The organism is Nostoc mirabile CHAB5784 (assembly GCF_020829645.1).
GTDB lineage: Bacteria > Cyanobacteriota > Cyanobacteriia > Cyanobacteriales > Nostocaceae > Nostoc > Nostoc mirabile.
Genome location: NZ_JAIVFS010000001.1, coordinates 115,344 through 173,014 on the forward strand (window position 1 = coordinate 115,344; position 57,671 = coordinate 173,014).

The 57,671-nt window shown below is 42.7% G+C and carries 58 protein-coding genes, 2 tRNA genes, 2 pseudogenes and 1 other annotated feature; of the genes and pseudogenes, 35 read left to right on the forward strand and 27 right to left on the reverse strand.

Going from position 1 to position 57,671, the window contains the following annotated elements; all coding sequences use genetic code 11:
- Window positions 1-51: 51 nt before the first annotated feature.
- Together LC653_RS00570 and LC653_RS00575 are read right to left on the reverse strand one after the other, a co-directional pair.
- Entirely contained in the window at window positions 52-870 is an 819-nt protein-coding gene (locus LC653_RS00570) for a helix-turn-helix domain-containing protein (RefSeq protein ID WP_229492114.1), read from the reverse strand.
- A gap of 29 nt (window positions 871-899) precedes the next feature.
- Entirely contained in the window at window positions 900-1,658 is a 759-nt protein-coding gene (locus LC653_RS00575; RefSeq protein ID WP_229492115.1) for a pseudouridine synthase, read from the reverse strand.
- A gap of 133 nt (window positions 1,659-1,791) precedes the next feature.
- Between LC653_RS00575 and LC653_RS00580 the strand changes: the two genes are divergently transcribed.
- Window positions 1,792-2,505 (forward strand): LmeA family phospholipid-binding protein, encoded by a 714-nt coding sequence (locus LC653_RS00580; RefSeq protein WP_229492116.1) that lies wholly within the window; start codon window positions 1,792-1,794, stop codon window positions 2,503-2,505.
- 403 nt (window positions 2,506-2,908) lie between these two features.
- Here the strand turns inward: LC653_RS00580 and LC653_RS00585 are convergent, their stop codons facing one another.
- Window positions 2,909-3,790 (reverse strand): phosphatidate cytidylyltransferase, encoded by an 882-nt coding sequence (locus tag LC653_RS00585; protein WP_229492117.1) that lies wholly within the window; start codon window positions 3,788-3,790, stop codon window positions 2,909-2,911.
- Window positions 3,791-3,805: 15 nt separating this feature from the next.
- Window positions 3,806-4,408, reverse strand: coding sequence for a precorrin-6Y C5,15-methyltransferase subunit CbiT (gene cbiT / locus LC653_RS00590; protein WP_229492118.1), 603 nt, complete (start codon window positions 4,406-4,408; stop codon window positions 3,806-3,808).
- Between the two features lie 94 nt (window positions 4,409-4,502).
- Here cbiT and LC653_RS00595 point away from each other — a divergent pair, with 94 nt between their 5' ends.
- The 4 genes from LC653_RS00595 to tatA are packed head-to-tail and all read left to right on the forward strand — an operon-like array spanning window position 4,503 to window position 6,629.
- The gene (locus LC653_RS00595) at window positions 4,503-5,921 is read left to right on the forward strand and encodes a serine/threonine protein kinase (RefSeq protein ID WP_229492119.1); all 1,419 of its coding nucleotides are present in this window, start codon (window positions 4,503-4,505) and stop codon (window positions 5,919-5,921) included.
- 6 nt (window positions 5,922-5,927) lie between these two features.
- A complete protein-coding gene (locus LC653_RS00600; protein ID WP_229492120.1) occupies window positions 5,928-6,143 on the forward strand; it encodes a hypothetical protein in 216 nt (71 codons plus the stop codon).
- A gap of 5 nt (window positions 6,144-6,148) precedes the next feature.
- Window positions 6,149-6,415 (forward strand): type II toxin-antitoxin system RelE family toxin, encoded by a 267-nt coding sequence (locus LC653_RS00605; RefSeq protein ID WP_229492121.1) that lies wholly within the window; start codon window positions 6,149-6,151, stop codon window positions 6,413-6,415.
- 43 nt (window positions 6,416-6,458) lie between these two features.
- On the forward strand, window positions 6,459-6,629 hold the full coding sequence (gene tatA / locus LC653_RS00610) for a twin-arginine translocase TatA/TatE family subunit (protein WP_308188998.1): 171 nt from the start codon (window positions 6,459-6,461) through the stop codon (window positions 6,627-6,629).
- Between the two features lie 83 nt (window positions 6,630-6,712).
- Here the strand turns inward: tatA and cphA are convergent, their stop codons facing one another.
- Together cphA and LC653_RS00620 are read right to left on the reverse strand one after the other, a co-directional pair.
- A complete protein-coding gene (gene cphA / locus LC653_RS00615) occupies window positions 6,713-9,418 on the reverse strand; it encodes a cyanophycin synthetase (protein WP_229492319.1) in 2,706 nt (901 codons plus the stop codon).
- A 443-nt stretch (window positions 9,419-9,861) separates the two neighbouring features.
- Window positions 9,862-10,725 carry a cyanophycinase gene (locus LC653_RS00620; protein WP_100898664.1) on the reverse strand — a complete coding sequence of 288 codons (864 nt, stop codon included), beginning with the start codon at window positions 10,723-10,725 and terminating at the stop codon, window positions 9,862-9,864.
- A 539-nt stretch (window positions 10,726-11,264) separates the two neighbouring features.
- Here LC653_RS00620 and trmD point away from each other — a divergent pair.
- From trmD to argH, 9 genes are all read left to right on the forward strand, one after another.
- The gene (gene trmD / locus LC653_RS00625) at window positions 11,265-11,954 is read left to right on the forward strand and encodes a tRNA (guanosine(37)-N1)-methyltransferase TrmD (protein ID WP_229492123.1); all 690 of its coding nucleotides are present in this window, start codon (window positions 11,265-11,267) and stop codon (window positions 11,952-11,954) included.
- Window positions 11,955-12,068: 114 nt separating this feature from the next.
- Window positions 12,069-12,554: a 2-C-methyl-D-erythritol 2,4-cyclodiphosphate synthase gene (gene ispF / locus LC653_RS00630; protein ID WP_229492124.1), complete on the forward strand. Its 486-nt coding sequence runs from the start codon at window positions 12,069-12,071 to the stop codon at window positions 12,552-12,554.
- A gap of 54 nt (window positions 12,555-12,608) precedes the next feature.
- Window positions 12,609-13,121, forward strand: a complete 513-nt coding sequence (locus LC653_RS00635; protein WP_229492125.1) for a hypothetical protein — start codon at window positions 12,609-12,611, stop codon at window positions 13,119-13,121.
- Window positions 13,122-13,130: 9 nt separating this feature from the next.
- Entirely contained in the window at window positions 13,131-13,730 is a 600-nt protein-coding gene (locus LC653_RS00640; RefSeq protein ID WP_308188983.1) for a PIN domain-containing protein, read from the forward strand.
- 24 nt (window positions 13,731-13,754) lie between these two features.
- Window positions 13,755-15,557, forward strand: coding sequence for an ABC transporter substrate-binding protein (locus tag LC653_RS00645; protein ID WP_229492127.1), 1,803 nt, complete (start codon window positions 13,755-13,757; stop codon window positions 15,555-15,557).
- A gap of 190 nt (window positions 15,558-15,747) precedes the next feature.
- The gene (locus LC653_RS00650; protein ID WP_229492128.1) at window positions 15,748-17,565 is read left to right on the forward strand and encodes an ABC transporter substrate-binding protein; all 1,818 of its coding nucleotides are present in this window, start codon (window positions 15,748-15,750) and stop codon (window positions 17,563-17,565) included.
- Window positions 17,566-17,638: 73 nt separating this feature from the next.
- A complete protein-coding gene (gene larB, locus LC653_RS00655) occupies window positions 17,639-18,427 on the forward strand; it encodes a nickel pincer cofactor biosynthesis protein LarB (protein WP_229492129.1) in 789 nt (262 codons plus the stop codon).
- A gap of 105 nt (window positions 18,428-18,532) precedes the next feature.
- Window positions 18,533-18,742, forward strand: coding sequence for a hypothetical protein (locus LC653_RS00660; protein WP_229492130.1), 210 nt, complete (start codon window positions 18,533-18,535; stop codon window positions 18,740-18,742).
- 146 nt (window positions 18,743-18,888) lie between these two features.
- Window positions 18,889-20,277, forward strand: a complete 1,389-nt coding sequence (gene argH / locus LC653_RS00665) for an argininosuccinate lyase (protein ID WP_229492131.1) — start codon at window positions 18,889-18,891, stop codon at window positions 20,275-20,277.
- 70 nt (window positions 20,278-20,347) lie between these two features.
- Here argH and LC653_RS00670 read toward each other — a convergent pair whose 3' ends face one another.
- On the reverse strand, window positions 20,348-20,512 hold the full coding sequence (locus LC653_RS00670; protein ID WP_167407613.1) for an Asl3888 family RNA-binding protein: 165 nt from the start codon (window positions 20,510-20,512) through the stop codon (window positions 20,348-20,350).
- A gap of 638 nt (window positions 20,513-21,150) precedes the next feature.
- Here LC653_RS00670 and LC653_RS00675 point away from each other — a divergent pair.
- Together LC653_RS00675 and LC653_RS00680 are read left to right on the forward strand one after the other, a co-directional pair.
- Entirely contained in the window at window positions 21,151-21,645 is a 495-nt protein-coding gene (locus LC653_RS00675; RefSeq protein ID WP_229492132.1) for an NUDIX hydrolase, read from the forward strand.
- A 212-nt stretch (window positions 21,646-21,857) separates the two neighbouring features.
- Window positions 21,858-22,670, forward strand: coding sequence for an alpha/beta fold hydrolase (locus LC653_RS00680; protein ID WP_229492133.1), 813 nt, complete (start codon window positions 21,858-21,860; stop codon window positions 22,668-22,670).
- Window positions 22,671-22,779: 109 nt separating this feature from the next.
- Here the strand turns inward: LC653_RS00680 and LC653_RS00685 are convergent, their stop codons facing one another.
- Complete coding sequence (locus LC653_RS00685) at window positions 22,780-23,052, reverse strand: hypothetical protein (RefSeq protein WP_229492134.1); 273 nt, start codon at window positions 23,050-23,052, stop codon at window positions 22,780-22,782.
- 8 nt (window positions 23,053-23,060) lie between these two features.
- Complete coding sequence (locus LC653_RS00690) at window positions 23,061-23,885, reverse strand: pantothenate kinase (RefSeq protein ID WP_229492135.1); 825 nt, start codon at window positions 23,883-23,885, stop codon at window positions 23,061-23,063.
- Between the two features lie 110 nt (window positions 23,886-23,995).
- Between LC653_RS00690 and LC653_RS00695 the strand changes: the two genes are divergently transcribed.
- From LC653_RS00695 to LC653_RS00720, 6 genes are all read left to right on the forward strand, one after another.
- Complete coding sequence (locus LC653_RS00695) at window positions 23,996-25,720, forward strand: diflavin flavoprotein (protein ID WP_229492136.1); 1,725 nt, start codon at window positions 23,996-23,998, stop codon at window positions 25,718-25,720.
- A gap of 159 nt (window positions 25,721-25,879) precedes the next feature.
- Window positions 25,880-27,592 (forward strand): diflavin flavoprotein, encoded by a 1,713-nt coding sequence (locus LC653_RS00700; RefSeq protein ID WP_229492137.1) that lies wholly within the window; start codon window positions 25,880-25,882, stop codon window positions 27,590-27,592.
- Window positions 27,593-27,765: 173 nt separating this feature from the next.
- Window positions 27,766-27,993: a hypothetical protein gene (locus LC653_RS00705; protein WP_229486389.1), complete on the forward strand. Its 228-nt coding sequence runs from the start codon at window positions 27,766-27,768 to the stop codon at window positions 27,991-27,993.
- Window positions 27,993-28,109, forward strand: coding sequence for a PIN domain-containing protein (locus LC653_RS00710; RefSeq protein WP_229492138.1), 117 nt, complete (start codon window positions 27,993-27,995; stop codon window positions 28,107-28,109). Before LC653_RS00705 ends, LC653_RS00710 begins: the two co-directional genes overlap by 1 nt.
- 161 nt (window positions 28,110-28,270) lie before the next feature.
- Window positions 28,271-28,498, forward strand: a complete 228-nt coding sequence (locus tag LC653_RS00715; RefSeq protein WP_229492139.1) for a hypothetical protein — start codon at window positions 28,271-28,273, stop codon at window positions 28,496-28,498.
- A 539-nt stretch (window positions 28,499-29,037) separates the two neighbouring features.
- Window positions 29,038-29,421, forward strand: a complete 384-nt coding sequence (locus LC653_RS00720) for a nuclear transport factor 2 family protein (RefSeq protein WP_229492140.1) — start codon at window positions 29,038-29,040, stop codon at window positions 29,419-29,421.
- A 119-nt stretch (window positions 29,422-29,540) separates the two neighbouring features.
- Here LC653_RS00720 and rbp read toward each other — a convergent pair whose 3' ends face one another.
- The 3 genes and pseudogenes from rbp to LC653_RS00735 all read right to left on the reverse strand — a co-directional run.
- Entirely contained in the window at window positions 29,541-29,855 is a 315-nt protein-coding gene (rbp, locus tag LC653_RS00725; RefSeq protein ID WP_229492141.1) for an RNA-binding regulator, read from the reverse strand.
- A gap of 273 nt (window positions 29,856-30,128) precedes the next feature.
- Window positions 30,129-30,446 (reverse strand): annotated as a pseudogene (locus LC653_RS00730) (phycobiliprotein lyase); the annotation flags it as partial.
- A gap of 168 nt (window positions 30,447-30,614) precedes the next feature.
- Window positions 30,615-30,926, reverse strand: a pseudogene (locus LC653_RS00735) (hypothetical protein); the annotation flags it as partial.
- A 578-nt stretch (window positions 30,927-31,504) separates the two neighbouring features.
- Between LC653_RS00735 and LC653_RS00740 the strand changes: the two are divergent.
- The 3 genes from LC653_RS00740 to LC653_RS00750 all read left to right on the forward strand — a co-directional run bounded on the left by LC653_RS00740 (window position 31,505) and on the right by LC653_RS00750 (window position 38,411).
- Entirely contained in the window at window positions 31,505-33,106 is a 1,602-nt protein-coding gene (locus LC653_RS00740; protein ID WP_229492142.1) for an efflux RND transporter periplasmic adaptor subunit, read from the forward strand.
- A gap of 82 nt (window positions 33,107-33,188) precedes the next feature.
- Window positions 33,189-36,464 carry an efflux RND transporter permease subunit gene (locus tag LC653_RS00745; RefSeq protein WP_229492143.1) on the forward strand — a complete coding sequence of 1,092 codons (3,276 nt, stop codon included), beginning with the start codon at window positions 33,189-33,191 and terminating at the stop codon, window positions 36,462-36,464.
- Window positions 36,465-37,748: 1,284 nt separating this feature from the next.
- Complete coding sequence (locus LC653_RS00750; protein WP_229492144.1) at window positions 37,749-38,411, forward strand: hypothetical protein; 663 nt, start codon at window positions 37,749-37,751, stop codon at window positions 38,409-38,411.
- Here LC653_RS00750 and LC653_RS00755 read toward each other — a convergent pair.
- Window positions 38,408-39,475 carry a glycosyltransferase family 4 protein gene (locus LC653_RS00755; RefSeq protein ID WP_229492145.1) on the reverse strand — a complete coding sequence of 356 codons (1,068 nt, stop codon included), beginning with the start codon at window positions 39,473-39,475 and terminating at the stop codon, window positions 38,408-38,410. The two genes, LC653_RS00750 and LC653_RS00755, sit on opposite strands and share 4 nt — an antisense overlap.
- A gap of 693 nt (window positions 39,476-40,168) precedes the next feature.
- Window positions 40,169-41,113, reverse strand: a complete 945-nt coding sequence (locus LC653_RS00760) for a glycosyltransferase family 2 protein (protein WP_229492146.1) — start codon at window positions 41,111-41,113, stop codon at window positions 40,169-40,171.
- Between the two features lie 155 nt (window positions 41,114-41,268).
- On the opposite strand from LC653_RS00760, the gene rplS reads away from it, so the two are divergent.
- The 8 genes from rplS (at window position 41,269) to rplL (ending at window position 45,604) form a co-directional block, all read left to right on the forward strand.
- Window positions 41,269-41,631 (forward strand): 50S ribosomal protein L19, encoded by a 363-nt coding sequence (gene rplS / locus LC653_RS00765; RefSeq protein WP_229463194.1) that lies wholly within the window; start codon window positions 41,269-41,271, stop codon window positions 41,629-41,631.
- A 146-nt stretch (window positions 41,632-41,777) separates the two neighbouring features.
- Window positions 41,778-41,850, forward strand: a tRNA-Trp gene (locus LC653_RS00770).
- 179 nt (window positions 41,851-42,029) lie between these two features.
- On the forward strand, window positions 42,030-42,251 hold the full coding sequence (secE, locus tag LC653_RS00775) for a preprotein translocase subunit SecE (RefSeq protein WP_229490340.1): 222 nt from the start codon (window positions 42,030-42,032) through the stop codon (window positions 42,249-42,251).
- The gene (gene nusG, locus LC653_RS00780) at window positions 42,251-42,892 is read left to right on the forward strand and encodes a transcription termination/antitermination protein NusG (RefSeq protein ID WP_229492147.1); all 642 of its coding nucleotides are present in this window, start codon (window positions 42,251-42,253) and stop codon (window positions 42,890-42,892) included. The genes secE and nusG overlap by 1 nt, the downstream gene beginning before the upstream one ends.
- A 6-nt stretch (window positions 42,893-42,898) precedes the next feature.
- A complete protein-coding gene (rplK, locus tag LC653_RS00785; protein ID WP_100898684.1) occupies window positions 42,899-43,324 on the forward strand; it encodes a 50S ribosomal protein L11 in 426 nt (141 codons plus the stop codon).
- Window positions 43,325-43,454: 130 nt separating this feature from the next.
- Window positions 43,455-44,168 (forward strand): 50S ribosomal protein L1, encoded by a 714-nt coding sequence (gene rplA / locus LC653_RS00790; RefSeq protein ID WP_229492148.1) that lies wholly within the window; start codon window positions 43,455-43,457, stop codon window positions 44,166-44,168.
- A gap of 68 nt (window positions 44,169-44,236) precedes the next feature.
- Window positions 44,237-44,405, forward strand: a sequence feature (ribosomal protein L10 leader region).
- Between the two features lie 63 nt (window positions 44,406-44,468).
- On the forward strand, window positions 44,469-45,083 hold the full coding sequence (gene rplJ, locus LC653_RS00795) for a 50S ribosomal protein L10 (RefSeq protein ID WP_229492149.1): 615 nt from the start codon (window positions 44,469-44,471) through the stop codon (window positions 45,081-45,083).
- Window positions 45,084-45,214: 131 nt separating this feature from the next.
- Window positions 45,215-45,604, forward strand: coding sequence for a 50S ribosomal protein L7/L12 (rplL, locus tag LC653_RS00800; protein WP_229492150.1), 390 nt, complete (start codon window positions 45,215-45,217; stop codon window positions 45,602-45,604).
- 144 nt (window positions 45,605-45,748) lie between these two features.
- Here the strand turns inward: rplL and hsdR are convergent, their stop codons facing one another.
- The 13 genes from hsdR to LC653_RS00865 form a co-directional block, all read right to left on the reverse strand.
- Window positions 45,749-48,091 carry an EcoAI/FtnUII family type I restriction enzme subunit R gene (hsdR, locus tag LC653_RS00805; protein WP_229492151.1) on the reverse strand — a complete coding sequence of 781 codons (2,343 nt, stop codon included), beginning with the start codon at window positions 48,089-48,091 and terminating at the stop codon, window positions 45,749-45,751.
- A 263-nt stretch (window positions 48,092-48,354) separates the two neighbouring features.
- The gene (locus tag LC653_RS00810; protein ID WP_229492152.1) at window positions 48,355-48,735 is read right to left on the reverse strand and encodes a type II toxin-antitoxin system RelE family toxin; all 381 of its coding nucleotides are present in this window, start codon (window positions 48,733-48,735) and stop codon (window positions 48,355-48,357) included.
- Window positions 48,725-49,003, reverse strand: coding sequence for a type II toxin-antitoxin system RelN family antitoxin (locus LC653_RS00815; protein WP_308188984.1), 279 nt, complete (start codon window positions 49,001-49,003; stop codon window positions 48,725-48,727). Before LC653_RS00815 ends, LC653_RS00810 begins: the two co-directional genes overlap by 11 nt.
- A gap of 37 nt (window positions 49,004-49,040) precedes the next feature.
- The gene (locus LC653_RS00820; protein ID WP_229492153.1) at window positions 49,041-50,270 is read right to left on the reverse strand and encodes a restriction endonuclease subunit S; all 1,230 of its coding nucleotides are present in this window, start codon (window positions 50,268-50,270) and stop codon (window positions 49,041-49,043) included.
- A 90-nt stretch (window positions 50,271-50,360) separates the two neighbouring features.
- Window positions 50,361-50,600 carry a type II toxin-antitoxin system HicA family toxin gene (locus LC653_RS00825; protein ID WP_229492154.1) on the reverse strand — a complete coding sequence of 80 codons (240 nt, stop codon included), beginning with the start codon at window positions 50,598-50,600 and terminating at the stop codon, window positions 50,361-50,363.
- Entirely contained in the window at window positions 50,600-50,818 is a 219-nt protein-coding gene (locus tag LC653_RS00830) for a type II toxin-antitoxin system HicB family antitoxin (RefSeq protein WP_229492155.1), read from the reverse strand. Before LC653_RS00830 ends, LC653_RS00825 begins: the two co-directional genes overlap by 1 nt.
- Before the next feature lie 111 nt (window positions 50,819-50,929).
- Window positions 50,930-51,184, reverse strand: coding sequence for a type II toxin-antitoxin system RelE family toxin (locus LC653_RS00835; protein ID WP_229492156.1), 255 nt, complete (start codon window positions 51,182-51,184; stop codon window positions 50,930-50,932).
- Window positions 51,181-51,390 (reverse strand): DUF2281 domain-containing protein, encoded by a 210-nt coding sequence (locus LC653_RS00840; RefSeq protein ID WP_229492157.1) that lies wholly within the window; start codon window positions 51,388-51,390, stop codon window positions 51,181-51,183. The genes LC653_RS00835 and LC653_RS00840 overlap by 4 nt, the downstream gene beginning before the upstream one ends.
- Before the next feature lie 22 nt (window positions 51,391-51,412).
- Window positions 51,413-51,634: an antitoxin family protein gene (locus LC653_RS00845; RefSeq protein WP_229492158.1), complete on the reverse strand. Its 222-nt coding sequence runs from the start codon at window positions 51,632-51,634 to the stop codon at window positions 51,413-51,415.
- Between the two features lie 61 nt (window positions 51,635-51,695).
- Window positions 51,696-53,216 (reverse strand): class I SAM-dependent DNA methyltransferase, encoded by a 1,521-nt coding sequence (locus LC653_RS00850; protein ID WP_229492159.1) that lies wholly within the window; start codon window positions 53,214-53,216, stop codon window positions 51,696-51,698.
- Between the two features lie 88 nt (window positions 53,217-53,304).
- Window positions 53,305-53,377, reverse strand: a tRNA-Ala gene (locus tag LC653_RS00855).
- Between the two features lie 65 nt (window positions 53,378-53,442).
- Entirely contained in the window at window positions 53,443-54,171 is a 729-nt protein-coding gene (locus tag LC653_RS00860) for an HAD family hydrolase (RefSeq protein WP_229492160.1), read from the reverse strand.
- Window positions 54,168-55,052, reverse strand: a complete 885-nt coding sequence (locus tag LC653_RS00865; protein ID WP_229492161.1) for a class I SAM-dependent methyltransferase — start codon at window positions 55,050-55,052, stop codon at window positions 54,168-54,170. The genes LC653_RS00860 and LC653_RS00865 overlap by 4 nt, the downstream gene beginning before the upstream one ends.
- Before the next feature lie 409 nt (window positions 55,053-55,461).
- On the opposite strand from LC653_RS00865, the gene LC653_RS00870 reads away from it, so the two are divergent.
- Together LC653_RS00870 and LC653_RS00875 are read left to right on the forward strand one after the other, a co-directional pair.
- Window positions 55,462-56,643 carry an RtcB family protein gene (locus LC653_RS00870; protein WP_229492162.1) on the forward strand — a complete coding sequence of 394 codons (1,182 nt, stop codon included), beginning with the start codon at window positions 55,462-55,464 and terminating at the stop codon, window positions 56,641-56,643.
- A gap of 111 nt (window positions 56,644-56,754) precedes the next feature.
- On the forward strand, window positions 56,755-57,570 hold the full coding sequence (locus LC653_RS00875; protein WP_229492320.1) for a class I SAM-dependent methyltransferase: 816 nt from the start codon (window positions 56,755-56,757) through the stop codon (window positions 57,568-57,570).
- The last annotated feature ends 101 nt before the right edge of the window (window positions 57,571-57,671 follow it).

Genomic DNA, 57,671 nt, shown 5'->3' on the forward strand with positions numbered 1-57,671 from the left:
CTCTGCTCCCAGCAAGAACTGCCCCTCTGCCTCTTCCCCATGCCCCATATTTCAAAACTTAGGTTTTGCAGCAATTCTAACTTCTTCCTCTTTCCCCGGTTCTCCCATTTCCTTGGCTTTCTCTTGATTGATGCTCATTAACACACCACCAGCATTATCAGTTTTCACTGTGAGTTGCTCTTGGGCTTTCCAAATCCGGTGAGTTCCCTCTGGGAGAGTACCCTCAAACTCGGTTTTGCCATCGGCTACTACGCGAATCCAAGATGACGCTTTTAAAGTGACACCAATCTGTACAGCCTTTCCCTGTTGGACGGCGCTAAGGGTATCGTTAACTGATTGAACCTCCACTGACTCTTTTATTTGGGCTATTTCTGGTTTAACAATGGACTTTTGTTTTGGGGATGGCTGATTTTGGCTATTACTTGTATTTGCTTGTAGTACCGCGTTATTTAATAACTGAGATAAGCCATTTACAGAGCATACAATTAGCAATATGTAAAGAAAGTAAAGATGAATCGGACGTAGTTGATTAAGGGGTGAATTATTCCCCATACCTTGAGGGTTCACTTGTGCAGAACTAATCGGAAAAGTGCCAGAAAATTCTACTCCATTCAACCCTAGTGCGTCGGCAAATTGCCTGATTAAACCCTGTATATAGACTGGTTCTGGCAGATCGTTTAAATTACCTTCTTCGATCGCCTGCAATAATCGCCGGGGAATCCTGGTTAATGCAACCATTTGCTCTAGAGATAATCCCTGTTCTTGACGCAATGCCCAAAGTTGAGCGCCCATTTCAGCCAACTTTTCGGTTCGTTGTTGCTCTAATGAAATTGATGGCTGCAAATTATTCTTCTTTCTTAGCCATTTCATGCCTACTGACACTCCTTAACTCCACAGAATCAATAATTAGGTTGCGTTATCTGATCTTGCAAAAAGTGAATCTCATGATCTTTGAGGGAACGATATTTACCCTCTGACAAAAAAGGTTCTTTTGGAGTTTGTAATTGAATTGGGCCGATAGCAGTCCGATGCAGCTTGATTACTGGGTATCCTAACTGTTGAGCTATCCGGCGAATTTGGCGATTTCTTCCCTCCTGCAAGACTATTTCTAAAAAGCTTTGCTCGGCACGATGTTCTATTAGCTGTACCTTAGCGGGTCTGGTTTTTCTACCCTCCAACATCACACCCTGACGCCACATTTTCAGTACTGTTTCTGGAGGGTGTCCTTCTACCAAAACATGATATGTCTTGGAAATACTGTGGCGGGGATGGGTTAGTCCAAATGTCAGATTTCCGTCATTGGTCAGGATTAATGCTCCTGTAGAATCTGCATCTAAACGCCCAACTGGGTGAATACCTGTACCCTCCCGTAATTCTTTCGGTAGTAGATCCAGGACTGTTGGTCTGCGGTGAGGGTCGTAGCAAGTCGAAACCACACCTGCTGGTTTGTGCAGCAATAAATATATTAAAGCCGGACGCTGCTTTTTAGATACAGGCTTACCATCAATTGCGATCGCATCTTTTTCGGGATCAACTTTTTGACCTAGATGTGCCAATACCCCATTTATCCGCACCCGTGAGTGCCTAATCATTTCTTCAGCTTCACGACGTGAGGCGATACCCCATTGAGCGAGAATTTTTTGTAACCGTGCCTCCATGTGGAATTGCTTATTTACTGTTAACAATTAAACGATATTTGTATTTTGTAGTGAGTAGGCATAAATGTTACATTTAAGACTTATTTAATTTCTGTTCAGTTGTTAAACAAATACTCATAAACAGATTGGTTACATGCCAGAGCAAAATTTTCAAACAACAAATGCAAATAAAATCCGCATAATTACGCAGGTACTCACAACAGCCCTAAAGCTCTGGTTAAGAGCGCAAGTGAGCCAAATATCGGACTTAGAAGTGGAGATTAAAGCGAGCGATCGCCAAATTCTCTCTGGGCGTATCCCGTCGGTATCTATTTTTGCTACTCATGCAGTTTATCAAGGTCTCCTAATTACACAAATTCAATTAATAGCAGAAAATATTCGGATAAATATCGGTTCTGTACTCAAGGGAAAGTCCCTGCGATTGTTAGAAACAGTACCAGTGGTTGGCGATTTGATCGTAGACGAGAAGGATCTTAATGCTTCTCTCTCATCTGACTTATTATCGACTGCTTTGAGTGATTTAGTGGTTAAAGTTTTACCAACACATTGCCCACAGTCACAACCAATAAATTGGCAAGAAATTATTCTTGAGAACAACCAAATTATACTGCGAGGTATGAGAGTAACCAATAGTGAAACAACTCCTGTAGAGATTTGTCTAAGCTCACAGTTACTCAGTGGGCATGAGTTGCAACTAGCACATATAAAAATCAAGCCCGACCAGGGAGATATATTAGAGGACAATCATGAGTACAATCTGGATCTTGGCTCAGATGTCGATATCCAAGAACTAACACTGATCCCAGGCAAGCTAGTGTGTCGTGGGCGGATTAACGTTAACCCTTAATGATTAGAAATTAAAAAATGCTAATACATTATTTTAAATGATATAGCGGCTCTCAGGGGATGAGAGAGCAGGGGGACAATCCTGCGCTTCGTTGCGATCGCGCCTCGGAATAGAATTCCAAGTTATTGCATTGAAGGGACGATAAACACAATCCTGCGCTTCGTTGCGATCTCGCCTTGGAATTCTATTCCAAGTTATTGCATTGAAGGGAGGATAAACACAATCCTGCGCTTCGTTGCGATCGCGCCTTGGAATAGAATTCCTCTTGCTTATAGCTTAAGTCCTCTCAAGAGGACTAAACAAGAATTTTAGTCCACTTAAGTGGACTTAAGCTATTAGCCCGGAACTTAAGTTCCGGGCGGGATGTGGCCCAGTGCAATACTTTAACTGTTACTAAAAACCCTTACAGTAGCGGCAACAGCAATGTCACAAAATAATAAACCAAAGGAGCAGTGAAAATATAACTATCAGTACGGTCTAAAATACCACCGTGTCCAGGGATTAACTGCCCCGAATCTTTGACTCCAGCATCTCGCTTGAGCATAGACTCGGTAAGATCCCCCAAAAGGCTAGCAATGCCAATCAGTAAACCCAATGCTAAACCAGTGAAGGGGGATCTTGGCAAATGCAGATAATAGGCTCCTGCTATGGCTACAGCAACACTTGAAGTAATGCCAAAGACAGCACCTTCTACAGTTTTCTTCGGGCTAATATCAGACAGACGGGTTTTCCCAAAGAATTTGCCAATAGTGTAAGCGCCGATATCTGCTGCCCAAATACACAAAAAAGTTAGCAGTGTTGCTGTAAAACCTTGTGGTAAAGAAGCAGAATTTGCCTTTTCCCAGAAATCTGTCCAGGTTGTGGGCCAATAACCTCCGAAAGAGAGATTGCTAAAAGCAGCACTATTAATTGCCCGTAATCGCACCCAGTAACTCGGCAAATAACCTACGTAAAATAGCCCCATAATAGAAGCGGAAACATCAGCGATCGTGGCAAATTTGGGCTGAAACAGCAGGTAAAAACAAATAAGTGTGCCAGCAATTGGCATCACAGCGTCAGCTAAACTGCCATCAAGGGTACAAATTACCAACAGAACTTGGCTGACACCCATAGTGGTTTTAGCGGCGGGAGCGATGCCTCTGGCTCGTACTAAATTAAAATATTCCTGTTGACCCAAAAAGATGATAACCGCAAAGATGATGGTAAAGTACCAACCCCCCAAAAGGGTTGCCGAAAGAGCAAGAGCGATCGCAACAATTCCACTAATAATCCGAGACCAAGGCATAGAAGTATTTTGGATTTAGTCTAGTTTCTCACCACTAAGGATAAAAATGGGATCAACGGCGGTAAAGGTTTGAGAAAAGCCACGCGTCTCTAAGCGGTTAACCGCAGACTGAACGACTTCGATATTTCTAGCCCTTAACAGAGAAAAGCTCTGAGAAATAGCATACAGACTTTCTAGATTAGCAGCTGTGGCTACAACCCGACCGGATGGGGGCAAATAATGCCATGCTGCTTGCAGAATCTCTTGAATGGGCCGTCCTCCCTCGATACAAACGCGGTGAGGTATAACTTTAAGATCGTGTAAACACTCTGGGGCGCTACCTTCAATTACTTCGACGTTTTTAACATCAAAGCGATCGCAGTTACGCTTGATCAGATTAGCTACTTCTTCATCCCTTTCTATAGCGATAATCTTTCCGCTTGGACACAATAGCCCCACCTCTACCGGAATTGTACCTGTCCCTGCGCCAATGTCCCACAACACAGAATCTGATTTTAGTCGCAGTTGGGCAATTAACAGCAGTCGGACTTCTCGCTGACTTAGGGGAATACCTGGCAAATGTTCAAACAATTCATCGGGAATACCAGGGGTTATATAAGGCCAAAGTTGGGAGGGCATAGAATTACGCAATTATACTAAAGATATGGATTTGCCAAATTGAAAAGCTATAAGCTCTAAAAACTTTTCAAACGTAGCATTATAAGAAACCATAATGATTGGCGAAATATTAGGCGATGTCCAAGGACAAGACGCTGGGCGTCTACGCTACGAAGTTCAGCAGCTACTAGGAAAAAAAGCAGGGCGGCGGACTTTGTTAGCTCGTGATTTGCAAACTCAGGAATTAGTTGTCATTAAGTTACTCTCTTTTGGTGATGACTTTGAATGGGATTCACTCAAGCTATTTGAGCGAGAAGCTGAAACTTTAAAATCTTTGTCACATCCCTTAATTCCTCAGTATTTAAACTATTTTGAGGTAAATTTACCAACCATCAAGGGATTTGCACTCGTACAAACTTATATCCCAGCAAAAACTTTAGAACAATATTTACAAAGTGGGCGAACTTTTACAGAAGCTGAAGTCAAACAGATAGCCAAAGCGCTTTTAGAGATTCTTATTTACCTACATAAGCTACATCCGCCTGTAATTCACCGTGATATTAAGCCTAGCAATATTTTATTAGGGGAGCGTTCTGGTAATAGTGTTGGTCAAGTTTATTTGGTAGATTTTGGCTCAGTTCAGACAGTCCTCGCCACAGAAACTGGGACAAGAACTGTGGTAGGAACCTATGGCTATATGCCACCAGAGCAATTTGGCGGACGCACTGTTGCAGCATCTGACCTTTATAGTTTAGGCGCAACCTTAATTTATTTGATGACGGGTAGTCACCCAGCCGATTTACCCCAAAAGGACTTTCGCATTCAGTTTGAACAAGCTGCTAATGTGAGTCCCAGCTTTAGCAATTGGCTAAAGTGGATGATTGAACCCAGTTTAGAAGGGCGTTTTAGTTCTGCTGTCCAAGCGATCGCAGCCTTAGATAAACCACAAGCGACATTACCTACTTTAGTTGGCAGCAAACCAGACGGGAGTAAAATTCAACTAACCAAAAATTGGGATTCTCTAGAAATTATCATTCCACCAGCTGGTTTCCATCCATCAATAGTATTCACAGCTTTATTTGTGATCGCCTGGAATTCATTTATCCTGCTTTGGACAATTAGCGTTCTCTCGGCCCCTTTTCCTACCAACATTCCCTTTGCCTTGTTCTCACTTACTTTTTGGATTGCTGGCTTTCGGATGGTGTATAAATTTTTCTTTAGTTTGTTTGGACGCATCTGCTTACGCCTGAATGCAGAACAAATTGCCCTAAGCTGGGAGTTGTTTAGTTGGAAGTTTGAGCGTCCCCGTCCATCTCGAAGGCAAAGTATTAATAAGTTGGTTTACATTCCAAAACACTTTACTAAAGGCTCTCAAGGCACTAGAATTGCCGTTCCAGCACAATTATATATTTGCTCAGGATTGCAAAAATATCAGATTAGTGGAAACGATGTCGGTATTAAATCCGAAGTAGAACTTGAATGGTTAGCTCATGAATTAAGTGAGTGGTTAGGTTTGCCAATTACGCGAGAATGAAGAAGAATGCAGAATTCAGAAAGAGGTCTAAAAATGGGAACTACAAGCAAAAGACAATTCCTAATGGAATTAATTCAAAAACATTTAAATATCGCACCCGAAAGCACTTTAGAAAAAGTTTTAGAACTTTTAGAGGATGAAGAAGATATTAGAGATGCTCGTGCTGAAATAGCAGACGCAAAAATTAACGGTACTATATCTTGGGATGAATACAAGAAATAAACCGCGTGACTTACCAAATTGAATTTACCAAGGGTGCTAATAAACAATTGAAGAAACTACCAAGCCATATTAAAGAACGTATCGACTCAAAAATTGAACAATTAGCAATAGAACCACGTCCAGTGGGTGTTAAAAAATTGGCAGATGAAGAATCTTTATATCGAATTAAAGTAGGTGATTATAGAGTAATTTATCAAATATTTGATACGATTCTATTAGTGAGTGTGATTAAAGTGAAACATCGTAGAGACGTTTATAGAGATGAGTCTTGATAGAGAACAGTTAATTAAAAATTATTGAGAGGATCTGTGTATGTTGTTTGGACTGGGATGGCCAGAAGTCAGCGTCATTGCGATCGTCGCTATTCTAATTTTTGGGCCGAAAAAAATTCCCGAACTGGGAAGCGCACTGGGTAAAACCTTGCGCGGTTTTAAGGAAGGAGTGAATACTCCGAATGACGAAACCAATTCAGAACAAGAAAAATAGTCAACTCTTTGTGGGGAATTTAATATTTACAGCACAGCAACTGTTAATAGTAGAGATGCGACTCATCGCCTCTCTACTATTGACTACAGCAATGTATTAACAACAGAAGAAGGTGTGCTCCCATTTTGGGAATCGATGATCGCTGTACCAGTATTTTGTTGGTGTATCTCTTCTTTAACTACACCACGCCCTCTAATTAATTTAATTGCCCGACTCACGCTTTCTGGTAAAATTACCACTAGGCTGTTATTTGGTGCCATGTCTAAGCCTTTGTTAATCGCTTGTGTTTCATCCAAAATTGATTCATAGCGACTATCAGACTTAACTTGGGTAATGCCTTGAATAATCAACTGGGCAGCCGATCCCCGTTGTCTTCCCCTAGTGTCATCGTCTTCTTTAACGATGATGTAGTCAAAAATTTGGGCTGCTAGTTTGCCCAAGGTCACAAAGTCTTCGTCACGGCGATCGCCTGGCCCACCAATTACGCCAATCCGTTGCCCTGTAGTCCAATTCCGAACAAAGGAACCTACAGCTTCGTAACTGGCTGCGTTGTGGGCATAGTCAACCAAAGCGTGGTAGTTGCCTAAATTAAATAGATTCATTCGTCCTGGCGTTTGACTAACTGAAGCCCGGAAGGTCTTCAAACCAGCACGAATCTGCTCAATTGTGACGTTTTGTACGAATGCTGCCAAAGTTGCTGCTAAAGCGTTGGCAATCATAAACGGCGCACGTCCGCCCATTGTTAAAGGTATATTTTCTGCTCTTTCTATGCGGTGTGTCCAATCTCCTTTAACAATTGACAAATAGCCATTTTCATATACTGCTGCTACTCCGCCCTTTTGGATGTGCTTTCGCACCAATTCCGAGTCGGGGTTCATTGTGAAGTAAGCAATATTAGCCTTAGTTTTTTCTGACATGGCGGCAACGCGGCGATCGTCGGCGTTAAGTACCGCGTAGCCATCAGGGAATACGGCTTCCGCTACTACACTCTTGAGGTTAGCTAACTGCTCAATAGTATCTATATCGCCAATTCCTAAGTGGTCGGCGGCTACATTTAATACTACTCCCACATTTGCTGCTTCAAAGCCCAATCCAGAGCGGAGAATGCCACCGCGAGCCGTTTCCAGTACCGCTACTTCTACTGTGGGATCTTGGAGGATAACGTGGGCACTTTGGGGGCCTGTATTATCGCCAGCTTCTACTAAATAATCACCGATATATGTTCCATCAGTAGTAGTATAACCAACTACCTTCCCAGTCTGTTTATAAATATGTGCTAGTAGTCGGGTTGTAGTAGTTTTGCCGTTAGTGCCAGTAATACTAAGGATGGGAATTTGGCTAGATTGCTCGTTAGGAAACAGCATATCCATCACTGCGCCAGCGACGTTGCGGGGGATACCTACACTTGGGGCAACGTGCATCCGAAAGCCGGGAGCGGCGTTAACTTCGACAATCACGCCATCAACTTCCCGTAGCGGACGGCTAATATCCGTGGTGACGATATCGAGTCCGGCGATATCCAAACCGATAATCTTGACTACCCGTTGTGCCAACCAAAGATTTTCTGGGTGAATTTCATCGGTACGGTCTACGGCGCTACCACCTGTACTTAAGTTTGCCGTTGCCCTGAGATAACAAATAGTGCCCTTGGGTGGCACGCTATTTAGGGTATAGCCTTGCCTTTCTAAGAGTTGGTAGCTGGTGCGGTCTAGTTCAATCTTGGTTAAGACGTTATCATGTCCTTCACCGCGATTTGGGTCAAGGTTTGTTTCCTCAATTAGTTCGGAGATGGTTGATCTGCCGTTGCCAATGACATGAGCCGGGACGCGTTCGGCTACTGCTACTACTTTGCCATTTACCACTAGTACCCTGTGGTCGCGTCCAACGTAATATCTTTCGACAATAATTGATCGGGAGACCTGTCTGGCGGCTTCGTATCCGGCTTCAGCTTCTTCCCAAGTTCTGATATCAATGGTGATCCCCCGTCCATGATTGCCATCCAGGGGCTTGATGACGATGGGATAGCCGCCAACCAATTCAATGGCTTGTTCCAAATCGTCTAAGAAGTTGATCACTGTACCTCTGGGTACTGGCGCACCAGCAGCAGCGAGGATGCGTTTAGTGGCTTCTTTATCGCAAGCTAGTTCTACGCCTAGAATGCTGGTGTTGTCCGTCATTGTGGCCTGCATCCGCTTCTGATTCACGCCGTAGCCTAGCTGAATCAAAAAGCGGGCTTCCAGAGACATCCAGGGAATACCTCTTTTTTCTGCTTCTTTGATGATCGCTTCAGTGGAGGGGCCTAAGGAAGCATCACGGGTGAAGTCTTTTAGGTCTTGGATATCTTGCTCTAGTTCTGCTTTGGGATAACGGCCTCGATCAACGATACTCTGGCACAGCCGTACTGCGGCTCGTCCAGCGTAGCGTCCCGCTTCCTCATTCTGATACTCAATCACTACTTGGTAAATTCCGGGTGTGGCAGTTTCGCGGGTGCGACCAAAGCCAACATGCATACCAGCTAATTCCTGGAGTTCTAGGGCTACGTGTTCTACGATATGACCAATCATAGTGCCTTCTTTGACTCGCATCAGAAAACCACCACGACAGCCAGGAGAACAATAATGACCCTCCAGACTCGGCAGCGCCTCAACTAGTCCTTCATAAAAGCCAGGGATTTGATTCGAGGGCGTCTCGGCAAGGTTTTCTAAATCGAGGCGCATGACGATCAGCTTGTGGCGTCGAATGCTCCAATAGTTTGGGCCGCGTAAGGTCTGGATCTTGAGGATTCTCATGGGAATAGGTAGATGGAGATTCGGAACCAAAATTCTAGTTTCTTACTGGAATTGACCGCCAAACTGTTCGTTGCAAACAGTTTTTTCTTTTTACATACTATTCTCATCATTTTTCTACAACAAGAAATAAATGTGCGGTCAACCGATTTTGGATTTTAGATTTATGATTTTGGATTAAAAGAGACAATTAGGGTACTTAGCTCTCTTAATTTTAGATTTACGATCGCAAAGTCTTAACGAGTCCTTGAGGTTTTTTAGATTTGTTTCGCCTACTTTCTGGCGGCATCTGCCAAAAAGCTCTTTTAATCTAAAATCCTTCTTGAAAAGCTTGCTAGGTGGGGAAACCCTCCTTACAACTTTTGTCTGTGACACGCTACGCGAACGCAAAATCCAAAATCTAAAATTTGTGGCCAACTCAGTGTAACCTCAGATACTTTATCCCGTCAGCTGGAGATCCGATGTACAGCAGGTAACACAGTGCGCTGGTACAAGTGGAAGCGATCGCCGTAGCTGAGGATATGTAGACGTAAATTATGCACGGTTAATGGTTCATTAGCACCGACGTGAGGTTCGTTGGTGTGGGTGGCTTCAGTGGGATCAACAATGGTGACACTGCCTTTACCCATAACTTGTAACCAACCATCACGTTCAAATACTGCACAAGTATCTTCGTCAATGCCAATACCTAAGCGATCGGGGTGAGCTGCGATCGCACTAATCAGCCGTCCCATGCGATTACGGTTGTGAAAGTGTTGGTCAACTATTACTTCGGGAATAAACCCTAAACCCGTTGCCATATCAACCAGGGAACGATTTGGCGACTCTCCACTACCGCCGCCAGCAATCATGTGATGTCCCATCACTGCCGCTCCTGCACTCGTGCCTGCTAAGGTAAGTTGCCCCGCCCTCACACGCTGGCGAATAATTTCCATTGCTGGCGTATCTGCCAATACACCACAGAGACGCAGCTGGTCGCCTCCTGTCAAAAATACCCCACTACAGGCTTCTAAGGATGCTTTGATCTGGGAGGATTCACACTGTTCCCGTTCGCGGATATCTAAAATCTCTACCTTCTGAGCACCCATTTCTTCAAAAATGCGAATATACCTACCACCGATGATGGCGGGTTCGCGAGAGGCAGATGGAATAATTGTAATATAAGCCTTACTAGCACCGGCGCGTCCAAAAAAAGTTCGTAGGATTTCGCGCCCATGAACTTTATCTTCTGCACCTCCGATAACCAGAACGGCGGTTTTAGTTGCTTGGGGTGTCCTCATTTCTAGCGATTTAGCTTGTAATTGCGGCATTGTGTTTCTCCTGTCAACAACTTCAGGTGAATTTAACAAGGATCAGTTGCAGCCATGATTTTTGCGCTTTGCAACTTTTGAGAGGACACTTTTTGGAAGTTTGGAACTGGGTAAGCCACTCTCCAAATTTTTGTTTAACGCTCGCGTTACCTCAGTCTAAACGTGTTCGTTCCCATTCCTCAAAGCCAGGGCCTTGTTTTTCACCTGTCCACTTGCAGCAGGGCAAAATAGTCTTTATAGGGCTAAATTCCTGCTTTGGGGTTGAGGACGAGCAGTTAAGACTACGCTTTTTTCTGAGGCTGGCTCGATGCATCCTGGAAGTTGTTAACTTGATAAGATTATTAATTTAAATGTACTTGTGACAACATTTAAACATAAATTAAGTAATTAGAAAAACTTTTAATCCCATCTAAAATCCAAGAGGTCTGGTAGTTTTAGATACTATTGATAAAGTTTAACTGGAGTTTGACCCGACTTTGGCTTGTTGATGTTTGCTAGACATTCAAATTTAAGATTAGTGTCCTTGAATACGAATAACTGTGCGCTTTGATATAGTTACGCTTTTTCCTGACTGTTTTAACTCTGTTCTCAATTCTGGTCTGCTAGGTAAAGCCTTAGCCAGACAGATTGCCGAAGTGCATCTGGTTAATCCACGGGACTTTACCACTGACAAGCACCGGAAGGTAGATGATGAACCCTACGGCGGCGGTGTGGGGATGCTAATGAAGCCAGAACCTATTTTTAAGGCTGTGGAGTCGCTGCCGATTCTACCCCGAAGAGAAGTAATTTTGATGAGTCCACAGGGTCAAACAATCAATCAACCTCTTTTAAAAGAATTGGCGACAAATTATGACCAGTTAGTAGTTATTTGCGGGCATTACGAAGGAGTGGATGAGAGGGTGCTACATTTGGTAACTCGTGAAGTATCTTTAGGCGATTTTATTCTGACTGGCGGAGAAATTCCAGCAATGGCTTTGATTAATGGCGTAGTGCGGCTTATCCCAGGAACCGTAGCCAAAACAGAGTCCCTCACAGCAGAAAGTTTTGAGGAGGGGTTATTGGACTATCCCCAATATACTCGTCCTGCCAATTTTCGCGGCTTGAAAGTGCCTGATGTCTTGCTCAGTGGCAATCACGCCGCGATCGCCCGGTGGCGTTACGAACAACAAATTCAAAGAACCCGCGATCGCCGCCCCGATCTCTTGGAGAAATTAGAGCAGGGGGAGTAGGGGGCAGGGAGCAGGGGAGGCAGGGGAGGCAGGGGAGGCAGGGGGAGAATAATAATTTTTAACTCCTGACAAATGACCAATGACAAATGACTAATGACTAATGACTAATGACAAATGACTAAAATTCGTATTGGTAACGGCTACGATATTCATCAACTGGTGAGCGATCGCGCTTTGATTTTAGGTGGAATTCAAATTCCCCATGAATTGGGTTTGTTAGGGCACAGTGATGCTGATGTGTTAACACACGCGATTATGGATGCCATGCTTGGGGCATTATCTTTGGGGGATATTGGTCATTATTTTCCGCCTAGCGATCCTAAATGGGCGGGAGCAGATAGTTTAGTACTATTAAATCAAGTACATCAACTGATTCGGGATCAAGGTTGGCAGGTGGGAAATATTGACTCAGTGGTAGTAGCAGAACGTCCAAAATTAAAACCGCATATTCACAATATGCGCGACAAACTAGCGGCTGTTTTAGAATTAGAATCAAATCAAATTGGCATCAAAGCTACCACCAACGAAAAATTAGGCCCCGTTGGACGCGAAGAAGGTATATGTGCTTATGCTGTCGTTTTGCTAGTGGCTTCAGAGTAACTTTTCTTTGAAACCATCGGTAAATATATTGAAGACTCATGAGGATAGAAATCAATGATTTATAGCGACAAACAAACCTTAACTTGGTGGGAATTTAGAGCCATACAAGCTACAAACATAGAAGATATAGACTTTCCTGATATTGTTGCTTTAGACAAAGAAGGACAAATTGTTCTCATAGCTGAAGTCAAAGGTTTACCATTCAATTTTCAAGAAATAAAAGTCAAAAAACATGCTATCTTGCGGCTGATTGATTACTTACAAGCAGCAAAAATAGCGATTTCCTTTGCTATGCTTGTTGATGTAAATAAAATTCTAATTTTTAAATGGGATGGCAATAATTTATCAGAGCCTATTATCAGTCTTAATACTGCTGATGTGCTTAGTCATTACGAGCCAGAATTCCGCGATAAAAGCATATTTAGTCTTTACCTTAAAGGTCTTACAGAAGCTTGGTTGCACGATTTGGCATATCATTGGAAATGGGAAATACCACCTTTCACAAAGGAAATTGCAGAAATTGGTTTATTGCAATTAGTAGAAGACGGAAGAACAGAAATTTATTAATGTTGTGTAGTGATAATTTACGTTGAAACTAATTTCTTGATGAGTATTGCTAAAGGGCAAGATTCACAAGCACAAGAATTACTGCAAAATACACCGTCTTCTTTACGTCTCGTAGTGCCAAGTATTTGTTTTGTAGAATCATTGACAACATTGGAACAAGAGGAAAAATATAATCTAGATTTCCTCCGCAAGTTAGATATACAAATTAATCAAGCAAAGCGGGATAATTCAGATAATGCACGATTACTGCTGTCTTGCCTAGAACAATCAAGAACTAGCTTTTTTCAACGAAATAACGAAATTAAAGAACGTTTTAATGTAGCTTTTAATCAGCTGGCGATCAAATCAGAAATGATTACATTAACTACGGGTATTTTTCAAGGAACTTTAAATAGAGCAATTTTTGAGAAGCACATTATAGATAGAATAATCTTGGAGTGTATAATTTTTCATGCTGGGTTACATCCCAATGAAAATAAATTATTTTTAAGTAACAATTCTAAAGAATTTGGTAGAGGTGAAGTTATAGAGGTTTTACGAGATAGTGGTATTCAATATTTCAATAAAACCCAGAACTTTCTTGGTTGGCTACAATCTCAATTAAATTAATTACACTATTCGCTTATTAAAAGTATGAAATTTTTTAGAAAAATATTTCTGGCAATTAAAAGTTTTTGCTTACCAATAATTCTGGCTTTGGCAACAGCAATTACAGTTACCGCGTGCAATCCATCTAACTTTAAAACCGCAGCTGCACAAGTTCCGCAATTGGTTCTTTCTACTTTGAGCGACCCTAAAACCTTTAACTACGCCCTCATCCAAGAATCTCCCAATATTTCTGGTTTCACTTATGAGGCATTAGCTACTCAAAACGGAATAACTAAGGAAATTGAGCCAGCTTTGGCTGAATCTTGGGAACTTTCCCCAGACAAACTACGGTTTGTCTTTACCTTGCGAGAAGGATTGAAGTGGTCGGATGGTCAGCCATTAACAGCCGATGATGTCGTTTTCTCTTTCAATGACATCTACATGAACAAGCGCATTCCCACTTATACCCAAGATGGTCTTCGCATTGGTATCAGTAAGGCTTTTTTCAAAGTCCGCAAAGTCGATGAACGCCGGGTAGAATTTATTCTACCAGAACCGTTTTCTCCTTTTTTGCGATCGATTGCAGCAGGGGTAGGAATATTACCAGAACACGCCCTACGTGCAGCAGTGGAAGCCAAAAACTCTGACGGTAAGCCAGTGTTTATGTCCACTTGGGGAACCGACACAGACCCCAAAAAAATTATTGTTAATGGCCCTTACACAATCGAGAGTTATTCAGCCAATCAACGCGTAATATTTCGGCGCAACCCTTACTACTGGCGTCAGAAAGATGCACAAGGAAAACAAATGCCATATATTGAGCGTGTAATTTGGCAAATTGTGGAATCGCCTGATACAGCTTTGTTGCAATTTCGTTCTGGAGGGTTAGATTTACTAGAAATTGGCCCTGGAAATTTTCAATTGCTCAAGCGTCAAGAAAAGCAAGGTAACTTTACTATTAAAAATGCTGGGCCTGACTCTGGGACAAGTTTTATAACTTTCAATCTCAACAAAGGTAGTCGCAATGGCAAGCCTCTTGTAGATCCTATTAAGTCCCGCATTTTTAACAACGTTGCTTTTAGACAGGCTGTCGCCTACGCTATCGATCGCCAAACGATGATCAACAACACTTTGCGGGGATTGGGTGAACCGCAAGACTCTCCAATTTCTGTTCCCAGTCCCTATTATTTGTCTCCAAAAGAAGGTTTAAAAACTTATGACTACAATCCAGAAAAAGCTAAACAACTTTTACTAGGAGCAGGATTTAAATACGATGATAAAGGTCAACTGTTAGACGCCGATGGTAATCGAGTCCGCTTCACAATAATGGCTATTGCTACTAATAAACCCACAATCACACCGAAAATCCAACAGGATCTCGGCAAGATAGGTATTAAAGTTGATTTACAATTTATTGACTTCAGTATTATTGGAGAAAAAATTTCTAACACCCTAGATTGGGAGTGTTGGTATGGATTCATCACTGGTGGTATTGAGCCACAAGATGGTTTCAATGTCTGGTCTGTAGAAGGTAACTTTCATGTATTTAATCAGAAAGCTCAAGCGGGACAATCCCCAACAGTCGGTTGGAAAGCTACCGATTGGGAACAGAAAATTGAAGACCTCTACATTCAAGGGGCAAGGGAGTTCGATGAAACAAAACGCAAAGCTATCTATGCAGAAACACAACAACTCTCACAAGAGTATCTGCCTTTTATTCACCTATTCAATTCCCTAGCTTTAGTAGCCGTGCGTAATACTATTGAGAACGTAAAATACTCAGCGACAGCAGGTTACAATTGGAATATTTATGAACTCAAAGTAGTAGAAGAGAAAAAAGCTACTTAATTTTCATGGGCATGGGTAAGAGGCAGAGGGGCAGGGAGCAGGGAGCAGAGGGGAAAGACAAGAGGTAATTTTTTATTCTCCTCTTCCCCCCTTCCCCCTGCTTTCCTCATCCCTCCATTCCTCACTTCCCTTTATGCAGTCAAGGCTGAACACGAGGTATATTATGCAAACAGTTTAGTCTTCGAGTTTTATGATTTTTACCCTCTTGCCTACCCGCCACCGTGGGTTTGCGGTTTTAGCAATATTCAGTCTATTCTTTATTTGTCAGATAGCTCTTATAAGTTGTAACCCAACTAATTTTAAGAGTAAGGCAGCGCAAGTATCGCAATGGGTTACAAGCACTATCGGCGACCCGAAAACTTTTAACTACGCCTTCAATCAGGAATATCCTCATGTTTTTCTGTTCACGACTGAAGGACTAACTACCCTCAATGGAATTACAGGCAAAATAGAGCCAGCTTTAGCGGAATCGTGGGATATTTCTGATGATAAAAAGCGAGTCGCTTTTACTTTGCGAGAAAACTTAAAATGGTCAGATGGCGAACCACTTACCGTAGATGATGTTATCTTTACCTATGAAGATGTGATTTTCAATCCACAGATTCCTACCGATTGGAAAGATGGTCTGAAAATCGGTTCTAGTGGTAGTTTTCCTAAAATCAGAAAAATAGGCGATCGCCAAATTGAATTTATTCTACCTGAGCCTTTTGCTCCTTTCCTTTCCACCACAACCGGAGCATCAACAAATTCAGTTGGCATTTTGCCAAAACATGCTTTAGCTGAATCATTGAAATCTAAAGATGCTAAAGGTAATCCCAAGTTTCTATCTACTTGGGGAACGAATACAGAACCCAGTAAAATTATTGTCAACGGTGCTTATAAAATAGAAAGTTATACTTCCAGTCAGCGTGTAGTATTTCGGCGCAATCCTTATTACTGGCGCAAAGATAGCCAAGGGAATCAGTTACCTTATGTTGAACGTATTGTTTGGCAAATTATTGAATCTACAGATACAATAATTCTTCAGTTTCGCTCTGGAGGATTAGATACAGTTACTGTTTCTCCTGAAAACTTTTCACTACTTAAGCGCGAAGAAAAGCGGGGAAAGTTTACTATCTACAATGGAGGCCCGGAATTCACCAATACTTATATTTCATTTAATCTCAACAAAGGTCGGCGGCAAAACGGACAGCCTGTAATTGACTCAATTAAATCCCGTTGGTTTAATACCCTTGCTTTTAGACAAGCAGTTGCCCATGCAATCGACCGTCAAACAATGCTAAATAATGTTTTTCGGGGGATTGGTGTGTTGCAAAATTCGCCGATAGAAATTCAAAGTCCTTACTACTTTCCTCCAGAAAAAGGTCTGAAAGTTTATGAATTTAATCAAGAAAAAGCTAAAAAATTACTATTAAGTGCAGGTTTTAAATATAATGCCAATAAACAGTTACTAGATGCTGATGGTAATCGGGTGCGCTTCAGTTTATTAACAAATGCTGAAAATAAAACTCGTGTGTTAATGGGAGCGCAAATTAAGCAAGATTTGAGTAAAATTGGCATTCAAGTTGATTTTAATCCAATTGCGTTCAATACCCTTACAGACAAGCTTTCTAATTCCCTCGATTGGGAATGTTATCTGCTAGGCTTTATTGGAGGGATTGAACCAAACGACGGGGCTAATGTTTGGCTACCGTCAGGTGGACTACATACCTTCAATCAGAAACTTCAAGCAGGGCAAGAACCACTTATTGGTTGGCAAGTTGCAGATTGGGAGGCGGAAATTGGTCGTCTTTACATTCAAGCGGCACAAGAGTTAGATGAAGTAAAGCGCAAAGAGATTTACGCCGAAACGCAACGCCTCTCTCAGGAATATTTGCCTTACATTTATTTAGTGAATCCTTTAGCTTTGATAGCAGTGCGCGATCGCATTCAAAACGTCAAATTCTCTGCACTTGGTTCCCAAAAAGGAACGTTGTGGAACAAATATGAACTGAAAGTAACAGAATAGAGTTTAAAGTATTAAAATCTCTGCCCTTGGTGGCACGTTTGGGAAAATTTATAAAATCAAAACAACAGAATCAGTGTCTCAACATGAAAGTTTGCGATCGCTCCTCGAAGCGGTTGCCAATGGTAAAGTTACGCCAGATACCGCATTAGACTCACTCAAAGACTTAACTTATGAATCTGTAGGTGAGTTTGCCAAAATCGACCATCATCGCCAGCTAAGAACTGGTTTCCCAGAGGTGATTTGGGGGCCTGGTAAGACTCCCGACCAAATTGCTCAAATTATGGAGGTGATGCGCCTCCGTAATCCGGTGGTGATGGCAACTCGCATTGAACCAGCAGTTTATGCCGCGCTGGAATCAAAAGTTAGCGGTTTGCGATATTACGAATCGGCGCGAATTTGTGCGATCGCTCCCCCTACCATCGAACCACAATTTGCGGGTGAAATTGGCATTCTTTCTGCTGGTACTGCCGATTTAGCCGTTGCTGAAGAAGCTGCTGTCACTGCTGAACTTTCTGGTTTTCAGGTACAGCGCCTCTGGGATGTTGGTGTTGCTGGGATTCACCGTTTATTAAGTAACCGCCACCTGATTGAGTCCGCATCGGTGTTGATTGTCGTAGCGGGGATGGAAGGCGCTTTACCCAGCGTTGTCGCTGGTTTAGCGAGTTGTCCTGTGATTGCCGTACCCACCAGCATTGGTTATGGCGCAAGTTTTGGCGGTTTAGCACCTTTATTGACAATGCTTAACTCTTGTGCTGCGGGAGTAGGTGTAGTAAATATCGATAATGGTTTTGGTGCAGCAGTTTTGGCGGGGCAAATTTTGCGGACTGCCGAGAAATTGCGGTTGGCATCTGCTGCATCTTGAGTTAAGACATTAAAGTTACACCCAAGATTTCAGTAAATATCAGGAATTTATCTAAAAAATAAACTGATGCTGAATTTTGCCACCCTTAACTTATAACCACCAAATATGAGCCATTACAGCGATTTGATATCTCAGTTATATTGGGATTTGCCTGTAAATTTGACAGCACTACTAGCACAAACAATTACCGATCCAGACTTGATGGGTCAGGTTGAAAAATCTTGGCGTCACTTTATACAAACAGGTCAAGTGTGGGCATTGTTGATTGGTTTAGTCATTGGTTATATGATTCGGAATCTAACTAGTTACGGTTGAATTTAGGGGGGAGTGGGGAGTAAGGAGAGACGCGATTAATCGCGTCTGTACTAGGGAGTAGGAAATCAGCAAAATTGTCTTCCTCTCTTCCTAAATCATCACTCCCCATTCTCCACTCCCCACTCCCCACTCCCCTCATAATATTTATGACCAAAGAAGAAACTTGGAGCCAGAGGTTTGAATCAGCGTTGCATCCGGCGATCGCTCGTTTTAATGCCAGTATAGGTTTTGATATTGAATTAATCGAATATGACCTGACTGGTTCTCAAGCCCATGTCAAAATGCTTGCTCACACGGGCATTATCTCCCAACAAGAAGGAGAGCAACTGGTTGCAGGTTTAGAAAAAATTCGCCAAGAGTACCGCGAGGGTAAATTTAAGCCTGGTGTCGATGCTGAAGACGTACATTTTGCAGTTGAACGACGATTGACAGAAATTGTCGGCGATGTGGGTAAAAAGGTGCATACAGCGCGATCGCGTAATGATCAAGTTGGTACTGACACCAGACTCTACCTCCGCGACCAAATCCAACAAATCAAAAGCGAATTGCGAGAATTTCAAGGTGTCTTACTGGATATAGCCGAAAAGCACGTTGAAACCCTGATTCCTGGCTATACCCACCTACAACGCGCCCAACCCTTGAGTTTAGCTCACCACCTCTTGGCATACTTTCAAATGGCCCAACGCGACTGGGAACGCTTAGGAGATGTTTCTCGCCGCGTAAATATCTCACCTTTAGGGTGCGGTGCTTTGGCGGGAACTACTTTCCCGATTGACCGCCACTACACAGCAAAACTATTGCATTTTGACGATATTTATGCTAATAGCCTTGATGGAGTGAGCGATCGCGATTTTGCGATCGAATTCTTGTGTGCTGCTAGCTTGATTATGGTTCACCTCAGTCGCCTTGCAGAAGAAGTCATTCTTTGGTCATCTCAAGAATTTGGCTTTGTCACCCTTAAAGATAGCTGTGCCACAGGTTCCAGTATCATGCCCCAAAAGAAAAACCCTGATGTGCCAGAATTAGTCCGGGGAAAAACAGGACGTGTATTCGGTCATCTCCAGGCGTTATTGGTGATTATGAAGGGGCTACCACTGGCATATAACAAAGACCTGCAAGAAGATAAAGAAGGTTTGTTTGACAGCGTCAACACAGTCAAAGCCTCTCTCGAAGCAATGACGATTTTGCTGAGAGAAGGTTTAGAATTTCGCACTCAACGCTTAGAACAAGCAGTGACAGAAGATTTTTCCAACGCTACCGATGTAGCAGATTATTTAGCCGCGCGGGGAGTTCCCTTCCGAGAAGCATACAACCTCGTGGGTAAGATAGTAAAAACCTGTGATGCCGCAGGTAAACTTCTGAAAGATTTGAGCTTGGAAGAGTGGCAACAATTCCACCCAGGATTTGCAGCCGATATTTATGAAGCGATATCTCCTCGTCAAGTTGTTGCAACCCGTAACAGTTACGGTGGTACTGGCTTTGCACAGGTAAGGAAAGCACTCATAGCTGCCCGCGCTCAAATTGCTGTCGATTAATAAATAAGGGCGTACATATGTGCGCCCTAAAAAATAAATAATCTAAATAAAAAGGATTTAAGCAGACAGCTTATTCAGTGTCAGCTGCTGCTGCGCCTTCTTCTTCTTCACTCTTCGGTGGTCTTTGTTGGAACCTTCTCTGCATTCTTCCTGTCGTAGTCCGTTTACGAAACTTTCTGGCATACGCCTGGTTACGTAGCGCCTTTTCTTTTTTTGGGTTACGGCGCTTGGCCATGTTCACCTCATTAATAAACAACAAAAAAGTAGCAACTAGGCATCACGTAGGCAATATCAGTTACCAATGTTATTGATATACTTGTAGCCTAGTGCAGCAATAAATACGCTTTAAACAGTGTACTAGTCTATCGCATTCAACCTTGCTCTGTCAATAATAATTTAGAACTATCCCCACCAGCTAGACGAAAAATACTTTTTATTAGATTCAAATTTGTCAAATAGATGTAAATTAGCTAACTAGTTGTTGTTCTTGGAACAAACTAATCAATATTATCAAGAATTAGGTGACGGTCTCAAACCCCGCTTAATTGTCTGTTCTAAATTTTGGGTTAAAACTTATCATTCAGATTATTTTTTTTAATGTGTGCTGAAAAATATTAGTGATTGCTAGTTTGGACAAGGCTAATGTTAGTTTTAAACTGAAAAACTTTCTGATTTAACAAAGTTTATGTATATATGAATACAGTGCTTCTCTTGAAACTTAATGTTAGAATCAATAATATTCTACGTAAATCGCGAGAATAAAATCTCAAGCCACAAACATATGTGTATAAAACAAAACTAAATAAAAATTTTATTAGTTGAGTTTATGTAAGTGCTAGAGAGCTATAGAAAACAATACAAAAATTTTGAAGATTGAACGTTATTGCTTTTTTTCCGGCAGCTGTCCAGTCCACACGTAGCTTATGGCGTATTGGACAAACAGTATTGGGTATTATATTTCGTCATCCCATTACTGGCACTAGTATTATCCCAATTTTACCCGATGGTCGGATTGTACTGATCCGGCGGCGTGATAACGGTCTTTGGGGATTGCCTGGAGGTATGGTGGATTGGGGAGAAGATATTCCCAACACAGTCCGCCGGGAATTGATTGAGGAAACCGGGCTAGAATTGGTGAAAATTAATCGTTTGGTAGGAGTTTACTCCGCACCAGACCGTGATCCCAGAATCCATTCAATTTGTGTTGTGGTTGAAGCCGAGGTACATGGGACAATGGAGATTCTAGATACTTTGGAAGTCATGGAAATCCAAGCTTTCTCTCCCAATTTGCTACCTTCAGGACAGATGTCTCACGACCATACTCGGCAGTTGCAAGACTACTTAAATGGCTTGACAACACTGGCATAACAATAAATAGTCATTAGTCATTTGTCATTAGTCATTTGTCATTTGCCGCCAAAGTATACGATCTAAGGAAGCTTCTCTACTAGACGCTTTCGCGTTCGGCTCACACTTCTCTCTTTGTAATTTGTCCCAAACTAATTACTAATGACCAATGCCCAATGACTAATGACTAATGACTATTTATTATGATGCTAAAAGTTAACTACTAAATTAAAATGAATACACTATTCCGTAACTCGCGGATAAAGCTCTCTCAAGGGCTGATATTCTGGCGTGAAGTCGGTGAAAAAACTCCTATAATTTTTTTACATGGTGCTTGGAATGAGAGCAGTCAATGGTTATCTGTGATGGAGTCTCTTTCACAAGATTTCCATTGCTTTGCACTTGATTTGTTAGGGTTTGGTGAATCAGAAAATCCGAATATCCACCATTCGATAGATTTACAAGTAGAGTGTTTAGCTGAGTTTTTGCAAGCTGTCAAGCTAGAAAAAGTCTATTTAGTAGGGCATTCTCTTGGGGGTTGGATTGCTGCTAGTTATGCTTTAAAGTATCCAGAGAAAGTTGATGGTTTGGTACTGCTTGCACCAGAGGGTGTAGAGATAGCAGGACAAGAAGAGTATTGCCAGAAGATGCGGCGATTATTGAATTATCCACCAATTATAGTTAAGTTGCTGCGATCGCTAACTCCCTTCACTAAAATCTTAGGTTGGCACGAAAAAATTGCACAGGATTTGCAATTACGTCAGGAATTGTTGCGTTACCCCATAGCTTGCCAGTTACTCTTCAAAAGGCGACAAGCAGAAATTGAGGCGGAATTAGTGCAAAAGCGGCTTTACATGATAGATGTGCAGGTTTTTATTTTACAAGGTGGCCAAGATACACCAGATGCTTTAGCTAAGAGCCGAGTTTATACTCAACTGATGCCCAAAGTCGAGTTGAAAATGATTGCCCATGCCGGAAATGACTTACCAGAATCTTGTGCTGGGGTTGTAGCGGTTGAGATTCGGGAGTTTATTAAAAGAAATTAGTAATTAGAGGAAAGCGGGTTCAGAAAACTTATATCCATAAAAAAACGTTTATTTATATTAATTAAATAAACGTAAGGGTCAATATAATAAGAGCGAGGTCTTAATTAAGTTATTGATTTTCTGCGATATCCATGCTTAGTCTATCTCCAGTTTCTGCATCCACTACCATTAAAATTTTCGATTTTTTAAATTTTTCTGGACGTGGTGTTTTTTCATCACGGACTCGTTGTGGTACATCAATCCCGTTTGGTGCGTCAATTTCAACTAACCAGGCACGACGATTAGGATGTACTTGAGCGTTTTCGATGATATCGCCACCAAGTTTACTTTTAAATTTGATGTAATTGGCATAAGTTACAAGCCATGCATTTTTGAGATTCAAGCCTTGTCTTAATTGTCATTACCCATTACTATTTCCCGCATTCCCCAAAATATCAAATTCGGTTCTACAATCAAACGTGCTGTAATCTCAGGATATAAGGCTTGCAGATAGTTTAGTAATAAAGTGCGATCGCCCCCTTTAATCGCAATTTTTCCATTAGGAAATAATTGCAACCACGCTTCAGTAAAATCTTTAATTCCAGCTAAGATTGTATAAATCACCCCACTTTGAATAGCTCCTGTAGTATTCAGAGCAAAACGTGGTGGTAGAGACGGAAAGTTTTGCATTTCTACTAATGGTAATTGTTCTGTCTGTTGACCGAGAGTTGCAAATTGCAAACCTAATCCCGGCAAAATTGCACCTCCAACTAGACACTCATTAGCATCGGCAGCCGTAAAAGTTAGCGCTGTCCCAGCATCAATCACCAACATTGGAAAACCCCACATTTTTCCCGCCCCCCACAAAGCTAAGGCGCGGTCAATTCCTAGTGTGGGATAAACACCTTTTAGCGGTACTTGGTCTAATGTAATAAAATGAGTATTTGGGTAAGTTTGCCAAATAGCAGTTTGGCTGGGAACTACGGAGGCTATGAGAAGAGGACAGAGGGGCAAAGTGTTTGTTAGAGATTCACCTTGTGGAAAAATTTTCTCTAGTAAATCATTCAGGGTTTGACATTCAGCCAGGTGTTGTATAACAGACTCAGGTAGATGGTCGGTATCCCAAGCTGAGTAAAGCGTCTCGCCAACAAACAACGCCCAATGCAGGCGGGAATTCCCAATTTCCAAAGCTAGCCAAATATTATCTGTGTGTTCTGGGTGCTTATGCGGTTTCACACTTTTAACTTTTTTAACTCAGTCATAGGTTTTTTAATAAAAATTAACATTCATCCCATGTCACAATAAAACTAGAGGAACAAATACTCATTGTGTCAAGGAGGGGAGTTATGGTAGCGCTCACCGAAAAAACTGAAAAACGGTTCACCATACAGCAGGTGGAAATCGCTCAAGAGACGACGGTTATCCGCTCTCTGGATTGGGATCGCGATCGCTTCGATATTGAGTTTGGTCTGCAAAACGGTACGACCTATAACTCGTTTCTCATTCGTGGAGAGCAGACAGCCTTAGTTGATACCTCTCACGAAAAGTTTCGTCAACTATACTTCGATACGCTCACCGGATTAATCAAGCCAACAGATATTGATTATTTGATTATCAGCCACACCGAGCCAGACCATAGCGGTTTAGTTAAAGATTTGCTGCAAATGGCTCCAGAAATTACCGTTGTCGGTTCTAAAGTGGCGATTCAGTTTCTTGAGGATTTCGTACATCAGCCATTTAAACGGCGGATTGTGAAAAATGGCGATCGCTTAGATTTGGGTAATGGTCATGAATTTGAATTCGTGATTGCCCCAAATTTACATTGGCCAGATACCATTTTCAGCTTCGACCACAAAACCAAAATTCTCTATACCTGCGATGCCTTTGGGTTGCACTATTGCTCAGATAGCACCTTTGATCAAGACTTGGCAGCTATCGAAGAAGACTTTCATTACTACTACGATTGCTTGATGGGGCCGAATGCACGCTCAGTTTTATCTGCCCTGAAACGCATGGGGGAACTGAAAACCATCGACATGATTGCCACAGGACACGGCCCATTATTATCCCATAATGTTGAGGAACTAGTTGGACGTTACCGCACTTGGAGCCAAACCCAAACCAAGGCAGAAACAACGATTGGGATATTTTACGTTTCCGAATATGGATATAGCGATCGCCTCGCGCAAGCAATTGCTAACGGTATCGGTAAAACTGGTGTCGCTGTGGAAATTGTCGATTTGGGATCTGAAGTCGATTTACAAGAACTGCGGGAATTAGTTAGCCGTTGTGCTGGGCTAATCGTTGGTCTACCTCCGGCTTCTGGCGCTGCTAGCATCCAAGCTGCACTCAGCACAGTTTTAGGATCTGCCAAAGAAAAGCAAGCTATCGGCGTGTTTGAAACTGGCGGTGGCGATGATGAGCCGATAGATCCTTTGGTGAGTAAATTCCGCAATTTGGGTTTGACAACAGTTTTTCCAGCAATTCGGATTAAACAAACACCTACAGAAAATACCTACAAGCTGTGTGAAGAAGCGGGTACAGACTTAGGGCAATGGGTAACACGCGATCGCAGCATCAAAGCCATGAAATCCCTTGGTGCTGACTTAGATAAAGCATTAGGTAGACTTAGCGGCGGATTATATATTATTACTGCCAAAAAAGGCGATGTATCCAGTGCCATGTTAGCCTCCTGGGTTGCTCAAGCCAGTTTCAAACCCTTGGGATTTTCTATTGCAGTAGCCAAAGATCGAGCAATTGAATCACTTATGCAAGTAGGCGATCGCTTTGTTCTCAACATATTAGAAGAAGGCAATTTCCAACCACTAATGAAACACTTTTTGAAACGGTTCGCCCCTGGTGCCGATCGCTTTGAAGGAGTCAGAACCCAGCCAGCCGAAAATGGTGCGCCTATCCTCAACGATGCCCTCGCCTACATGGAGTGCGAAGTCGTCAGTAGAATGGATTGTGGCGACCATTGGGCAGTATACAGCACCGTCTACGCCGGACGAGTTTCTAAGCCAGATGCTTTAACTGCTGTCCATCACCGCAAAGTTGGTAATCATTATTAAGATAGGGAGTGGGGAGTAGGGAGTAGGGAGTAGTGTTTCCTACTTCTTATTGCCCATTACCCCAAAAGTCATGTCAGAAAGCATTATTAAAAAAGAGAATAGGAAGTCGTGATTCCGACTTCTTATTCCCCACTCCCCACTCCCTACTCCCTACTCCCTATGTCAAAAAATAAACCCCGTGATGTTCAAGTTTATCCAATAGCTACAGATACAAAAATACTGCGATCGCGCAGTTGGTCAAGGCTCAGGTTTGAAATTGAATACGCTCTTGCTAAGGGTACAACTGCTAATTCTTATTTAATAGAAAGCGAGAAAACTGCCATTATTGACCCTCCAGGGGAAACGTTTACAGAAATTTATTTAAAAGCGTTGCAGCAGCGTTTCCATCTCGAAGAGTTAGATTATGTAATTTTGGGACACGTCAACCCCAACCGCGCTGCAACTTTAAAAGCTTTGTTGAAAATTGCCCCGCAAATCACTTTTGTTTGTTCTAATCCCGGGGCGATAAATTTACGTGCGGCGCTGGAAAATCCAGATTTGCAAATTCTTGTGATGCGGGGCGAAGAAACCCTAGATTTAGGCAACGGGCATAATTTACAATTTATTCCCACCCCCAACCCCCGCTATGCAGATCAACTTTGCACCTACGATCCGCAAACAGAAATTCTGTACTCAGATAAGTTATTTGGGGCGCATGTTTGTGGAGATCAGGTATTTGATGAAGGCTGGGAAGTATATAACGAAGATCGACGCTATTATTTTGATTGCCTCATGGCTCCCCACGCCCGTCAAGTTGAAACAGCGCTGGATAAACTAGCTGATTTCCCCGTGAGAATGTATGCCACTGGACACGGGCCTTTGGTACGCTATGGCTTAATTGACCTGACCAAAGCTTATCGAGAATGGAGTCAACAGCAAACATCCGCCGACTTGACAGTGGCGTTGATTTATGCATCAGCTTATGGAAATACGGCAACATTAGCCCAAGCGATCGCTCGTGGGATTACAAAAGCTGGCGTTGCCGTAGAATCGATTAACTGCGAATTTACTGAACCAGAAGAAATCCGGGCGGCTGTGGAAAAAGCCGGTGGTTTCATCATCGGTTCTCCTACCCTTGGCGGTCATGCACCCACACCCGTGCAAACAGCTTTAGGAATTGTACTCTCCACCGCTACTAACAATAAACTCGCTGGTGTATTTGGTTCCTTTGGCTGGAGTGGGGAAGCAGTTGATTTAATTGAAGGTAAATTGAAAGATGCTGGCTATCGGTTTGGTTTTGACACCATCCGCGTAAAATTCAAACCCGACGATGCCACTTTACAATTGTGTGAAGAAGCTGGAACCGACTTTGCCCAAGCCCTGAAGAAAGCTAGAAAAGTGCGATCGCAAAGTCTTCCTGCTACTAATGTAGAACAAGCAGTTGGTCGGATTGTCGGTTCTCTTTGTGTTCTCACAGCAAAAGAAGGCGATCGCTCCAGTGCCATGTTAGCTTCTTGGGTATCTCAAGCTAGCTTTAGTCCCCCTGGTTTAACCATAGCTGTAGCTAAAGAACGTGCAGTGGAAACACTGACGCATACAGGAAATAAATTTGTCCTCAATATTCTTAAAGAAGGTAATCATTTGGGATTGATGAAGCACTTCCTCAAACCATTCGGCCCAGGACAAGACCGATTTGCTGATGTCGCCGCCGAAGAAGCTGAAAATGGTTCTCTCATACTTACAACTGCCCTAGCATATCTTGAATGTTCCGTACAAAACCGGATGGAATCTGGCGATCACTGGCTAGTTTATGCCACTGTCGAAAATGGCAAATTGTTAGATAGTGATGGCGTTACAGCCGTGCATCATCGCAAATCGGCAACTCATTATTAATTGCTAATAGGGCATAGAAGCCACTGTGCTGGGCGGTCTTCTATGAGGCGATCGCATGATGCTGCTTGGGTAAAATTGTCACGATATTAGGAAGCACAAACGGCTAAAATTTGAGATAGAGGTATTTTCTACTTATTCTGATAACTCAATGCTCTGTGTTAAAAATTATTGCCATGACGTTACGTGAACTTGAAGATCAAGCACTGAGATTATCTGCTGAAGATCGTTGGCAGTTAATTAATACATTGATGCGATCGCTCCAACCAAAACTTCAGCCAACGTCAAAGCCGAAGGGTTTAGCTGCAAGTTTGATCGGCATTGCAAAGACTGACACCCTGCCACCTACAGATGAAGAAGTGAAAGCTATGCTAGATGACCGGTTGGTGCAAAAGTATCTGTAATGCGAGTTTTATTTGATACGAACGTTCTGCTGGATGCTTTGCTAGCGCGTGAACCTTTTGTGGCGGATGCTGCTTTTTTGCTGGAGACGGTTGAATCGGGTCAATCTAATTCATAATTAATAATTACTAATTCATAATTGCAATTATGAACTTGCTCTGAACCCACCACTGATTGTAGACCACGCTCAATCAAAAAATGAGCGTGCAAGTCTCTACCCATAAAATTTATGAATTATGAATTATGAATTAATAATTATTTGGTCAAGTTGAAGGATTTATGTCGGCAACAACGGTTACGGATGTGCATTATTTGGTTGGACGCCAGACCAAGAGTGCTGAAGTTGCCATTACCGCAGTGACTCAATTGTTGGCACTGATGGAAATTTGTGCGGTGGATCGCGGGGTGCTGGAACAGGCGATCGCATTGGGGTTGACTGATGAAGGAAGATGCGGTGCAGGTAGCATCTGCGATGAAGTTGGGGCTGGAGGCGATCGTTACTCGTGATGTAGATGGATTTACAGGTTCGCCGATTCTAGTACTCTCACCTAAAGATATGAGAAATCGGTTGACGTAGCAGAATGACTAAAAAGTTCCGAGGAGCGTAAAAAATTCCCGCTACTGACACCAGACTTTATAATCGAACTTAGGTTCCAAAGCGATCGCCTAATTCGCTACAGGAGTTTTGTTAATGAATGTTAGCAAAAAGGGATCGGAACGTAAAGATTATGAACGAAAGAAACGTATGCCTGAAAAATAGCAAACTTCTGACGATGAGCTTCAAGCTGAGTATCGCTTTGATTATCACAAAGCAAAGCCCAATCGCTTTCCTACCCGTAGTGGAACGCAACAATTAATAGTTTTGGTCTTAGAGGATGTTTGAAAAGTGTCGTATAGCACATCAAGTTCTGACATTACCCCCCCAACCCCCCGATATATTGGGGGGCTTTAAGAGACTATTTCCCCCCTTTTACAAGGGGGGGTTAGGGGGGTATTAGATATTTGGGGTAACAAATATAACTTTTAAAACAACCTCTTAGATGTAGATGAAAGCAGACTATTTAGAGGAATCGCTTTTCCGTGAGTTGGAGGAGCGTTTGCTTCAACCGGATGTACGAAAGTCAGCTAAAGATGTCATGGACTTACTTGCTGACGAGTTTATTGAGTTCGGAAGCTCAGGGCGTGTTTTCGATAAACAGCAAATTATCAACAGCTTACAGAATGAACCCATCGAATCCCTGACTCAAAGATCGATAACAGAATTTAAAACCTTAGTTTTGGCAGCAGGGGTTGTTTTAGTAACCTATCGTATAGTCAAACATATATCTGGCGAACAGCCTGTTAATTCGCTGCGAAGTTCCATCTGGAAATTGAACAATGATCAATGGAAAATGATCTTTCATCAGGGCACTTTGGTTAGAGAATCATAGACGCAGTATAACCAGCAACTGTCCGAAATTATAGTTCAAGTTTTGCATAAAAAAGGCTCAAGCATTGCTGCCTGAGCCTTTTTTAGATTCAACTAAATGACTTTCGCCTATTTATTAGCTTAGTAGCGATTACGGTTGTAGCCGCCGCCGCCACCACCACCACGGTTACCACCGAAGGAACCACCTCGGTCTTCTTTAGGCTTGGCCTTATTCACTTTAAGGTCACGACCCAGCCATTCAGCACCGTCAAGAGCTTCAATGGCTTTTGTTTCTTCATCTTCTGAACTCATTTCCACAAAAGCAAAGCCGCGTAAACGACCTGTTTCACGGTCAGTAGGTAACTGAACACGTTTTACAGAACCATATTCTGCAAATACAGCACTCAGCGCATCTTGTGTAACTTCATAGGAGAGGTTACCAACGTAAATTGACATTAAATGTCTCCAAAATCATAAGTTTGTAGAGATTTAGATTTCGGAGAGAAGTCTGTAATACCAAAAGGGAAAAGCCTGTCAATACTAAAAACAAACACTGTCGCCGAATTAATTCTCATTTCACTTCCCATGATTACATAGCAACTAACTTTCTGGGGGAAATTTTCAAAACTGTTATAAAAAGTTATATGGCAGTCCGCTTTGATTTTTGAAATTATTTGCGTAGACAGGGAGTAGGGAGTAGGGAGTAGGGAGTAGGGAGTAGGGAAGAAGCTAATCTATTCTCTTTTCTAAATATTGCCCAATCATCAACTGCTCACCAGCACGAGAGATGATCGTCTGTCTGGTGCGGTATTTGCTGCCAATTAGCTTTAACTCTTCTTCAAACACTGAACCGTTGTATTCAGTTCGCAAACACAGTGTTTTCGGGTTGGAGAAATAATACTGGGCGGTGACTGGTTTGGATATGGCAAAACCGCGATCGCGATACAAAATGTTTCCCATAACCCCAAATATTGTTGAACCTTGCGATTCTTTCTTTGTCTTTAGCACATCTGTACTTTCCCATACAACTGCTGCACCACAGATTAAATAATTCGTAATTCGTAATTCGTAATTCGTAATGGGCAACTCTTAGAGACGCACTCGCGTTCGCCCCGCAACGCTTTCGTAAATTTTGTTTTGTAATGGGGATTTAACCCCAACACAAAACAAAATTTTTATTGAACCGGGGGACTTAAACCCACGGAATTGAGTTAAACTACCTGTATCAGGCAACTCGTGCATCTGAGCTAGCTTTTGCAATTCATCACAGCCCTGCTCTAGAAAATCGATCGTAACTATACTCTCAATCTCCTTAGTTTCTCCCGCCGGTAGGGTGTAGTAGCGTCGTTGCGTAGGCGTAGCCCGCACTTCGGCATGGTTCGACTCCGGTTCCATGTCCGCAAGTCGAGATGCTCACCAGCCGCTCAGTGACCATCGTAGACATCGCCACTTACCCCCTGATTCCTGGAAAAATTCCCAAATCTGGGATTCATCAGTGGTTTGTACGATTCTGAGCAATGATGTCACACCTTACCTTCCTCACCTAATGCAAATATATTTCTGGCAAAAAACTTCATACTTGCTGTTGTTGCTATGGTACTTATCGCCCTGTTCTTGCCATATTACGCAAGGGGGGTAAGAAAAATAGTGTTTTCCAATACATTATAGACCTAAAAAAGCAATAAATCTTTAATATTCTTAACAGAAAATAAAATACCATAAATACAAGTATTTATGCAAGAATAAAAAGTAATATGTAAAGACAAGGGTAATTATTGTAATACCGCCTATGTTAGGATATGGGGCAAAAAGTTTCATATCTTTAGAAAAACCCAGGTTTCTCCTATGGGTAGATTTCAGAAAACTGACAAATATTTATACTAAGTTTATAATTTATTATCTGCAAGAAGATTTTCTACCTCTGCGTAAGAAGTAGAGCGGTGAGAAGTTTTTGATTTTTATGGGAAAACAGTAATTTCTGATACAGAAAGTTACTGTAAGACAGCTTACGAATTCTCGCCGTTTTTCGTTAATGATATCTCTCAAAATTACTTGGTAAAACACGGCTGTTTAACCCCAAAAGCTCCCCAATAAGAGAAAAATAAATGATTTTGGATATGAATAAGCCGCACAAGCAGGTGAAAATAACAGATCCGGTAGCCTCCAACCAGCTCATTAATATCCAGTTAAATTCAGTTGTGAAGACTGAGGTAGCGATGCCTGGGGTGGTCACTGAGCGCAGCCGAAGTGCGGGCTGCGCCTACGCAGATTTAAAGAGTAGACTTCTTGCAAACAGTACTAGTGCAACAGGTGAAAAAGGTAAAAAAGAAAATTACTTACTTTCCTCCACCTCTGTAAGAAGTTTATTAATTTCTTGTTTGGTAGGTATAGGACTGCTGACGGCAAGTTGCGGCTCGTTGCCCAAAGAATCAGCAGATGCACAATCTCAGAGTCCTGGTAATAGGGAACGCGGTGGTGCAACACCTGTAGATGTGGCGATCGCTCGAACTGACTTGCTCGAAAAACAACCAGAATATACAGGTAATACAACACCCTTTCGGATTGTATCAGTGCGATCGCAGGTAGAAGCCCGGTTGTTGGCTTTGAACTTAGATGTGGGCGATACGGTAAAGCTTGGGCAAAACGTTGGGCAGTTAGATGATGCCATACTTTCGACCGAATTAAAGCAAGCAGAAGCAGAATTAGCAGCCCTTAAATCAGAAGTAGCTAGGGCAACCAATCAAGTAAGCAATGCCCGTGCAGACGTTGAACGGGCGCGGCTAGAAGTGGTACAAGCTCAGTCAGACTCAGAACGGCAGCAGAGGTTATTCAAAGCTGGAGCGATCGCTGAACAAACTGCCCAGCAAGCGCGTACCCAGGCGCAAACAGCAGCACAGGCACTACGGGCAGCCCAAGAGCAGGTTCGTACAGAACAGCAAGCCGTCGCTGCTGCCCAAGGTAGAGTATTGGCCCAACAGGCATTGGTTGCCCAAACCAAAGAGCGCAGTTCTTACGCTCGGCTGACATCCCCCATCACTGGTATAGTCACAGAAAAGGTGACAGAACCCGGCAACCTTCTGCAAGCAGGTAGCGAAGTCTTAAAAATTGGCGACTTTAACCGTGTCAAAGTCGCCCTTGCAGTTTCCGAATTAGAGCTGGCACAAATTCAGGTTGGGCAGTCTGTACAAGTCCGCTTAGATGCCTTCCCCAACGAAACATTAATTGGCAGAGTTACGCGCATTTCCCCAGCTGCCGATGCCACAGCTCGCTTGATACCTGTAGAGGTCGTGATTCCCAACACTCAAGGGAAAATTGGTAGTGGACTGCTGGCGCGAGTCAATTTTGAAAACCAGACACAACAACGCGTAGTCGTGCCGCAAACAGCTATTCAGAAACAAGCAGGCACTAAGAACTCCAAGGGTACAGGGGAAACGCAAACAAATGTACAGCAGGACTCTTCGCCACCTAACACATCTGGTATAGCAGAGGCAAAGTCGCAAGACCAAAGTGGGGAAATATTTGTCGTCAAAGACACAGAAGGCAAAACCAAGGTAACAGCACGAGCCGTAATGTTGGGAAAAAGGGCTGATGGGAGAGTGGAAATTTTATCCGGTTTGCAAACGGGAGAGCGCTATGTTGTTCGTAGTGGTAAGCCGTTAAAAGAAGGTGACACTGTAAGTCTTTCAATTCTTTCAGAAAAGCAATAGTAGGGTGAGTAATAACCACCATACCAATGAAAAAAGTACTTAGTAGTCAGCACTTAGCACTTAGCACTTATCACTTAATATCATGCAACAGGCGAACAATAATAATGGCAATGGCGGATTTAGTCTTAGTGCGATCGCTATCCGCCAACACATTGGCACACTCATGCTCACCGTGGCAGTAATTGTCATTGGGGTATTTTTTCTCACAACTATCCAAGTCGATCTGCTACCGGCTATTACCTATCCGCGAATTGGCGTCCGGCTAGAAGCCCCTGGTATTTCACCAGAAGTAGCAGTAGATGAAATCACCAGACCTTTAGAAGAAGCTTTACGGGCAACCGAGAATGTAGTGCAAGTTTTTTCCCGCACCCGTGAAGGACAGGTAAGCCTCGATTTATACTTCCAACCAGGGGGCGATATTGACCAAGCCCTAAACGATGCTACTGCTGCTTTTAACCGAGGTCGAGGACAACTGCCAGATACGATAGAGGAGCCGCGCTTATTTAAAGTCGATCCTTCCCAATTGCCGGTTTATGAATTGGCATTGACCTCTGCCTCGTTGCCAGGTAAAGATTTACGCGTATTTGCTGATGAAGAGTTAACCCGTGAACTCAGTGTCGTGCCAGGAGTTGCTTCAGTCGATGTGTCTGGTGGTGCTGAGGAAGAAGTACGGGTGCTTGTTGACTTGAACCGATTGCAAGCTTTAGGCGTGGGGTTAAATGATGTCTTAGATGAATTAACAGCCCGTAACCAAGATACTTCTGGTGGTCGGATTCTAGGGCAAAATTCCGAGCCATTGACTCGGACTGTAGGACGCTTCCAAAATGCCAGAGAAATTGAAAACCTCTCTGTAGAAGTTTCCTCCCCTGCCTCCCCTGCTTCCTCTGCCTCCCCTGCCTCTTCTACCTCCCCTGCACCTTCTCGCCGCGTTTATTTGCGAGACTTTGCGGAGGTAATTGACGATACAGAAGACCAGCGAGTATTTGTTTACCTGAATCGTCAGCCTGCGGTGAAATTTTCAATCCAAAAGCAGCCTGAGGCCAACACAATTACCGTTGTAGATGCTGTGAAGCGGCGAATTGAACAATTACGGCAATCGGGTTTAATTCCAGCAGATATGACTTTGAGTCCGACCACAGATGAATCTGTTTTCATCCGCAATTCTTTAAATGATGTCATCTTTTCAGGGATTTCTGGGGCATTGTTAGCAGCAGCAGCAGTGTTGTTATTTTTGGGATCATTCAGACAAACATTGATTATCAGTTTGACGATTCCCCTGTGTACTCTAGCAGCGATCGCTCTGATGAAAATCTTTGGCTTGACTTTGAATGTGTTTAGTTTAGCAGGTCTGACATTAGGAGTCGGTCAAGCAATTGACACATCCGTTGTGATCCTAGAAAACATTTCCGAAAAAGCGGGGATGACTCCCAATCAAAAAGAGATGGAGGCAGAGGGGCAGAAGAAAAATTCAAAATTCTTTATTGACAGTGCCATTAATGCTTCCCAAGAAGTAGAATCTGCTTTAATTGCTGCTACAGGTGCCAACTTAGTTTCTGTAGTACCATTCCTGTTAATTGGCGGCTTTATTGCACTGCTATTTAATGAACTGATTCTGACAATTAGCTTCGCAGTCGCAGCCTCCCTTGTCGTCGCCATCACAGTAGTGCCGATGCTGTCTTCTCGACTTTTGGGAATTCGCTGGTCTAGTAGAATTAGCGAATTTTGGCTGCTTAGACAGTTTAATCACCGATTTGAAGATGCGACGCGGGGATACGGTAACTTCTTAAGCAAAGTTTTACGCTATCGGCTTTTTGTAGTAACTGCTGCTTTGGTAATTTTAGGCGGCGGCACTTTCTTTATGTTTGGTCAAATTCCCCAAGAAATTTTACCCCGCATCAGTACTGGTCAAGCTAACTTGAGAGCGCAGTTTCCTCCCGGTACACCTTTAGCAACTTCTCAGAAAGTTATGCAAATTGTCGATGACATTTTGCTCAAACAACCAGAAACTGAGTCTGCTTTCACAACTGTGGGTGGTTCTTTGTTTGGTAGCAATACTACAGAGAATCCTTTACGTGCCAGCAGCACCATCAATCTAAAACCAGGCACAGATGTAGAAGCTTTCGTCAAAAAAGTAACTCAGGAATTTAACAAACTCAACTTAGCAGGAATTCTGCTGCGCCTTAATCCTGGTCAGGTGCGGGGTTTAATCTTGAGTAATTCTCCAGTGCAAGGGTCAGACGTTGACGTGATTCTGCAAGGTGAGAATGAAGAAAACTTAACACAAGCAGGCGCACAAGTATTGCAAGCATTGCAAGAAAGGGCAAAATTAGCGACATTCCGACCAGATGCCGACCCCCGGCAACCGGAAATCCAAATTCGCCCAGACTGGGAAAGGGTTTCGGCATTAGGGTTGAGCGCCCAACAAATTGGTGCAACAGTTCAAACAGCAATTGAAGGTTCAGTTCCCACGCAAATTCAACGTGGTAATCGTTTAGTTGATGTGCGGGTGCAGCTAAATAAGGAAGCAATTGCGCGTCCTTCCCAGCTAGAGCAATTACCGCTATTTACAGAAAACAATCAACTAATCCGCCTTTTTGATGTTGCAAACATTCAAGAAGGTCAAGCGCCTGGTGAGGTGCAACGGATTAATCAGCGTCAAGCTTTTATTGTGGCAGGTAATCTCACCGAGGGAGCTAGTCTTGGTGAAGCGATCGCAGAAGTCAATGAGGTACTCCAAGATATAGACTTACCTGATGGCGTTTCAATTGTGCCTAGTTCTGCCCAAGAAACTAATCAGCAACTTCAGGATGCTTTAAAAACTTTGGGAGCGTTGGCAGTGTTCCTGATATTTGTAGTCATGGCGGTGCAATACAATTCGCTCATTGACCCGTTGGTAATTATCTTCACCGTACCACTAGCGTTAGCTGGAGGAATTTTTGGACTTTACATTACCCAAACTGCAATTGGCGCAACTGTAATTGTTGGTGTCGTTCTGCTGGTGGGAATTGTGGTAAACGCAGGGATTCTAATGGTGGAACTAGCGAACCAAATTCGGGATGAAGTTGGTTGTACTCGCCAAATTGCGATCATGAAAGCTGCTCCTCAACGCTTGCGCCCAATTATCATGACTACAGTCACCACTATATTGGGACTGTTTCCTTTGGCATTGGGCATTGGCGAAGGTTCTGAGTTTTTGCAGCCTTTAGGGATTGTAGTTTTCTTTGGGATGGCGATCGCAACAATGCTGACACTATTTATCATCCCCTGTTTTTATATTTTGCTGCACGATTTACTAGGTGGGAATTGGGCGAAGCCAGTGTTCATCTGGTTGCGTGGATTTACGAAAAAATTTATCTGAATTCTTGATAGGGATTAATACAAAACTACCCCTCCTTTAATACAATACGGTTCGGTTAAGATCCCCCCGCCTACGGCGACCCCCTTAAAAAGGGGGTAAATAGCAGGGCTGTTTCATTCCCGAAAGAGCTTTAAAAATCAAGGGTTCTAGCAATTAAAAATTGGTTATTTTGTTACCAGCGTGCCAATAAAATGAACTATTTTACTGATATTTAAGTGCTTAAATATTCATCTTATCGTCACCCTTACTTACAATTTTCTCGCTAACCATCTTGACAAATCCTGTCTGAAATGAAATGAAACAGCCCTGCCTTAAAAAGGGGGTAAATAGGAGGAAAAGCCCCCCTTTTTTAAGGGGGGTTGGGGGGATCTCCGAGAGCCAAATATACTAACCGAACCGTATTGTCCTTTAATACTCAACCTTCCTTATCAAGTTTGTTTCTCCCCAACTCCTCCATTCATTGCCCATAACCCAACCTGCCCTACCCCCATGATGTTTATCCACAGGATTTCAAGGGCATTAAATAGCCCTTCGTCAGGGCAAAACTGGCAAAGGGCTGGCTGGAATCTGGTGATGGGTGGGGAGAGGGAGTTATTAAACAATAACAAGCCGTTTACTTGCTTTAAAGTAAAGCTTGTAGCATCGTTAACTAGCTGACCAAATAATTATTAATTCATAATTCATAATTCATAAATTTTATGGGTAGAGACTTGCACGCTCATTTTTTGATTTCAGTGGTCTACAATCAGTGGTGGGTTCAGAGCCAACAATGATTGCAATTATGAATTAGTAATTATTAATTAAATTAGATATTAGATTGCCCTTGCGCCATAACCGCAGCAGAACCATTAGTGAGGTGACTTTAACAACAAACGTCAACTTTACTTTAGGAATAAATGCCCCAGCAGGCACTTATCAAGACAACAAAGTATACCTAACCATTTCATGATTGGCATCCTAACGACAAATTAAATTTTGTCAGCATACTTGCACACTGAGAATCTAAATCAAATTTTTTTAATTCACATATTGCTCAATCTGTCAACGCATAACTTCTAATTTAGATTTTTTATAAAGATTGCGTGAACTTACTAGTTATCGTGATAAAGCATTACAATAATTGCTTTATAAATCAACCTATGAGTAAATATAAAATCACTGAGCAGGCACACATTAACCGCTATTTATCTAGCAGGTAGATAGCGTTTAAAAAGTAAGTTTTTGCTGTTTGATTTAACCCACGCGGTATAGTATTCTCTCAACCAATATAAAGAGGACAGAAATATGACTACAATAGCAACCAAAATAGCCTTATCTGTTCTAGGAGCAGCAGGAATTAGTTTTTTGTCTTTGACACCAGCGAGAGCCTTCATCTTGGTAGAACCCATCGTGACAACTCAAAATGAAGACGTACTCGAAACGAAAAATCCAAGAACCCTTGGGCCAGAGTTTCAACCAGGACAAGTAATAGAATATGGTGTCTCAGATGTAGCTAATAACTTTCTAAATGACACTGGGTACGATATAGAAAGCTTGGTCTTTGATTTAAAAACGCTTTCCTATAGTAATCCAGATTCTACTCCCGTATTTAATAATGAGCCAGTGCAGTGGGGAGATGTTAATGGAGATGGCAAGATTGGTTACTCTAATAATCCTGATCTAAAGGATATTTTTAGAGACATTACCATAAAAGATAACATCATCACTTTTAGTGGTGGCGTAATCCCAAACGGAACGCTGTTTTACAATCCATTCGCCACCAACCCCAATGTATCGCCAGGTGCTGGAATCATTCCACCAGTGCCAGCAGAGCAAGAGGATAAAGATGGGCCGATCAGAGTGGCTAGTTATTACACTGCTGTTCCTGAATCAACTAATGTTTTGGGTGTATTAGTATTTGGCGCTTTAGGTGTAGCTTTAAAAGTAAAGCGATCGCTACACTGTTAACGTTCTGACTCTGTAATTAATTCACGATACACTGCCAGTGTTTCTTGATGGACGCGGGCAACACTCAGCCAGTTTAGGTTTTGATTTGCCCGTTGTTTCCACTCATGTAGCATATCGGCATTACTCAGTAATTGCACTAAAACTCCAGCCAAAGCATTACTATCTTTTGCTGGCACTAAAAGTCCTGCTTCCCCATTGTCCAAAGCTTCAGGAATCCCGTCTACTTGAGTGCCAACGATCGCAGTTCCAGCTTCCCTAGCTTCCGAAAGCACCAAGGGGCAAGGATCGCGGTGGGAAGCTAGCACAAATATGTCACAAGATATCAGATAGCGTTGAGGTTCCGCCTGGAAGCCTTCAAAATGAATGCGTTCTTTTACAGAAGTTGCTTGTGCCTGTGTCTCAAATAGCTGTTTATCAGGGCCATTTCCTACCAAATAAAGATGCGCTTGGGGAAAATCTGAGGCAATTTGTTCAAAGGCAGCGATTAACTCAGCAATTCCCTTGCGTTGATACATCCCGGCTACAGTTGCGATCGCTGGACGTTGTAATGGTAAAGGTTGATAATCTTGTATTTGTCGCGTGCGGGGGCTGCCCAAAGTTCCGTTACATACTACCCGTAACTTGTTTTCGGAAATACCGCGCCGTGCCATAGAATCTCGTACAGCTTTGCTGACGGCAATTACCCTGTCAGCTAAACCCATCAGCAGACTAGAACGCTGAAATTCATTGTGGACTGTGGAAACTAAAGCATATTTATACCCTTTAAAAATGCGGGCTAGGATGACTCCCGTCATCATGTGTGCGTGAACAATATCCGGCTGAAATTCTGCTGCGATCGCCAGGTAACGCACAGATGCTTTAATAATACTTATCGGTTTCCTAGTTTGGTCTAGTTGGTAATGTTTTACACCAGATATATTTAGTAATTTCTCATATTCACCACCAGCCGAAATAACCGCTACCTCATGACCAGATTTAGCTTGTAAACAAGCCAGATCCACAGCCACATTCACAATACCGTTACCTATTTCTTGAACGTGGTTCAAAATATGGATGATTCGCATAATCTTTGAGATATGTATAAAAAATAAAGATAAGTAACTGAGTGGAAATCAACATAATTCTTGAGGTGTTCAATAAACCTTTTGCGAAAATCCTTGATCCGCCAGGGACTCAAGTCCCTCTCTTATAGCAAAAGTCCGTTTAAACGGACTAAAATTATTGTTATTAGTCGGTTTAAACCGACTTGAGCTATTAGCCCGAAAATTTATTTTCGGGCGTATGTTCGACTTTTGCAAGAGGTCTAATGACAACTCAAAACTAGTCAGTAGTGCGTGAAATTTACCACTTGCTACTGACCAAGAGCGCTTATAACCAGTTACTTAGCTTAAAGACTTATTCATTAACATCTCGATAAATCGGGGTAAAAATCCAAAATTCTCAAGACTAAATCTGCTATTTAAGTCGCTACAGCCTTCTTTGCTCTCCTGAAATACTCTTCTGGCTCTACAAAAGTAGCAATTTGCCTGATCTTAGCTTGTTTACCCTGCGAAGATCCCCCCTACCTCCCGATAAATTGGGGGGCTAATTTCCTCGTTTACCCCCAATTTATCGGGGGTCACCACAGGCGGGGGGATCTTATCCGAACCGTATTGGGAGTACTGGCGACATTCACAGTGAATGATACTGGGGACACAGATGATGGCGATTGCAATAACGGCATCACGACACTCCGGGAATTTTGCCAGAAATCATAATTACGACTCAATTAACACAAGTTTGCGAACCTGAGAATTGTTTCCCTGAGAGCGGCGTGATGAGGCAGCAGTTAGCAAAAACTTCCAAGACTGAGGAGAAATTATAGACGGATCTATCATTGAAAGAAAACTCTTGATATTTTTTTGCTTCAGTGCTACTAAAATCCAATGGAGTTTCAGGTAATTTTTTATATCCTGAAAATGAGGAATTTTTGAGCGATGTTGCTCATTTACTAAGGCATAAATTTTTTCCTTCATCAAAATATTTGTAGCTAACCGTCGAGACAAAGAAAACTTTTGATTATACGCACCTGGCCAGACAGTGCGGTAAGCAAGACACTGATTAAGGAAAATAGCATCGCCAAACTGGGCAATCCGAATCCAGGAATCGATATCATCACAGTTAGCATCGAGTGTGGAGTCCCAACCACCTGTTTGTAGAAAAGCATCACGTCGGGAAGCTACTTGTACAGGCGTGCCAAAGGGTACAAGCTCTAAGAGCATACCGTAGTGAATATCAGCTTGTGGGATATAAAAAGCTAAACCAGGGCCAACTTGGGGAGTGCGACTGAGTTCAACTTCATGCTCATCCACCTGAGCCGCCACACAAGAGCAGATTACAGCATCAGGACGAAGTGCGATCGCCTTAGCCATCTCTTCTATGCAGTTAGGCGCTAAATAGTCGTCATCATCTAGAAACTTAATCCAATCGCCGCTAGCTTTGGCAACTCCAGCATTTACCGTTGCTGCATGGCCAAGGTTCACTTCGTTACGATGGTAAACAACCTTGTCCCCTAAACTTTTAATATAGGTTTGGGTATCGTCAGAAGAACAGTCATCGGCAACAACCACCTCACACTCGATTGTTTGGTTACGAGCCGATTCAATTGCTCTTTGCAGCAAATTTAAGCGATTATAGGTACTGATAACGACGCTAAATTTCATAAATTTCACCCCTGTGTGACAGCATTCTGCAATATAGCTTTGAACTTTAGGCTGTTGTATCAGTAAAATTATCAATCCTAACAAGTAGACTGAAATAGGATTATCGATTTATCATTGATGATCGTGAGATTTTTTTTAAGCAGACACCAAAGACTATGAGCGCTCAAGAGATTATCCGCTCGATTGAAGCGGAACAGCTAAAATCGAATCTGCCCGACATTTATGTGGGCGACACCGTAAAAGTCGGAGTGAAAATCAAGGAAGGCGATAAATACCGCGTACAACCCTACGAGGGAGTAGTGATTGCCAAGCGCAATGGTGGCATCAACGAAACGATTACAGTCCGTAAGGTTTTTCAAGGTGTGGGCGTTGAGCGGGTGTTTCTGTTGCATTCTCCCCGGATTGACAGCATCAAAGTATTACGTCGTGGTAAGGTACGCCGTGCTAAACTGTATTATCTGCGCGATCGCGTAGGTAAGGCAACCCGGATCAAGCAACGGTTTGACCGCCCTTTGTGATTCGTCCTTCAATAGTATGGGAGAAATCTTAAGCGGCATCTGCCGCTAACTTGTTTTATCGACGAAATTGAGGTATGATAAAAATCGCGTGTTGCGTTAAACTGAAAATTTAGTTCAGCGCAATAACTGAATGAAAAACAGCTTGTGCGCTCTTAGTTCAGTTGGTAGAACGCAGGTCTCCAAAACCTGATGTCGGGGGTTCAAGTCCTCCAGGGCGCGCTCAAGAGCAAAAAACAAAGCCCGAAATAATTACGCAACTGCTATATTAGCAGCTAGCGATAATAATTTCGGGTAAACTTATTGTATTTGTAGTTGTTTTGCTTTCAGTAAGTGAAATAGAGTCGAAACTGCAAACCTGGATGACCAAAATTGAGTGACAAACGGGGGAATTAAGGGTCGTGGCCAAAAAAAGTGAAGCAGAATTGCCAGAAACCACAAATGGGTTTAGCTTTAACAACTTCATACAGGGAACCAAAGAAGAACTTGAAAAAGTAGTTTGGCCCAGTCGGAAACAGATAGTGAGCGAATCCGCGGCTGTGTTGTTAATGGTGGCACTCTCGGCATCTTTGATATACTTGGTCGATGGATTGTTTAGTTGGGCAGCAAAACAGGTGTTCTGATGACTTTTGCAACAGACGAACCTCGCAACTCCACCTTGCAGTCAGAGGAAACAGGAGAAACAGCAGAAGCAGCGTCAAAAGAAGCACGTTGGTATGCAGTGCAAGTAGCCTCAGGCTGTGAAAAGCGTGTAAAGACTAACTTAGAGCAACGCATTCAAACTTTTGATGTAGCTGACAAAATTGTCCAAGTAGAAATTCCGCAAACACCGGCGGTGAAAATCCGCAAAGATGGCAGTCGCCAGCATACAGAAGAAAAAGTTTTCCCTGGCTATGTGCTGGTGCGGATGATGATGGATGATGATACCTGGCAGGTGGTACGAAACACCTCTCATGTAATTAATTTTGTCGGTGCAGAACAAAAGCGTGGTAGTAGTAAGGGTCGCGGTCATGTGAACCCCATACCACTGAGTTCTTCAGAAGTCGAACGTATATTCAAACAAACCAGCGAACAAGAGCCAGTTCTCAAAATTGACATGGCTACTGGTGATAAGATAATGGTGCTTTCTGGCCCATTTAAAGATTTTGAAGGCGAGGTGATTGAAGTTTCTCCAGAACGGAGTAAACTTAAAGCCTTGCTCTCAATTTTCGGCAGGGATACACCAGTAGAACTGGAATTTAATCAGGTAGAGAAACAGAGTTAAATACAAATGGCGAAGAAAGTAGTGGCGGTCATTAAACTGGCCCTGAATGCTGGAAAAGCCAACCCAGCACCGCCAGTGGGGCCCGCCTTGGGTCAACATGGCGTTAACATCATGATGTTCTGCAAAGAATACAACGCCAAAACAGCAGACCAAGCTGGAATGGTGATACCTGTAGAAATCTCGGTTTTTGAAGACCGGAGTTTTACATTTGTACTCAAAACGCCACCAGCATCAGTGCTGATTCGGAAGGCGGCGAAAGTTGAAAAAGGCTCTAATGAACCCAACAAAAAGAAGGTTGGGTCAATTAGCAAAGCCCAATTGCAAGAAATAGCCCAAACGAAACTCCCCGATCTTAATGCCAACGACATAGACGCGGCAATGAAGATTGTGGCAGGAACGGCTAAAAATATGGGTGTAACAATCACGGATTAGTCATTGGTCATTGGTCATTAGTCATTAGTAAAAAACTAGCGACAAAAGACAAAGGACAAAGGACAAAGGACAAGTAACCAAAAATTATCGGGGGAGAGGCGAGGCTTCGGAATTACCCCAGGAGAACAAAATGCCAAAAGTATCGCGTCGTTTGCAAGGACTGCAAGCAAAAGTAGAAGACAAGGACTATCACCCTTTAGAGGCTTTAGCCCTTCTCAAAGATACAGCAACAGCTAAATTTACCGAAGCTGCGGAAGCGCACATCCGGCTGGGAATTGACCCTAAGTATACAGACCAACAGTTGCGGACAACGGTAGCACTGCCCAAAGGTACAGGACAAATCGTCCGGGTGGCGGTGATTGCCAGAGGCGAAAAGGTAAACGAAGCAAGCAACGCTGGTGCTGATATAGTCGGTTCAGAAGAACTGATTGACGAAATCCAAAAAGGTAGAATGGATTTTGACAAGCTGATTGCCACACCCGATGTGATGCCACAGGTGGCAAAGTTGGGTAAATTGCTTGGGCCGCGTGGTTTGATGCCATCGCCCAAAGGTGGAACCGTAACATTTGATTTAGGAAGTGCGATCGCAGAATTCAAAGCTGGTAAATTAGAATTCCGAGCTGACCGAACTGGTATTGTCCATGTTATGTTTGGTAAGGCAACATTCTCGCCGGAAGATTTGTTAGTCAACCTGAAGGCATTGCAGGAGACGATTGACCGTAACCGTCCTTCAGGAGCTAAAGGTCGTTATTGGCGCACATTTTATGTGTCAGCCACAATGGGGCCATCGATTAAAATTGATGTCACCGCCCTACGAGATTTGAAACTGAGCGAAGCAGCGTAAAAGGGAGTAGGGAGTAGGGAATAAAATAATTTGCCCACTCACTATTCCCCACTCCCCACTCCCCCTGAGCAATTAAATAGGCAAAGCCGGAGACAGCAGGTGCTAAAAGCTTAAATATCCTGCCGAGGTTAAAACTCTAATAGTCAGAATTACCACCCATAAAGGTGTGATAACTATGGCGTTAAGAGTCTTAATACTCGACCCCGGCTAGATTAGCTGGGGTTTGTTGTTTGGGTTCAGGTTTAGAAAAAACGTACAAGTAGGGCACTTCACCGATTATTTTAAGGAGGTGAGATTGGAATGGGTAGAACACTAGAAAATAAAAAAGAGATAGTAGCTGACCTCAAAGAAACTTTGAGTCAGTCAACTCTGGCACTGGTAATAGAGTATCAGGGACTAACTGTTGCTGAAATTAGCGATTTACGGCGGCGTCTGCGTCCCAGTGGTACTGTTTGTAAGGTGACGAAGAACACCCTAATGGGCATTGCCATTAAAGATGATGAAAAATGGCAGCCTATGTCGGAATTGCTCAACGGTTCTTCCGCCTTTTTGCTGGTAAAAGAAGATTTTTCATCGGCAATTAAGGCATACCAAGAATTCCAAAAAGTCACCAAGAAAACAGAACTTCGTGGTGGTGTACTGGAAGGTCGCCTACTCAAAGAACCTGATGTCAAGGTATTAGGAGACTTGCCATCTAAGGAACAACTCATCGCCCAAATTGCTGGGGCTATCAACGCCTTGGCTACCAAGATTGCTGTGGGTATCAACGAAGTTCCTGGTTCACTGGCTCGTGCTTTGCAGGCTGTGGCTGACCAAGAGCAAAGTGGTGGTAGCACCGAAACTGCTGCTGTCCAAGATAGCAGCGCCGAGACAGCTACTGAAGGCGATAGCAGCACAGAAACTGCTGCTGAATAGGCTTCATGGTTCATCAGTCAAGAGGAGGCAGTGCGGTCTTGGGGTCTCCCCAAGTGGAGCAACTGCCGTTCAAAAGCTAATGACCAATGACTAATGACTAATAAATAATCAAAATTACAGGAGTTATATCAATGTCTGCTACAACCGATCAAATTTTAGAACAACTGAAAACCCTTTCTTTGCTGGAAGCTTCTGAGTTAGTCAAGCAAATTGAAGAAGCTTTTGGCGTGAGTGCTGCTGCACCCGTTGGCGTAGCGTTCGCAGGCCCTGGTGCTGCTGCTGCTCCTGCTGAAGAAGCTGTTGAGCAAACCGAGTTTGAAGTGATTCTCGAATCAGTACCAGCTGATAAGAAGATTGCCGTGCTGAAGATTGTCCGGGAATTGACCGGTTTGGGTCTCAAAGAAGCAAAAGACTTGGTAGAAGCTGCGCCTAAGGCAGTTAAAGAAGGTATTGCTAAGGATGCTGCTGAAGATGCTAAGAAGCGCATCGAAGAAGCTGGCGGTAAGGTGACTGTTAAGTAGTCACAATTCTATTACCAGTTTTTTATTAAGGAGTCTGAGTCAGGCTCCTTTTTTTTGGATTTTTCTTCAAGTATATAAGGGGATAGTTATCTAGTTTTAAGTTAACTATCTAACTGGTGTGCTTAATTGTAGAGACCTGTTCAATTAAGCTGCCATGTCCTGTGAATACAAATACTGCTGAAACCCGATAAATACTTCACTGATATTCGCAACGCTCCCTAGTTCTTCAACAGCATCACGAACAGCATGATATTTTAACTCTAACAGTTGAGGTAATTTAGATCGATCAAGTTCCCCCACCCCTGCTTTGATGTATTGCTCTAGTACAAAGTCGAGAAATTCTTGCTGTTTGCCGATATAGCGCGAGAAGATTAAGGACTTGTGAGCAAGGACGCGCTCTCGGCGGCTCATAGGTGGAGAGGCATAGGCAATATAAGCCAGCACATCATATAAATCGCTTTTCTCGGCATCGATCAGGCGACTAATCTCCGTGAGTTGTTCCTCCCCGTAGCCCTTCTCTGCGAGTCCTTCTAATAAGGCTTTGCGGGTGTCGGGGCGGCTCCATATTGCTCGTAGCTCGTCTTCATCTTTGAATAGTTCAGGAATTTCACCAAAGAGACGTTCCACAAATTCTGCGGCGCTCATGGGTTTACCGTCTGGACTCCAGAAGCTAGTAGACATCTGGTGCTGGAAGGTGCGTTCTTTGCCATCAGCGAGTTTGATTTTGATAGTTTTGGGGCGGGGAACTTCTGTACTTTCGTTTCTATTTTTGCCTCTATCTGTTGTGGAGACATTGTATTTATCTGATTCCTCCCCGCCTCTGGAAATTTTGACGAGAACAGGTTCTTGGGGTTCGCCGTCCCATTCAGGATCGTTGAAATGTTCGTAAGCTTTAACGAAATCGTAGATGGTGAAGTAGTCCTTCCCGTCAAATACTCGCGTACCGCGACCGATGATTTGTTTAAATTCGATCATGGAATTGATGGGGCGCATCAATACGATATTACGAACGTTTCGGGCATTAACACCAGTGGAAAGTTTTTGGGAAGTGGTGAGAATGGTGGGGATAGTTTTCTCGTTGTCTTGGAAGGTGCTGAGGTGCTGTTCGCCGAGTTTCCCATCGTTGGCCGTAACGCGGACACAGTAATTTGGGTCGGAGTTAATCTTCATTTGGTTGATCAGGTTGCGGACGGCGAGAGCATGATCTTGGTTGGCGCAAAAAACTAAAGTCTTTTGGTTCTGGTCGATCGCCTCCATGAATAGTTGGACTCGATAGCGTTCGCGTTCTTCGATTTCAATGATGCGATTAAAGTTGGTTTCGGTGTAGGTTTTGGTTGAGTCTATCTCGCCTTGAATAAGGTCATCTTCGCTGCTGTAGATATATTTATCGAGGGTGGTTTCGATTTGCTTAACTTTGAAGGGTGAGAGAAATCCATCGTTGATGCCGTCTTTCAGGGCATAGGTATAGACAGGATCTCCGAAGTAAGCGTAGGTGTCGGCATTGTTTTCACGTTTTGGTGTGGCGGTGAGTCCGAGTTGGACTGCTGGTGAAAAATATTCGAGGATGCCGCGCCATGTGCTTTCGTTATTGGCTCCGCCGCGATGACATTCATCGATGATGATGAAGTCGAAAAAGTCGGGGGGATAGTCGCTGAATTTTGGGGTGGAGTTGCCTTCTTCGTCTTGTCCAGTCATGAAGGTTTGGAAAATGGTGAAGAAGACGCTGCCATTTTTGGGGACTCTGCCCCGTTTTTTGATGGCTTCGGGGTCGATGCGAACTAGGGCATCATCGGGAAATGCCGAAAAGTCGTTATAAGCTTGGTTGGCGAGAATGTTGCGATCGGCGAGAAACAGAATGCGAGGGCGGCGGGTTGGCTTTTGGCTTAGGTTCCATCGGCTTTGGAAGAGTTTCCATGCGAGTTGGAAGGCGATGAAGGTTTTACCTGTGCCTGTTGCCATCGTTAGCAAGATGCGATTTTTTCCTTGAGCGATCGCTTCTAAAACGTGCTTAATGGCGTTGTGTTGATAATACCGAGCTTCTTTTGTGCCGCTCATATCTTCAAAGGGAACGGCGGCAAAGCGATCGCGCCATTCGTTCGCTTCGCTAAAGATAACATCCCACAGTTCGTCGGGGGTAGGATATTGGTTGACGTAGCCTTCTGCACCTGTGTACATATCTACTTGATAAAGTCCGATGCCATTTGTGGAGTAAGCGAACCGCGTCTGCAATTTTTCGGCGTATTTTTTGGCTTGTCCTAAGCCTTCGGTATCGGGCAATCCGCGTTTTTTGGCTTCGATGACCGCAAGTTTTTCACCGCGATAGACGAGAACATAATCGGCGATGTCTGATTGGGCACGTTTACCATTGCCAATCAAGCGACCAGGGGCGATAACTTCGCGGCGGATGCGACTGCCTTCAGTGATGCCCCAGCCTGCGTCTTTGAGTGCGGGGTCGATTAGTTCAGCGCGAGTTTCGGCTTCGTTCATTATGGCTCGTCTTTGGAATATGGCAGTCGGCAGCGGGCAGTGGCGATCGCTTCTTGCAGTTTAGCCTGTAACAACTATTTGGGTGGTAATACGGTCAGGTATTCAGCAATAAAGATACCACTTTTATAATAATACTCGTTAAAAACGCTTAAAGATATACCCGACTCAGAAGGATACATCTGTACTAAAGGTGCAGGGTGAAAGCGGGAAAAAGCCTTTAGTCTTAAGTCGTGTCAATTTGTGATCGAGGGAAGCATATCCCTTCATGCATCTGAATTATCGGCTATTTGAATTTCTTGCTCGTATTGCGCGATCGCGGATTCAATTGTTTCATTACTAACATCTGAAATATCGGATTTGGAATAAATTGTAGTGAGTATAATTCCTTCATCAGTTTTCAGATAATAAATGACTCGATAGCCTCCACTTTTTCCTTTTTGGATGTTGCTATTTTTGAGACGAACTTTGAAAACCTGATATTTAACTCCAGCAATTCTATCGCCAAGGATTTCACCTGCTTGAAGTTGCTCGATTAAGGGTTGGAGATCGGTACGAATTGAACGATAGCGTTTGGCAAGTTCTCGAAGATCCCTTTTGAAACGAGGTGTAAGAGCGATCTGGATTGGCGATGGTTCACTCTGCATCGATGCCTGACCACATTTCTGAGAGGGGAATAGTTTGTCCAGTTAAAGCTTCGTGTAAACCTTGGCGAATGCCTTCTATAACAACTTCTGTAGGTGTTTCATCTGGATCGGTTTCGTCATCTTCGGAAAGTAAGACGATAACGCGAACGCGCTGTGGTTTGATGAATCCCAGCGATTTATCGAGCGTAAGTTGTCCACTCTCATTAATTGTCGCTGTGGTTTCAATTGCTTTCATAGATGGTGATAGTGTTGTTAAATATCGAGTCAATTCAACCTACTTCTAGTCTAGTGCAGCTATCCCGGCTTCATGCGGCAATTCCCTCCTTAGCGGCTTTTGTTGTTTGGTTAGCGGTGTCTGCGGTGAGTTCGCCAGTGAATGCTTTTTGCAGGATGGATTGTTTGAGTTCGTTGAGTACGGCGATTTTTTGGCGGTAGATGGCTTCGAGACGTTGGGTTTCTTCCCTCATAGATGCTAACTGTCGAACGACTCTTTGCTGTTCCTGTAATTCTGGTACTGCAATAACAATATCTTTTATTTTTTGAAGGCTAAGGTTTTTCTGACGAACCCCTCTTCTGAGACTCAAAATTTCAGGTTTCAAAAAGTTAATGGCATGAAGGATAAAAATCAGGTCAATTTTATCATTCGGTTTTACTCCTGCTATTGCTTGGTTAAAAGCCGCTTTACGATCCAGAATCGACATTTTCAAAGCTGCTGTATCATACATTCCAATCAATAAAGAACCTTTGGGAAATAATTTAGCATTTGAATTTTCTAGACCTTTATCTGTAATATTTCTTTCAGGTGCAGTGGTGTATAGATCATTTAACTCACCTGATGAATACCATGCTATTTGCCCACCCCAATATTCAGGTTTTGATCGCAAAGGTGTTCCACCACTTTGGACTTCGGAAAGATTGCCTAACCTCGCCTCTACCCAGCCATTGCCTTTCTGGGTGAAGATGGCATTTAGATAGCTTTCAAATAGTTCGCGGGAGTTGGCGAGGTTTTTTTCGGTGTTTGCGATCGCTCTATCAATCCCCTCAAACGTCTCATCCAAAATTGCCACAATCCGCTTTTGTTCAGATAGAAGTGGAATTTGAACGAATAATGCTGATAGTTTTGAAGCATTAAATCCCCCTTGGGCGCTCCCAGATATTCCAGAAGATATATTATTCCAATATTCGCTTGTTTGGAAATATTTAGATATGAATTGAGGCAAAACAGTTGGGTCTTGTATTCTCAGTCGAATTAAGTAAGATGCAGCTACAGCTTCTGGTGGATCACAAACTAAATAGCTTTTACCAGTTGTTGCGCCAGTTCTTGCAAAAACAATATCTTGATCAATCAGTTTATATTTCTGTAAATCATCTTCATTAATTTGACAATATGGCACACTAGACCAGTTCACCATATCATTTTGAATATCGGTAATTCTGAGAAACTTTAAACCGATATTTTCGACAGAAGCTTTTGCTGTATATCCATAACTGATAACAGCAATATCACCTAACTGCAATTTCCTCCATTCTTTCATTATTTCGCTGTCCACTTTTCACTGTTCACTGTCAACTGCATAATTACCGCTAAAATCTCTGCACTCTCCACATTCAAAGCCATTATATTTCTACAGTTGTTCATAAGCAGCAATAAAATCATCCCGTGAAATACCAGATTGAGTGCAGATACTTCTGAGAGTAGAACCTTTAATAAGTTTATGATTTGGCAAAGTTAAAGGAGTAGTTGTGCCATCAGGATTTTGTCTAATCATAGAAATATGCTCTTTTTCTCTAACTATTGAAAATCCAAAACCCTCAAGCACCTTAATTACTTTTGATTTAGGGGCATCAACAGGAAACTTTGCCATTATAGATTTGCCTCTGCCACAAAAGCTTCGAGTATCGAGGATTCAGATTCTAATACGGATTCTCCAAAAGTTTCGACATGAAATAAAATAGCCGATCGCACATCATTTAAAGCTTCTTCATAGGTGTCGCCCTCACCAACTACAACCCCTTGAATACCTAAAGGATAGGCAACATAACCATCAGGGTGCTTTTCCACAATGATTTTGATATTTTTCATATTTATTTTTCCTAAATTAATTTGATATCCAAAAGAAAACTAACATAGTCTGTCAATTGTCAACTGCTCACTGTCAACCGCATACAATCTCTTATTATTAGACTTCACAAATTAATAAGCATCTTTACGATGAATACTACTCAAGATTAGAACGAGCATTTCTTGGTCTTGAATTTCATAAATAACCCGATAATTTCCCACTCTAATTCGATACATATTTTCATATCCATTGAGCTTTTTTACTCCACTAGGTCGGGGAACATCAGCCAGGAGTCGAATATCCTTCAGTAGACGTTCTCGCTGTTTTTCAGGAAGATCATCTAGTTGTTTTTGGACAGGTTTAGGAATAATAACTCTATAGCTCATCCTAGCCTTGCCTCATATTCATCAAGAGTTAAATAATCGCCTTCTTGATAAGCAAGTTGGGAAGAAATAATATTAGCTTTTTCCTCCTCAGTTATATCCTCTTCGATATGTCGCTCTTTAATAAACAATAAAAAATCCAATAATTCAGATAGGAGAGTATCAGGAATTTGTTCAATTTCTCGAATAAGTTGTTCTTTGAGAGTCATGGCTTGTATGTTCGTGCAGTATTTATCGTGTGAACTGAGGCGCATTAACTGGAATCGGATTCTGTTGCATTCGTTCAACTAGCGATTTGAGAAACTCTCGCTTAGTGTCTGTATTAGAAATTGGTGGCGACACAACTTGAAGGGGCTGAATTAACAGTTCAACCTCAGTACCTTCGGGCAACTCAAACGCTGTTTGCAGGACGAATGCACCGTTATGATAAATTGCTTTTAGAGCTTGGGGCATCGTGAAACTCCATGCAGGTTAATATACATTCAAGCATAAGCGATCGCTTCATTCTTAACTATCAACTGCATATCATCGCCCCAATACCAGCCAAAATCTCAGCACTCTCCGCATCCAAAGCAGCAATTTCATCTAAAATTTCCTGCGGTTCTCTTAACGTCGATTCCTCAACCTTATTCGGATTCTTCACCGACAAATCGAACCTCTCCCGATCAATATCAGCAATATCCACCAGCCAAGAGTTTTCTGTTTCCGCAAACCTAGCCTGTAACTCTACAAACTCCTGCAAATCATCATCATTCAGGGAATTGGTTTTACCCATATTCCGCCCTGGATCAAGTTGGTAATACCAAATTTTCTGAGTTGCCATTCCCTGCGTTAAAGGTTTTCCCTGAGAAAATAAAGGCGTTCCCTGAACGGAGTCAAAGGGCTTTCCTTTCTCAAAAAACAGCACCACCGTTTTCACCCCCGCCCCGATAAAAGTCCCACTCGGACAATCCAAAATCGTGTGCAGATTGCAACTACTCAAAAGCTCTTGACGCAAAGCCCGCGAAGCATTATCCGAATTTGACAGGAATGTATTTTTGATTACCACCGCCGCCCTACCACCCATCTTCAGGATTTTGATGAAATGCTGCAAAAACAGAAACGCCGTTTCCCCAGTCTTAATCGGGAAATTCTGCTGTACTTCCTTGCGTTCCTTCCCCCCAAATGGCGGATTAGCCAAAATTATATCAAAGCGATTCTTGTCCTGAATATCACTGAGATTTTCCGTCAGCGTGTTCGTGTGGATAATATTCGGCGCATCAATGCCATGTAAAATCATATTCATGATCGCAATCACATACGCCAAACTTTTCTTTTCTTTACCCGTAAATGTATGTTTTTGAAGTATCTCTAGCTCTTTTGTCGTCAGCTTACCCCCACGTAAATAGTCGTAACTCTCGCACAAGAACCCCGCCGAACCGCAAGCCCCATCATAAATGCGATCGCCAATCTTCGGCTTCACCACCTGAATCATCGCTCGAATCAACGGGCGCGGTGTGTAATACTCACCCCCATTGCGCCCCGCATTACCCATATTTTTGATTTTGGCTTCATAGAGATGGGATAGCTCATGTTTCTCCTGTTGTGATCGAAACCTTAGCTCATCAATATATTCCAGCGCATCTCGCAGACTATAGCCACTTTGAAATCTATTCTTGATTTCGCTAAAAATCTCACCGATTTTGTACTCGATCGTATCCGGGCTGGTAGCCCGCAGCTTAAATCCCTGGAGATAGGGGAATAGCTGGCGGTTCACATAATCAATCAAATCATCCCCAATCAGCGCATGATCATGATCTACCGTGCCATCCGCCTTCTTGGGAGCCGCCCAAGCTGACCACTGATGCGCTTCATCAATGATAAATTCATAGGACTTGCCCACTAACTCCGCTTCCAGTGCCCTTTCCTGCTCCAAATCATCCAAATACTTCAGAAACAGCAACCAAGACGTTTGTTCGGTATAGTCCAACTCCGTAGTACAACCCGCCTCCTTCCAGAGAACGTCATCAATATTTTTAAAACTTTGCTCAAACATTTAGCTTTGCTGTGGGATTTTTACCGTCGGCAGTTACTCTAGTTAAGGAAGTTTATTAGCCTTGGTTAGCATTATGTAGAGCGGCAAATGGAGAATAACGGATTTGAACCGATGGCCTCTGCGGTGCGATCGCAGCGCTCTACCAACTGAGCTAATTCCCCAAAATCTGTGCTAAGTCAAGAGTAATATTACTCATTAACTCAATACACCATCACCATAGAGTATTCTAACATTCAGTTACCGACGGCTGAGGCTGTTTTTGAGAATAAACCTTCTGCACGCGTTCGAGTTCCAACTCACTGAGATAATCAACAGTCCAGTTACAGCAGCGCTGGAGCATGTGGAATGGGTAAGTATTCGCTACACCAACTACTTGCATGTGCGATCGCTTCGCCGCTTCGATACCTGCTGGAGTATCTTCAATTGCCAGACACTCGTGTGGTAGTAGATTCAATTCAGGATATTCTTTATTCAGGCGTTTTACTGCCAATAAATAACCATCGGGTTCTGGTTTACTGGTGGTAATGTCATCACCGGCGACGATAATTTTAAAATGTTCGGCTAGTTTAGCTCGATGGAGTACCAATTCTATTTCTTGGCGAATAGCGCCACTGACTAATCCTAGTTTCAGATTCCGCGATCGCACTTGAAATATTAAATCTTTTACACCTGGATATAAAGGCAGTTTCTCGATTTTTTTTAGTTCCACCACATAGGCTTGGGCTTTGCGGTATAGCAACTGAGTTAAATAGCTTTCGTTAGCGACTCTACCACGATTAGCGAGTAGTTGCACAAAACAAGCGCGATCGCTGCGTCCTAAAGAAGCTTGACGCTCACTTACGCGTTGGGGTTGGAGATTTTCTTCAATGAGAATCTCATCTATCAGTTGCAAGTGGATTGGCTCATCGTTAATGATCACACCATTAAAATCAAAGAGAACTGCCTTTAAACTCATGCCCTTATGCCAAATGCTGGAGATCCAAGTCCCTCCAAATCATTATCTATTGATGTGGGAGTATACTGACGGACATTTTCGGTTGCTATTGGTTTAATGCCGCTAGTTACCTGATTTATCCACCATACATCGTGCGATCGCACAGCTTCAAATCCGGCTGCACCCATATTCGCGTCCACGCTACCAGCAGCATACTCACGAATATATGGCTCCTCAAAAACATCATTAAGCCATTCTAACTGACGCAGAGTCTTCTGATTCCCATCTAGAATTAATACTTGCCCTCCAGCTACCAGCAACCGGAAGCTTTCGCGCAGAATTGCTAGGGACACCGCATCTGGTGTTTCGTGGAATAGCAAAGAAGCTGTCACTAAGTCAAATGTTGCGTCACTCAAACCAGTTTTTTCAGCATTCCCGTGTCGCCAGACTATATCTAAACCAGCATTTCTAGCTTTATCTTCTGCCCTTACCAGCATGTAGGGTGATAAATCCAAACCAATAACTTCCGCTTGGGGGAAAGCTTGCTTTAACATTAAAGTAGTGGAACCTGTACCGCAGCCTAAATCGAGTATGCGTCGTGGTTTTACCTTGACGGCATCAATTAAAGCCTGACGGACAATAGTTTCATTCGGCGGCACAACATATTGGGTAATGGGATCGTAACTAACTGCTGCACCGTAATTGAGATATCCGCCTGTAATCCCGTGAAAGTTTTGACTGCTGTAGTATGCCGGAAGTATCACATCATCTCGTCGATAGCGATCGCACTCTTTCTCCCAGTCAATACTATCAGCGTAACGCCGTAACCCGTCTTCATCAATCAAAAGACGCACTACAGGGGATAAAAAACGTTCCCAGATTGTATCTTGACGCACTGCCATATTGTGTCAGAACTTTAAGAGGTTATTTAAACAGAGTAATTTTCTTTACAAATTTTAATACATTTGGTAAATATCTGCTTCCTCTCTGTGGTATATATTGACGATTGTAATTTTGTTTGTTACATTTGTAGTATAAATAGTAGTTCTTCAGCTTCACGAAAATTGAGCAAGCCAAATCAAAGACAATACAACATTTAAATTGCTACAACTAACTACTAGTCTGTCAAGTTTAAATTGATGGGTAAGCAAGTTAGTAGTAAGGACTTTAGTCATTATTTTCTAAGCAATAAAGTGCTTACTACAAACCCTGGAAAAGTACTAGATAGTGGTTTATAAGTCATACAGATAATTATCAGTACAATCTACCCAATCCAAAATCAAAAATTTAAAATCCAAAATACAAAAAATTATGCCCTACGAAAAGTTAGAAATTACCACACCAGCACCCGTATTATCTTGGGCAAATCACTCTTTGGGCCCAGAAGAAACCAAGATGGCAAAGAATGTAGCATCATTACCATTTGTGTTTAAGCATGTCGCATTAATGCCAGATGTTCACTTAGGGAAAGGTGCCTTAGTTGGTTCTGTAATTGCAACCAAAGAAGCGATTATCCCAGCTGCTGTGGGTGTGGATATTGGTTGTGGGATGAGCGCTATCAAAACATCATTTACCGCCGAACAACTCGAAGGGAAACTAAAGAAAATCCGCCTGGATATTGAAGCAGCAATTCCTACTGGATTCAACGAAAACAAAGACGTTGAAAAATCTGTCAGCAATTGGCAACACTGGGATGATTTTAAAGACTTGCATCGCGGCGTACAAGACCTACAAAATAAAGCGATGAAACAGATGGGTTCTCTTGGTGGAGGAAACCATTTTATTGAAGTGTGCCTTGATACAGAGAATCAAGTTTGGCTGATGCTGCATTCTGGTTCGCGTAACATCGGCAATAAACTCGCCCAGTGTCATATTCACACAGCCAGGGAATTAGCAAAAATGGCAGGTAATAAATTGCCTGACCCTGATTTAGCTCACTTTGTCGCTGGTACGCCAGAATTCCAAGCATATTGGCATGATTTGCAATGGTCACAAAACTATGCACGTGTCAACCGCGATGTGATGATGGCGCGTTTTAAGCATATTGTCGAGAAGCATTTAGCAGGTGGGAAGGCAACTAAACCTTTATTGCAGGTTAATTGTCATCACAATTACGCCGAAAAAGAAGTGCATTTTGACGAGGATGTATACGTTACTCGTAAAGGTGCAGTCCGCGCCCAGACTGAAGATTATGGGATTATTCCTGGTTCGATGGGGGCAAAGTCTTTCATCGTTAAGGGTAAAGGTAATGCCCATAGTTTTTGTTCTTGTTCTCACGGTGCAGGGCGTTTGATGTCTAGAAATAAGGCAGAAAATGTCTATACACTGGATGATTTGATAGAGCAAACAAATGGTGTAGAATGCCGCAAAGATGAGGGCGTGTTAGATGAGATTCCTGGTGCTTATAAGCCGATAGAACAAGTTATGGAAAATCAAGCGGATTTGGTTGAAGTTGTAGCAACGCTTAAGCAAGTTCTTTGTGTGAAGGGATAAATTTTTAGGGTGGGTAATACCCACCTTTTTTATTTTTTTAAACGCAGAGGCACGCTGAGGCAAGCGCAGAGGTACGCCGAGGAAGAAATGATTGTTTTAGTTGAGAATATCATGCAAAATAGCCAATACGAACAAGAGTATAAGAAAAAAGTAATTGATTTCTTTGATAGCAGAACTAGCTACGACAACAATTATACAATTTATCGCGCTCTCCCTCTACTAGATTTAGTTCAACTGCAAAAGGGACAAAAAGTATTGGATATGGCAACAGGCACAGGTATCATTGCCATTGCTGTTGCAAAAATTATCGGTTCTCAAGGAAAAGTAACTGGAGTAGATTTTTCTTCAGGGATGTTAAATCAAGCACAACAGAAAATTGAAGAATTAGGCTTGCAAAATATCGAACTTATTGAAGCTGATGCTGAGTATATCGACTTCAATGATGAGAGTTTCGATGTAATTCTTTGCTCTACAGCAATAGTGTATTTCAAAGATATTCTTGCTGCTCTACGTAAATGGTATCGTTTTCTCAAACCAGGGGGAGTTATCAGTTTTTCTTGTTGTTCTGAGCAATCATGTGAAGCGCCACTCATAATCGAAATTTGTGGCAAACATAATATTTTCTTGAAAAATATCAATGAGCCAACAGGCACTTCTGAAAAGTGTCACCATTTGCTTGCAGAAGCTGGTTTTCAAAATATTGAGGTGAAGACCCAACAACTAGGTTTCTACCGCAATCTAGAGCAAGCTAAAGAATGGAATGGAGGATGGTTTCATCCTAGAGAAAATCCCTTGTTAGAAGTTTCATCAGAGCAAATGGCAGAATTAAAAGAAGAGTATCGTCAAAAAATTGAAGCAGAAGCAACCGAACAAGGAGCTTGGTATGAAAATCTGACTTTTTTTGTAACTGCTAGAAAGACGACGTGAAGCAAGTAACATTAGTGTACAAGTGAGCAAAAGAAGAATTTTGTACTAGTACTGCAAGGCGCAATTCAAAATTCAAAATGAATACAGTCTAAGCGTTTCAT

Bases quoted from the DNA above. Each gene is read 5' to 3' on its own strand.
- LC653_RS00570 (WP_229492114.1), bottom strand. From the start codon at position 870: ATGAAATGGCTAAGAAAGAAGAATAATTTGCAGCCATCAATTTCATTA.
- LC653_RS00575 (WP_229492115.1), bottom strand. From the start codon at position 1,658: ATGGAGGCACGGTTACAAAAAATTCTCGCTCAATGGGGTATCGCCTCA.
- LC653_RS00580 (WP_229492116.1), top strand. From the start codon at position 1,792: ATGCCAGAGCAAAATTTTCAAACAACAAATGCAAATAAAATCCGCATA.
- LC653_RS00585 (WP_229492117.1), bottom strand. From the start codon at position 3,790: ATGCCTTGGTCTCGGATTATTAGTGGAATTGTTGCGATCGCTCTTGCT.
- cbiT (WP_229492118.1), bottom strand. From the start codon at position 4,408: ATGCCCTCCCAACTTTGGCCTTATATAACCCCTGGTATTCCCGATGAA.
- LC653_RS00595 (WP_229492119.1), top strand. From the start codon at position 4,503: ATGATTGGCGAAATATTAGGCGATGTCCAAGGACAAGACGCTGGGCGT.
- LC653_RS00600 (WP_229492120.1), top strand. From the start codon at position 5,928: ATGCAGAATTCAGAAAGAGGTCTAAAAATGGGAACTACAAGCAAAAGA.
- cphA (WP_229492319.1), bottom strand. From the start codon at position 9,418: ATGAGAATCCTCAAGATCCAGACCTTACGCGGCCCAAACTATTGGAGC.
- LC653_RS00620 (WP_100898664.1), bottom strand. From the start codon at position 10,725: ATGCCGCAATTACAAGCTAAATCGCTAGAAATGAGGACACCCCAAGCA.
- ispF (WP_229492124.1), top strand. From the start codon at position 12,069: ATGACTAAAATTCGTATTGGTAACGGCTACGATATTCATCAACTGGTG.
- LC653_RS00635 (WP_229492125.1), top strand. From the start codon at position 12,609: ATGATTTATAGCGACAAACAAACCTTAACTTGGTGGGAATTTAGAGCC.
- LC653_RS00645 (WP_229492127.1), top strand. From the start codon at position 13,755: ATGAAATTTTTTAGAAAAATATTTCTGGCAATTAAAAGTTTTTGCTTA.
- LC653_RS00650 (WP_229492128.1), top strand. From the start codon at position 15,748: ATGATTTTTACCCTCTTGCCTACCCGCCACCGTGGGTTTGCGGTTTTA.
- LC653_RS00660 (WP_229492130.1), top strand. From the start codon at position 18,533: ATGAGCCATTACAGCGATTTGATATCTCAGTTATATTGGGATTTGCCT.
- argH (WP_229492131.1), top strand. From the start codon at position 18,889: ATGACCAAAGAAGAAACTTGGAGCCAGAGGTTTGAATCAGCGTTGCAT.
- LC653_RS00670 (WP_167407613.1), bottom strand. From the start codon at position 20,512: ATGGCCAAGCGCCGTAACCCAAAAAAAGAAAAGGCGCTACGTAACCAG.
- LC653_RS00680 (WP_229492133.1), top strand. From the start codon at position 21,858: ATGAATACACTATTCCGTAACTCGCGGATAAAGCTCTCTCAAGGGCTG.
- LC653_RS00695 (WP_229492136.1), top strand. From the start codon at position 23,996: ATGGTAGCGCTCACCGAAAAAACTGAAAAACGGTTCACCATACAGCAG.
- LC653_RS00700 (WP_229492137.1), top strand. From the start codon at position 25,880: ATGTCAAAAAATAAACCCCGTGATGTTCAAGTTTATCCAATAGCTACA.
- LC653_RS00705 (WP_229486389.1), top strand. From the start codon at position 27,766: ATGACGTTACGTGAACTTGAAGATCAAGCACTGAGATTATCTGCTGAA.
- LC653_RS00710 (WP_229492138.1), top strand. From the start codon at position 27,993: ATGCGAGTTTTATTTGATACGAACGTTCTGCTGGATGCTTTGCTAGCG.
- LC653_RS00715 (WP_229492139.1), top strand. From the start codon at position 28,271: ATGTCGGCAACAACGGTTACGGATGTGCATTATTTGGTTGGACGCCAG.
- LC653_RS00720 (WP_229492140.1), top strand. From the start codon at position 29,038: ATGAAAGCAGACTATTTAGAGGAATCGCTTTTCCGTGAGTTGGAGGAG.
- rbp (WP_229492141.1), bottom strand. From the start codon at position 29,855: ATGTCAATTTACGTTGGTAACCTCTCCTATGAAGTTACACAAGATGCG.
- LC653_RS00740 (WP_229492142.1), top strand. From the start codon at position 31,505: ATGATTTTGGATATGAATAAGCCGCACAAGCAGGTGAAAATAACAGAT.
- LC653_RS00745 (WP_229492143.1), top strand. From the start codon at position 33,189: ATGCAACAGGCGAACAATAATAATGGCAATGGCGGATTTAGTCTTAGT.
- LC653_RS00750 (WP_229492144.1), top strand. From the start codon at position 37,749: ATGACTACAATAGCAACCAAAATAGCCTTATCTGTTCTAGGAGCAGCA.
- LC653_RS00755 (WP_229492145.1), bottom strand. From the start codon at position 39,475: ATGCGAATCATCCATATTTTGAACCACGTTCAAGAAATAGGTAACGGT.
- LC653_RS00760 (WP_229492146.1), bottom strand. From the start codon at position 41,113: ATGAAATTTAGCGTCGTTATCAGTACCTATAATCGCTTAAATTTGCTG.
- rplS (WP_229463194.1), top strand. From the start codon at position 41,269: ATGAGCGCTCAAGAGATTATCCGCTCGATTGAAGCGGAACAGCTAAAA.
- nusG (WP_229492147.1), top strand. From the start codon at position 42,251: ATGACTTTTGCAACAGACGAACCTCGCAACTCCACCTTGCAGTCAGAG.
- rplK (WP_100898684.1), top strand. From the start codon at position 42,899: ATGGCGAAGAAAGTAGTGGCGGTCATTAAACTGGCCCTGAATGCTGGA.
- rplA (WP_229492148.1), top strand. From the start codon at position 43,455: ATGCCAAAAGTATCGCGTCGTTTGCAAGGACTGCAAGCAAAAGTAGAA.
- rplJ (WP_229492149.1), top strand. From the start codon at position 44,469: ATGGGTAGAACACTAGAAAATAAAAAAGAGATAGTAGCTGACCTCAAA.
- rplL (WP_229492150.1), top strand. From the start codon at position 45,215: ATGTCTGCTACAACCGATCAAATTTTAGAACAACTGAAAACCCTTTCT.
- hsdR (WP_229492151.1), bottom strand. From the start codon at position 48,091: ATGAACGAAGCCGAAACTCGCGCTGAACTAATCGACCCCGCACTCAAA.
- LC653_RS00810 (WP_229492152.1), bottom strand. From the start codon at position 48,735: ATGCAGAGTGAACCATCGCCAATCCAGATCGCTCTTACACCTCGTTTC.
- LC653_RS00820 (WP_229492153.1), bottom strand. From the start codon at position 50,270: ATGAAAGAATGGAGGAAATTGCAGTTAGGTGATATTGCTGTTATCAGT.
- LC653_RS00825 (WP_229492154.1), bottom strand. From the start codon at position 50,600: ATGGCAAAGTTTCCTGTTGATGCCCCTAAATCAAAAGTAATTAAGGTG.
- LC653_RS00830 (WP_229492155.1), bottom strand. From the start codon at position 50,818: ATGAAAAATATCAAAATCATTGTGGAAAAGCACCCTGATGGTTATGTT.
- LC653_RS00835 (WP_229492156.1), bottom strand. From the start codon at position 51,184: ATGAGCTATAGAGTTATTATTCCTAAACCTGTCCAAAAACAACTAGAT.
- LC653_RS00840 (WP_229492157.1), bottom strand. From the start codon at position 51,390: ATGACTCTCAAAGAACAACTTATTCGAGAAATTGAACAAATTCCTGAT.
- LC653_RS00845 (WP_229492158.1), bottom strand. From the start codon at position 51,634: ATGCCCCAAGCTCTAAAAGCAATTTATCATAACGGTGCATTCGTCCTG.
- LC653_RS00850 (WP_229492159.1), bottom strand. From the start codon at position 53,216: ATGTTTGAGCAAAGTTTTAAAAATATTGATGACGTTCTCTGGAAGGAG.
- LC653_RS00860 (WP_229492160.1), bottom strand. From the start codon at position 54,171: ATGAGTTTAAAGGCAGTTCTCTTTGATTTTAATGGTGTGATCATTAAC.
- LC653_RS00865 (WP_229492161.1), bottom strand. From the start codon at position 55,052: ATGGCAGTGCGTCAAGATACAATCTGGGAACGTTTTTTATCCCCTGTA.
- LC653_RS00870 (WP_229492162.1), top strand. From the start codon at position 55,462: ATGCCCTACGAAAAGTTAGAAATTACCACACCAGCACCCGTATTATCT.
- LC653_RS00875 (WP_229492320.1), top strand. From the start codon at position 56,755: ATGCAAAATAGCCAATACGAACAAGAGTATAAGAAAAAAGTAATTGAT.